The organism is Lactiplantibacillus pingfangensis (assembly GCF_005404945.1).
Lineage (GTDB): Bacteria > Bacillota > Bacilli > Lactobacillales > Lactobacillaceae > Lactiplantibacillus > Lactiplantibacillus pingfangensis.
This window is the reverse complement of record NZ_BJDG01000003.1, coordinates 1-57,671: the sequence shown is the minus strand read 5'-3', so window position 1 is coordinate 57,671 and position 57,671 is coordinate 1. Positions and strand designations below refer to the sequence as shown.

The following is a 57,671-nucleotide window of genomic DNA, read 5'->3' as shown; positions in this document are numbered from 1 at the left end:
CATGTAACGGTTCATAGCAACACGAGCAGCTTCGATCTGTCGGTTACTAATCCAGTGTGATTCTAGTGTTTGTAAACCATATTCACCAAAAGCAACTGATTTACCGCCTTTTGCTTCACCGCGCATCTTACCACGGTGAACACGACGGAATTTAACCCGTTTAGGTACTAGCATGTTTATTTTCCTCCTTTATCTGCAGATTTCTTTTCTGGCAAAATTTCGCCACGGTAGATCCAGGTCTTAACACCAAGTTTACCATAGGTTGTCATTGCTTCTACCCATGAGTAGTCAATGTCCGCACGAAGCGTATGCAATGGAACCGTACCGTCTGAGTAAGTTTCGACACGTGACATGTCGGCACCATTCAAACGACCAGCAACTTGAGTCTTGATCCCTTTGGCGCCAGAACGCATAGTACGTTGCATAGCACCACGCATGGCACGACGGAAAGCAACACGGCCTTCCAATTGACGTGCAATACTTTCACCAACTAATTTGGCATCCAAATCAGGTTTCTTGATTTCGATAATGTTGATGTGTACACGTTTACCAGTTAATTCATTTAATTCTTTACGAAGTGCTTCAACTTCAGAACCACCCTTACCAATAACCATCCCTGGTTTTGCGGTATGGATTGAAATGTTCACGCGATTTGCAGCGCGTTCGATTTCAACGGTGGAGACGGAAGCGTCGGCAAGTCGTTTTTCAATATACTTACGGATACGTAAATCTTCGTTTAAGTAAGTTGCAAAATCTTTTTCAGCATACCATTTTGCTTCCCAGTCGCGAATGATTCCGACACGTAATCCGGTTGGATTTACTTTTTGACCCACGCGTTATCCCTCCTATTTTTCAGTAACTGTGATCGTAATGTGGCTTGTCCGCTTGTTGATTGGTGAAGCAGAACCTTTGGCACGAGGACGGAACCGTTTTAAGGTTGGTCCTTCATTGACGAAGGCTTCACTTACGACCAAATCTTCACGATCTAAGTCAAAGTTATTTTCAGCGTTAGCGACGGCAGACAATAGTACTTTTTCAACTACTGGCGAGCCACCGCGTGGCGTAAACTTCAAGATTGCTAATGCTTCAGCAACGCTTTTACCTCTGATAAGATCGACAACTAGGCGGACCTTACGAGCGGCGATACGAACAGTTTTTGCAGTTGCATGTGCAGATGTTACTTGTTCAGCCATTCTTTATATCCTCCTAACTATTACTTCGTTGTCTTATCGTCTGTACCATGACCATGGAAAGTCCGTGTAGGTACAAATTCACCTAACTTATGACCAACCATATCGTCTTGGATATAAACAGGGACATGTTTGCGACCATCATAAACTGCGATTGTTAACCCAATAAAACTTGGGAAAATTGTTGAACGACGTGACCACGTCTTGATGACAGATTTCTTGTCAGAATCAGATTGTGCATCCACTTTTTTCAATAAATGCGAATCTGCGAAAGGTCCCTTCTTTAAACTTCGACCCATCGTGTGACCTCCTCTCGAGAACTACAGTAATTTCAAATTTTAGTGTTTGCCTGGACGACGACCACGAACGATAAGCTTGTTTGAACGAGCCTTCTTGTTCCGAGTCTTCTTACCAAGAGTCTTCTTACCCCATGGTGACATAGGAGATGGATGACCGATTGGTGCTTTACCTTCACCACCACCATGAGGGTGATCGTTAGGGTTCATAACAGAACCACGAACCGTTGGACGTTTACCTTGCCAACGCGTACGACCGGCCTTACCTGAGTTGATCAATTCGTGTTGTTCATTACCAACAGTACCAACAGTGGCACGGGCAGTTAATAGAACTAAACGAACTTCACCAGATGACAAACGTACAATTGCATATTTGCCTTCCTTACCAAGTAATTGCGCGGAAGCACCAGCTGAACGAGCTAATTGCCCACCCTTACCAGGCTTCAATTCAATGTTATGCACAATCGTACCAACTGGGATATTGTTTAATGGTAATGCGTTACCAACCTTGATATCAGCTTCGACACCAGATTGAACTTGCATCCCAACTTCCAAACCCTTTGGTGCTAAGATATATGATTTCACACCGTCAGCATATACCAATAAGGCAATGTTAGCAGTCCGGTTAGGATCATATTCGATTGCTTTAACCGTTGCAGGAACTTCATCTTTGATACGTTTGAAGTCAACTAAACGGTATTGTTGTTTATGACCGCCACCACGATGACGAACAGTGATGTGACCATAACTGTTACGACCAGCTGTATGGCTTTGTGAGTCTAATAATGACTTTTCTGGTTTTGTTTTAGTGATTTCAGCAAAATCAGAACCAGTCATATTACGACGGCCGTTAGTGGTTGGTTTATACTTTCTAATACCCACTAGAGTAACCTCCTAAATTAGATTTATTGTTGAGCGTCGTTGAACAACTTAATTTCGTTTGAATCAGGAGTTAAGGTAACAATAGCCTTACGACGCTTCTTAGTATAGCCGGCGTAACGACCTTGACGCTTAAACTTCCCTTTAACGTTCATGACGTTAACTTTTACAACTTTGACATCGAAGATTTCTTCGATTGCCTTTTTAACTTGCGTTTTAGTAGCCTGTACGTTGACATCAAAAGTATAGCGCTTGTCATCCAAGCCAGCCATTGATGATTCAGTAACGACAGGGCGTAAAATTACATCGCGTGCTTCCATTATGCGAGCGCCTCCCCTAATTGATCGAGGGCTTTTTGGGTAACGACTAATTTGTCACTATTAGCGACATCAAGTACGTTAACACCTTTGGCTTTTAGGATCTTAACATTTGGTAAGTTACGACCTGCCAAAGCAGCCTTTTCATTGTCCTCTTCAACCAAAACAAGTGTCTTGGTGTCGACTTTGAGGTTGTTTAATACGTTAGCAAATTCCTTAGTCTTTGGTGCGTCGAAAGCTAAACCTTCAACTGCAACTAAGCTGTTGTCTAAGACCTTTTGAGAAAGGACAGACTTCAAAGCTAAGCGCATTACCTTCTTAGGTAATTTGTAACTGTATGAACGTGGTGTAGGTCCGAAGACAATCCCACCTTTACGCCATTGTGGCGAACGGATAGAACCTTGACGAGCCCGACCAGTACCCTTTTGACGCCATGGTTTACGACCACCACCGCGACGAGCACTACGGTTCTTAACAGCATGAGTCCCTTGACGCAATGATGCACGTTGCATCAAGATGGCATCAAAAACCACGTTTTCGTTAGGTTCAACACCGAACACTGCGTCGTTTAAAGTAACGTCACCATTTTGCGTACCGTCTTGTTTGTATAATGCTACGCTAGTCATGTATTATGTCCTCCTTCCTTATTTACTCTTTACAGATGTTTTAATTGTAACGAATGATTTGTTTGCGCCAGGGACATTACCCTTAATTAATAAAACGTTGTTTTCAACGTCGGCACGAACCACCGTTAAGTTTTGCATCGTCCGTTGATGATTACCCATCCGGCCTGGTAATTTCTTACCTTTGAAGACACGGTTAATAATAGCACCTAATGAACCAGGACGACGATGGTAACGAGACCCATGGGCCATTGGTCCACGACTTTGTCCGTCTTTATGAATATTACCTTGGTAACCATGACCTTTAGTGATACCCGTAACGTCGACAGCGTCACCGGCTGCGAAAATATCAGCCTTGACTTCGTCACCTACTGTGTAATCTCCAAGCTCAACATTACGAATTTCACGAATGAAGCGCTTAGGAGCCGTTTTTGCTTTTGCTGCATGACCTTGAGCAGGTTTGTTGCTTAAGACTTCACGTTTGTCGTCGATACCTAATTGAATTGCTTCGTAACCGTCGTTTTCGATGGTTTTAACTTGTAACACAACGTTAGGTTCAGTTGCAATAACTGTAACTGGGATTAATTCGCCGGCTTCGGTGAAGACTTGCGTCATTCCTACCTTTTTCCCTAAGATTCCTTTAGTGGTCATGAGTACACCTCCAATTAATTGATTTTAGTTTGAAAAATTAAAGCTTGATTTCAATATCTACACCGCTAGGCAAGTCTAACTTCATTAATGAGTCGACTGTCTTAGGCGTTGGGTTAACGATATCGATTAAACGCTTGTGAGTCCGCATCTCGAATTGTTCACGAGACTTCTTGAACTTATGTGGTGAACGGAGAACCGTGTAGATTGTCCGATCAGTGGGCAATGGAATTGGACCAGAAATAGTAGCACCAGTTCTCTTTGCCGTTTCAACAATCTTGTCAGCGGACTGATCAAGAATACGGTGTTCGTATGCCTTTAAACGGATACGAATTTTTTGCTTTGCCATTGTTGTGACCTCCTTCGTCTATTTTGAAAATAAGACTAGCTCCGTGAAAATTACCGCCGCGCCCCATGACAATGTGGCCGGGCGTGTCGCAACCTTTCACATCAAAGCTAACTACGACTACTTGATGCTGGGGGGTACAGTACTCCCCTTCTAAATACCAAGCACAATCTATAATAACTGAAAAGCTTTGTAATAGCAAGCGCTGACGCACTTTTTTCGAACCATCGTTGTAAACCGTGTTACCTTTTTTGAACCAGCACCAATAAATGTAACATAAATTCGTTTAGAATAGTAGTCTTTTCAAACTTTTATTCGCGAACCAAGCTTTTCAACCGTTACAGTTAGTCGTGTTAGTCATTCTCTGTCTTAACCTACTGTGATCACCATTGACCAATTGGCTTAAGACTAATTAGTAAAATACGCAAGACAACATTAGGCATATTACTCGTATTTTTATAACATTGCAAGTCGATGCACATATTTTTATTCGAACGGTTTTCGCTATATTAATTACTTGTTGGGGCTTTTATTCAAATTCCAACCCATGAATTGATTATCGACTAGCGCTACTTTCCGCCTGCCGGGGGCTTCGTTTGGGGCTGGAACGCCATGAACCATTTTTGAGCCAAAGGGCGGTCTCAAAAGCTGGTTTTTGACTAACCGCGGACAAACCACCCTGCTAAGTCAAATGCCACGGCTAAGCCCCAAACGAAGCCCCCTCACGGCTAGTCATGTGCATTGCTCTTAATGATCACACCTTAACCGATCCAATCAACGTGTAAGACCAATGATCCCTAATAGACCTTTCATGTCCCTTCATAACGTCTTGAGCCCTTGTCAGTTCTAGTTGGCACAGAGACCGACTAACAACACCGTAATTACTAGTCTGAATAAGATGCTTAAGCCCCGGTTATCATAAAGTTATTTTTCCTTTTAACTTTTTTAATTTACTAAGTTTGTGCCATCGCTAGTCGATGTGTGTTAACGCAATTAGATCTGAAAGCTGCTTCTTTGTCATTCAATCTTGCTACCGAAAGAAATTTTTACCCTGACCATATTTTTATGCGCGGTCGTTTTTCGAAACAAACTTTTGCACGTTGCGAGGCTGGTTAGTTCGGTCGCACGACAGCAGCTAATTTTAAATTGCAGCGACGATCACGCTAACTGCCTTCTAGTATATCTGGACAATAGTTGTAAGACTTCATGATAGTCGTGTTGAAGTGATGTCACTTGTTTCTGCGTGCAAGGAATTAGCATGAGGCATACGCCGCTTCCTGAGACACAGCTCACTTCTCCATTCCCCTACTCGTCGTCACGCTTAATTTAGCGTAAACAAAAAGCCGCTAAGCAAATTGCTTAACGACTTTTCTGAATCAAGATTAATCTTCGGCAGGAGTGCCGCCATTTTTCTTGATGATTTCAGCTTGAACAGACTTAGGTACCTTTTCGTAATGATCAAATGTCATTGTGAAAGTCCCACGGCCTTGAGTTGCTGAACGTAAAGTGGTTGCATAACCAAACATTTCAGCTAAAGGCACAAACGCATGAACTTCTTGTGCGTTCCCACGTTCTTCCATCCCGTCAATAGTTCCACGACGAGCGGTAACATGGCCCATAACATCACCTAAGTAATCTTCTGGGGCAACAATGTCAACCTTCATGATTGGTTCCAAAATAACAGGACCAGCTGATTTAGCAGCATTCCGTAGTGATAAGGAAGCGGCAATCTTGAAGGCTGCTTCACTAGAATCGACATCATGGTAAGACCCATCATAGAGTTTAGCCTTAACGTCAACTAAAGGATAGCCAGCTAACACACCGTTAGCCATTGATTCCTTCAAACCTTGTTCAACTGAAGGAATGTATTCGCGAGGAACAACCCCACCGACGATGGCATCTTCGAATTCGAAGCCCTTACCTTCTTCGTTAGGTGTAAATTCAACCCAAACATCCCCATATTGACCTTTACCACCAGATTGGTGAACGAACTTACCTTGAACTTTGGTAGCCTTTGTAAAGGTTTCACGATAAGAAACTTGAGGGGCACCAACAGTTGCTTCAACGTTGAATTCACGACGCATCCGGTCAACGATAATGTCCAAATGCAATTCACCCATCCCAGCGATTAAAGTTTCACCAGTTTCTTGGTTAGTTTCAGCCTTGAAAGTAGGATCTTCTTCAGAAAGCTTTTGTAAGGCAACGTTCATCTTATCTTGGTCAGCCTTAGTCTTAGGTTCAACGGCAACTTGGATAACGGGATCAGGGAATTCCATTGATTCCAAATGATATGGATGTTCAATAGAAGTCAATGAGTCACCAGTCGTGGTGTTCTTCAAGCCAATCGCAGCGGCGATATCACCAGAGAAGACTTCTGGGATTTCTTTCCGTTGGTTAGAATGCATTTGAAGTAAACGACCGACACGTTCACGCTTGTCCTTGGTAGCATTTAAAACATATGAGCCAGATTCCAAAGTTCCTTGGTAAACCCGGATAAAGGTTAAACGACCAACGAATGGATCGGTGGCAACCTTAAATGCTAAAGCAGCGAAAGGCTTGTCATCACCGGCAATTAAGTCGACGTCTTCATCAGTTTCAGGATCAGTGGCTTTGTAAGGCTTAACATCAAGTGGTGATGGTAAGTAATCCACAGTCGCGTCCATTAACATTTGAACACCCTTGTTCTTGAATGCTGAACCAGCCAAAACTGGGAAGAATTCAAGTGCCAAGGTACCCTTACGGATCGCAGCTTTGATCTCTTCTTTAGAGATTTCTTCACCGCCAAGGTATTTTTCCATGATGCCATCATCGATATCAGCCAAGGCTTCAATCAAGTCATCACGAGCTGCTTGGGCATCTGCTTTGTATTCTTCTGGAATGTCAACAGTATCCCATTCAGTCCCAAGTTGATCTTCATCATAAAGATCAGCCTTCATTTCGATTAAGTCAATAACCCCTTCGAAATTATCTTCAGCACCAATTGGTAATTGGATAGCGTGAGCATTAGCTTGTAAACGATCATGGATCGTACTTACTGAATACTTGAAGTCCGCACCAATTTTGTCCATCTTGTTAACAAAAACGATCCGAGGAACGTTATAAGTTGATGCTTGACGCCAAACAGTTTCAGTTTGAGGTTCAACACCAGCTTGGGCATCTAAAACGGTAATCGCACCATCTAAGACCCGAAGTGACCGTTCAACTTCAACAGTGAAGTCAACGTGTCCTGGGGTATCAATGATGTTGATCCGGTGGTCCTTCCACTGAGCAGTTGTCGCAGCAGAGGTAATCGTAATCCCACGTTCTTGTTCTTGGGCCATCCAGTCCATTTGTGAAGCACCATCATGGGTTTCACCAATTTTATGGATTTTACCAGTGTAGTACAAGATACGTTCGGTAGTAGTGGTCTTACCAGCATCGATATGGGCCATAATACCAATGTTACGAGTCTTATCGAGTGAAAATTCTCTTGTATTAGCCATTAGAAAATGTGTTACTCCTCTCAATTAAATGGAATTAACCGTCAAACCTACTATATATAGTAGGAAAAGTATAAAACTTTTTTCAAAAAATGACTACTATATGCTCACATATAATAGCCACCTTGTTGTTACGTTTAGTTAAAGTTAAGCTTCAACCAAACCATAGAAATCTTACCAACGATAATGTGCAAAGGCACGGTTGGCTTCAGCCATTTTATGCGTATCTTCACGCTTCTTAACTGAGGCACCAGTATTGTTGGCAGCATCCATGATTTCACGTGCTAACCGGTCTGACATGGTGTGTTCACCACGTGAACGTGCATATTGAACGATCCAACGAAGTGCTAAGGTCGTCTTACGATCTGGACGAACTTCGATAGGAACTTGATAGTTAGAACCACCGACACGGCGAGCCTTAACTTCAAGTACTGGCATAACGTTCTTCATTGCTTCTTCGAAGACATCTAAAGGTTCGTTTCCAGTTTGTTCCTTAATTTGATCAAACGCATCATACAAGATAGTTGATGCAGTCCCACGTTTACCATCTAACATTAAGTGGTTAATTAAACGCGTTACTAACTTAGAATCGTACATTGGATCTGGCAAAACTTCGCGCTTTGCTGGTTGTCCTTTTCTTGGCATTTAACTTACCTCCTTTATTCCTTTGGCTTCTTGGTACCGTACTTAGAACGACTTTGACGACGATCTTCGACGCCGGCCGTATCTAAAGTACCACGGATAACGTGATAACGTACACCAGGTAAATCCTTTACACGTCCACCACGAATCAAAACAACACTATGTTCTTGGAGGTTGTGACCAATACCAGGAATATAAGCGGTAACTTCAATCAAGTTAGATAAGCGGACACGTGCATACTTCCGTAAAGCTGAGTTAGGCTTCTTAGGAGTCATTGTGCCGACACGTGTTGCAACGCCCCGTTTTTGTGGTGCAGGGTTGTTTGTAGCAACCTTCTTGTAACTGTTATACCCGAAGTTTAAAGCAGGGGCATTTGATTTTGATACTTTAGATTTACGACCTTTACGAATTAATTGATTAATTGTTGGCATGTTCTAAAGTGTCCTCCTTCCAAAAATGTCTGATTTTTAAGTCCACACATCCAGGTGGTTCTTTTTTAAGCAAAAAAATAACCCTTGAACGATGGCGTTTATGCGCTTAGCCGACCAGTCAGCATGTCTGTATTCCTATACAGGAATCTGTCTGCAAAAAGCACCTTTACTAGAGTATCATGATGAAACTATCGTGTCAACCGTGAACTCGCAAATAACTTGCGTAGTTAACTCCTAGAAAGGTGGTTGACGATGCTTCTACTCGATAGCTTCATCTTCATTAGTGGTGCCTGCTGCGGCTCATTCATTACTTGCATGGCCGAACGACTCAGCGACACACACTCATTATACACGACGCAACGCTCAATATGTCCAAAATGTCGGCATCAATTAAGATTTTGGCAATTAATCCCGGTGCTGGGCGTCTTACTACAACGTGGCCGCTGCTTTGACTGTCGCTCGCGGATCAACTTGCGTTCAACTTGGATCGAACTCATCTTCGGCTGCCTCGTCCTCCTTAACTGGCAAGCGCCTCTCACAACTAGTGCCCCCCTATTGTTAGGCTATGCGGTCTTGCTTTTTAATAGTCTCACTGACCATGACCATTTCAGTGTTTTCCCAATTACGCTAGTTGCGCCTGCCATCATCGGCGTTTGGATCCACCCGCTTATCTGGTCAGTGCCATTGTTCATCTTAATTGGCTTGTTGATTAGCTTATACTTGATTGCTTGGCAAACGAAAAAGTTCGGCGCTGGTGATGTTGACATCTTAGTCCTGCTAACCTGTCTAGCCACACCAAATTTAGTCTTCAACAGTCTGATCTTGGCGTCGGCAGCCGCTCTCACTATTTTTATCATCCAGCCGCAACGTCGACAACTGCCCTTCGTCCCATTTCTGACTTGGGCCTTCATCTTAACCACACAACTGGTTTGATCAGAATTTAAAAAGTTCGGGACAAAGCCCTAGACTCGGTTTGTAGCTGCGAATATTTATCCTCGAAACGTGCAACAAAAGGCTGCGACCTCCGCTTAGCTACGGAAACCGAACGATTGAAAGTCCCAATCATTCGGTTTCCTATGCTATGCTCGGTAGCAACCCGCCTTTGGTCCCACTCTCCGCTTTTAACTTACTGTAGTCCTTCGTTTTCTTCATCCAACCGATCACAATCAATAATCAATTGACAAACCTCTTTAGCTGGCGCTAGTTTCATTGAGTACTTGCGGCCAAATTCAATCATCGTATGATGCGCACGATGCAACTCATCTGGCGGCAACACGCCAACAATTTTTTGTTCCACTTGTAAAGGGGTAGCGGCGCTATCAATAAAATGCAATCGTTTCGAAATAGCCGACACATGCGTGTCAACTGCAAATGTTGCTTGATCAAAGACATCACTTAACACCACATTCGCAGTTTTTCTGCCAGCACCCGGTAGTGCCATGATCCCCTTACGATCGGTTGGGACCACATCGTTCAGTTCTTCATGGACAATGCGGGCAGTCTTGATAATATTTCTGGCCTTGTTATGAAACAGGCCCACGCTTTTAATGAGCCGTTCAACATCTTCGACATCAGCCATCATCAACGCCTTCGGATCTGGATAACGTTCAAACAAAACCGGTGTGACCTTATTGACCGAGACATCGGTCGCTTGCGCACTTAAAATGACTGAGACGAGATACTGAAACGGTGTTCGTGAATCCAAGGACGGTCCAACCGGTCCCATTTCAGTTTCCATTTGATGAATCGCCCAAACAATCTGCTCGTCTTTTAACATTGCATTCCCCAACCTCTCGTATGTTTCTGATTCAATACTACCTGAAATTCAGTTTAATTCAATGCTTGCCGGTTGAAAGACAAAAAATACTAATAAATATAGTGGTACCAGTAAATTGGTGATGAAAAGAAGTTCATATTGCCGCTTCCGGGCATCACTGATTACATGCGGACGAGGGACCAGGCCAAGCCTGAGGAGCGGTCTTGACCTTCGCCCGGTCCCACGACCGCATGTAATCAGTCTCAACCGGAAGCGGCAATTTTTGGCAGATATTCCAAATTCATCAACGGCAAACAAAAAGGACGACCATTTAACTGGCCGTCCTTTCTAAAGTGTCAGCAATTACTTGCTAGCATCTTGTTCTTGCATTTGTTTTTCAAGGTCGCTGATTGAGTAAACCCCATCAGCCACGTTACCAACTTCCTTTGGCTTGATATGCCGATAGTTAGGCATACCAGTTCCAGCAGGAATAATCTTACCGATGATGACATTTTCTTTCAGACCGATCAATGGATCGTTCTTACCACGAATAGCCGCATCAGTTAAGACCCGAGTGGTTTCCTGGAATGACGCCGCTGATAAGAAACTGTTTGTTTCCAAGGCAGCTTTGGTAATCCCAAGAATAACTGGCCGTGATGTTGCTGGAATCCCACCAGCAATCAACGTCTTGTAGTTTTCATCCTTGAAGTCAGCAATATCCATCAAAGTCCCAGGTAAGACATCAGTGTCACCTGGATCCATGATCCGGACCTTACGAAGCATCTGACGAATCATGATTTCAACGTGCTTATCACCAATTTCAACCCCTTGCATCCGATAAACCCGTTGGACTTCACGGAGCAAGTAGTTTTCAGTCGATAAAACATCGCGAACTTGAATTAATTGCTTAGGATCAATTGACCCAACGTTCAACGCTGCACCACGGTGAATAAAGTCGCCTTCACTAACCGCCATCCGCGCTGTTAACGGTAAAGTATAAGTCCGAGTATCAGTTTCACCCTTAATCGTAACTTTCTTCGTCCGTTCTGCTGGATTTTCTTCAATTGATTGAACCGTCCCAGTAACTTCGGTGATTTCGGCACGCCCTTTAGGATTACGTGATTCAACAATTTCTTGAACACGAGGTAACCCTTGGGTAATATCGTCTCCGGCAACCCCACCAGTATGGAAAGTCCGCATGGTTAATTGGGTCCCAGGTTCACCGATTGATTGCGCAGCGACAGTCCCAACAGCTTCACCGACTTCAACTTCGTCACCGGTAGCCATGTTACGACCATAACAGTGTTCACAAACCCCATGTTTCGTGTTGCAAGTAAATGCAGAACGAATCGTGACTTCGGTAACACCGGCATCAACAATCTTTTGCGCCAAATCTTCATCAATCATGACGTTGTTGCCAATGATTTCTTCATGCGTGTCTGGATTGAAGATTGACTTCATCGTGTAACGACCAAGAATCCGGTCGTACAATGGTTCGATGACTTCATTACCTTCCATGATGGCACTAATCCGTAACCCACGATCAGTCCCACAATCCTTTTCACGGACAATGACATCTTGCGCAACATCGACAAGTCGACGAGTCAAGTAACCTGAGTTGGCAGTCTTCAAGGCCGTATCGGTCATCCCTTTACGAGCCCCATGGGTAGAAATAAACATTTCCAAGACTGATAGTCCTTCACGGAAGTTTGAAAGAATAGGTAATTCCATGATCTTCCCATTAGGGGCAGCCATCAAACCACGCATCCCAGCTAACTGTGTAAAGTTAGAAATGTTACCACGGGCACCAGAGTCACTCATCATGAAGATAGGATTGTCTGGGCTGAAACTTTCAATCAGTTTTTGTTGAATTTGATCTTTGGCGTCGTTCCAAACACCAATGACCCGTTCATAACGTTCATCGTCAGTAATTAACCCACGACGGAACTGTTTTGAAATCGTATTAACTTGTTTATGAGCTTCGTCGATAATGGCTGGCTTTTCTTTCAAGTCAGTAATATCGGCAACCCCAACCGTCAAACCAGACTTAGTTGAAATGTTGTAACCTAAGTCTTTCATCCGGTCAAGCAAGAGTGACGTTGCAGTCACATGATATTGCTTGTAAACTTCGGCGATAATATCGGCTAAGAAGCCCTTCTTAAATGGCATGATCAATTCTTGACCATCTAAGAAGTCATGAATATTTTCACCAGGCTTCAAGAAGTAACGATCAGGTGTGCCATCAATCAAATTATCATTCGTTGGTTCGTTCAAGTATGGGAACTTACCAGGTAAGATATTGTTGAAGATTGCTTTACCAACCGTTGTAACCAAGACTTCTTGTTTTTCTTCATCGGTAAATGGCTTGTCAGGCATTGATGAAACTTGCAGACCAATCCGGCTGTGCATGTGCACATAACCAGCTTGATAAGCTTTTTGTGCTTCATCCAAATCTTTGAAGATCATGCCTTCGCCTTCACGACCAACTTCTTCAGTCGTCAAGTAGTAGTTACCGATAACCATATCTTGAGATGGCGTCACAACGGGTTTCCCGTCTTTAGGTGCCAAGATATGATGAGCAGCTAACATTAACAAACGTGCTTCGGCTTGGGCTTCATCTGACAAAGGCAAATGAATGGCCATTTGGTCACCATCAAAATCGGCATTGTAAGCTTCACAAGCCAACGGATGCAACCGCATTGCTTTACCACTAACTAAAACAGGTTCGAATGCTTGAATCCCTAAACGGTGAAGCGTAGGGGCCCGGTTTAATAACACGGGATGTTCTTTGATGACGTCTTCTAAGACGCCCCAAACATCATCATCAGCTCGTTCGATTTTCCGTTTAGCATTCTTAATGTTAGAAGCCAATTCGCGTTTAACCAATTCTTTCATGATGAACGGCTTGAAGAGTTCCAACGCCATTTGACGAGGTAACCCCATTTGGTTCATCTTCAAGAATGGGCCAACATCGATAACGGAACGACCAGAATAGTCAACCCGCTTACCAAGTAAGTTTTGACGGAATCGACCTTGCTTCCCTTTCAACATATGTGAAAGAGACTTCAATGGCCGGTTACCAGGACCAGCAACGGGACGACCACGCCGCCCGTTATCAATCAAGGCATCGACAGCTTCTTGGAGCATCCGTTTTTCGTTTTGAACAATAATACCAGGGGCATTTAAGTCCAACAAACGCTTCAAACGGTTGTTACGGTTAATCACACGACGGTACAAATCATTCAAGTCAGAAGTGGCAAAACGCCCACCTTCCAATTGAACCATTGGCCGTAAGTCCGGGGGAATGACCGGAATTGCATCCATGACCATCCAAGCCGGTTCGTTACCAGAAGTCACAAAGGCTTCAATGATATCCAAACGACGAACGGCACGTGTCCGCTTTTGACCGGAAGCATCCTTCAAAGCTTCTTTTAAGTCCCGTGCTTCTTTTTCAAGATCCACGTTATTTAATAGACGTTTGATGGCTTCAGCACCCATTTCGGCATCAAATTCTTTGCCGTATTGGGCTTTCTTTTCACGGTATTCACGTTCTGAAAGCAATTGCTTCTTTTCAAGTGGTGTGTTACCAGGTTCGATAACAACGTATGAAGCGAAGTAAATGATTTCTTCAAGTGCCCGTGGGCTCATGTCTAAGACAAGGCCCATCCGGCTAGGAATACCCTTGAAATACCAGATGTGAGTGACTGGTGCGGCGAGTTCGATATGCCCCATCCGTTCACGACGGACTTTACTACGGGTAACTTCGACACCACAACGGTCACAGACAATACCCTTATAACGGATCCGTTTGTATTTACCACACGCACATTCCCAATCCTTAGTAGGACCGAAGATACGTTCATCAAACAGACCGTCTTTTTCAGGTTTCAATGTCCGGTAGTTAATGGTTTCGGGCTTTTTAACTTCGCCGTATGACCAGCTACGAATCTTGTCTGGGGATGCCAGACCGATTTGCATGCTTTCAAACTTGTTGACATCGATCAAAGGACCGACCTCCCTTTTTATTGATTATCCTGGTGAGCGTTTGTTGGTTCAGTTGCGGCTGGTTTGTCAGTCTTCACTGGCTTATCAGCAGCTTTTTGTTCATTTTCTTGCTGGATTTTGCTCAAGGCATCCACGTTAACGACATCGTCGTCTTCGTCATCCATATCCCGCAATTCAATTTCTTTATCTTCAGCATCCAAGACCTTCATATCGAGTCCCAATGCTTGTAATTCCTTGACCAACACGCGGAATGATTCTGGCACGCCTGGCTTAGGAATTGGTTCGTCCTTAACAATGGCTTCATAGGTCTTAACCCGACCAACCACGTCATCAGACTTGTAAGTCAAGATTTCTTGTAAAGTGTAAGCAGCCCCATAAGCTTCCAAGGCCCAAACTTCCATTTCACCGAAACGTTGGCCCCCAAATTGCGCTTTCCCACCAAGTGGTTGTTGCGTAACTAAAGAGTAAGGTCCGATTGAACGGGCATGAATCTTATCATCAACCATGTGACTAAGCTTCATATAGTGCATGACACCAACGGCGATGCGCTTATCAAATGGTTCACCAGTCCGTCCATCATAGACGATTGACTTCCCATCGGCATCGAGTCCAGCTTCACGAACAGCCTTCCAAATATCAGAATCACGCGCCCCATCAAAGACCGGCGTTGCCATATGAATACCCAATTTACGAGCAGCCATACCTAAATGCAATTCCAAAACTTGTCCGATGTTCATACGTGAAGGCACACCCATTGGGCTCAGCATAATATCAATTGGAGTGCCATCTGGCATGTACGGCATGTCTTCTTGAGGAACCACGATTGAAACGGTCCCTTTATTACCATGTCGTCCGGCCATCTTGTCACCGACTTGAATCTTACGTTTTTGGGCAATGTAGACCCGAACCATCATGTTGACACCAGGTGATAATTCGTCCCCATTTTCACGGGTAAAGATCTTAACATCTTGAATAATCCCGCCACCACCATGTGGTACTCGGAGCGAGGTATCCCGAACTTCACGAGCCTTTTCACCAAAGATCGCATGTAACAAACGTTCTTCGGCTGATAATTCCGTAACCCCTTTAGGCGTTACCTTACCAACGAGGATGTCACCATCTTTAACTTCGGCCCCAACGCGGATAATCCCATCTTCATCAAGGTTACGCAAAGCGTCTTCCCCAACGTTAGGAATTTCACGGGTCATTTCTTCAGGTCCGAGTTTCGTATCACGCGCTTCTGATTCGTATTCTTCAATATGAATTGACGTGTAAACATCTTCACGAACCAAACGTTCATTAATAATGATGGCATCTTCGAAGTTATAACCGTTCCAAGTCATGAAAGCAACTAATGGGTTTTGGCCTAAAGCTAATTCCCCGCCTTCCATTGCTGGACCATCGGCTAAGACTTCGTCGTTATCAACATGGTCACCGGTTTTAACGATTGGCCGTTGGTTGTAGTTTTTACCACCATTTGAACGACGGAACTTCATTAATTTGTAGGTATCTAAGGAACCATCGTCACGTCGAACCCGAATTTCACGCGCATCAACGTATTCAACTGTTCCTTCATGCCGGTTGATTAAGGCAATCCCTGAATCATGCGCCGCTTTGTATTCGATCCCAGTCCCAATTAATGGGGCATGTGGATCAACCAAAGGAACGGCTTGTCGTTGCATGTTGGCACCCATTAAGGCCCGGTTAGAGTCATCGTTTTCCAAGAAAGGAATACATGCGGTGGCAACGGCAACAACTTGCTTAGGCGAAACGTCCATGTAATCGACGTCTTCGATTGAGATTTCCAAGTTTTCTTCCTTTTTACGGGCTAAAACTGTGTCATCAATGAAGGCACCATCATCAGTTAATGGCGAGTTCGCTTGGGCAATGACAAATTGGTCTTCTTCGTCAGCAGCTAAATAGTCAATCTTATCGGTAACTTTATGAGTCGTCCAATCGACACGACGATAAGGCGTTTCGATGAAGCCATAACGGTTAACCTTGGCATAAGAAGACAAACTGTTGATCAAACCAATGTTAGGACCTTCAGGTGTTTCGATTGGGCACATCCGACCGTAGTGGGTATAGTGCACGTCTCGAACTTCATAACCGGCCCGATCACGAGTCAAACCACCAGGTCCTAAGGCTGATAAACGACGCTTATGCGTTAATTCACCTAAGGGGTTCGTTTGATCCATGAATTGAGACAATTGTGATGACCCAAAGAATTCTTTGATTGATGCAACGACTGGGCGAATATTGATCAATTGTTGTGGTGTTACCGTGGCGGCGTCTTGAATCGACATCCGTTCACGAACAACCCGTTCCATCCGAGATAACCCGATCCGGAATTGGTTTTGTAACAATTCACCCACGGAACGAATCCGCCGGTTACCCAAGTGATCAATATCATCCGTCGTGCCTAAGCCTTCTTGTAAGTTAAAGAAGTAGTTAATGGAAGCAATGATATCTGCAGGCAAAATGTGTTTGAACTTAAGGTCAATGTTGCCATTGCCAATCACGTTAACAACCTTTTCTGGGTCATTTTGTGAGTAAACTTTCACAACCTGTAAAACCATTGGATTCGTGACAACTGCTTCATCAGACGGTGTATAGGTCACGGTCTTGAAGTCGTCATTTTCCAAATAGCTCGATAGCTTAGCCATCACGTTTTTATCGATGACATCGCCTTTTTGAGCAATCACTTCACCGGTATCAGGATCGGCCAAGGTTTCAGCCAAGGTCAAGCCCATCAAACGTGTCTTCATGCTTAACTTCTTGTTAACCTTGTAACGACCAACTGGTGCGAAGTCGTAACGTTTAGGATCAAAGAAGCGCGCAGTCAACAGACTCCGTGAACTGTCAGCAGTCTTAGGTTCGCCTGGACGTAGTCGTTCGTAGATATCCTTCAAGGATTCTTCGACACGTGAATCATCAGTGTTTTTATGAACATCTTTTTCCAAGGTGTTGATCAAACTGTCGGTTTCACCCAACATGTCGATGATGTCATCGTCAGAACCATAACCTAAGGCACGAACTAATTCTGTTAATGGAATCTTCCGCGTCCGGTCAATCCGAACGTAAGAAATATTCTTAGCATCGGTTTCAAGTTCTAGCCAAGCCCCACGGTTAGGAATCACGGTAGTGCCATAGCTAGGACGACCATTTTTATCTAATTCTTCATTAAAGTAAACACCGGGTGAACGAACCAATTGTGAAACAATGACCCGTTCGGCACCATTAATAATAAAGGTCCCTTGTTCAGTCATTAATGGGAAATCGCCAAAGAATACATCTTGCGACTTGATTTCGCCAGTTTCATGGTTAGTCAGTCGTAAAGTCACATGCAGTGGTGCAGAATAGTTCGCATCATGTTCACGGGCTTCATCGACGGTGTACTTTGGTTCTAATAGTTGATAGTCGACAAATTCAAGTGAAAGTTTCCCTGCAAAATCGTCGATTGGCAAAATATCTTCAAACATTTCCCGGAGACCTTCATCCAAGAACCACTGATATGAATCAGATTGGATTTCAATCAAGTTAGGCAAATCAAGAACTTCCTTGATACGTGCATAACTTCTACGGGTACGGTGTTTACCGTATTTAACTAAATGTCCGGCCAAGTTGTTCACCCCTTCTTATTATTCCGTGACTTGGTCCAATCAGCTAATATTACATTTGTGTTACAAATGCACTAAAAACCGAATTTTGGGCATAAAAAAACCAAAAATAGCCATTTAAGTTGGACTATTTTTGGGCTTATATTAACAAAACACGCAGACAATAGATTGCGTCTTTGTTCAAGTTCACGGTTACAGACAAGTTATAATATACATCGAAAACCGGTTGCTGTCAACCTAGTCGTTCGTTAAAATTAACTGTTTCCTATTTTGTTTCCGACTCACGAGCCACCCCGAACAAGATCATCTTGAGCAACGTTTGGACTTGGGTCCGTTCATCCGCTGCAGGATCCCCAATTCGATGAAAACTATTGAACAACGGGCTCAGGCTCGTGAGGTAAAAGTTAGCCGCCATCGCTGGTGTGACCCCCGCTTGCAACTGCAAGTTCGGTTGACCAAAGAAGGTCTGCAATGGCTGCACATAATCATTACGGAAAACGCCTGCTAACTGACCAATATGCTCACGCGACAAATCTTTAAAGCTCGTGTGAATTAACGTGAAGATATCGGCCGGATGCTTATGTGTTAAGAGCAAGGAAACATCCGTTAATTGTTCCAAGGGTTCTTGGTTCGGTTGTGATAAAATCTGATCCAAGCCCGTCTTAATCTCGCCACCGACCGTTGTAATCACGGCTAGGAAAATAACTTCTTTATCTTTAAAATGATGATACAAAGCTGGCTGAGTAATCCCAATCGCATTAGCAATGTCGCGCGTACTAGTTGCCGCATAGCCATGCTTTAAGAATAACTCTCGTGCGGCATCTAAAATTGCCTGATGCGTTTTAGCCAGTTGTTCCGCACGCGTTACCATTTAAATTCTCACCTTTCTTTTTATGCGTCAAAGTTCGAAATCAATCATTAGCTAACACTCTGCTGTGCATGTCTAAGTTCTAATCCCATCGTCTGCCGGTGAAGCGTCTTCACACGACAGTTTTTCTTTCTCTTATAATCTACACCATTTTTTTAACGATTACTACCGGCGTAGTTGCGTCTGACACCACAAAAAACGTTCAGACACAATTGCCTGAACGCTTATGAATTGAGTTTTAGTTATTTAGAAGAAACCGTTGAACGACCATCTGATTTTGGTTGGCTCTTGACGCTAATCGTAATCGCGCCTTTGCTAGCCCCAATCGTCACTTGATCGTTAACTTTGATCTCACCTGTTAAGAGTGATTCACTTAACCGATCTTCAACCTCAGTCTGTAATGCCCGCCGAATTGGTCGTGCTCCATATTCAGGATCAAAACCAGCCTTCGCCACAACATCAATTGCCGCTGGGGTGATTTTGATTTTAATGCCTTGCTGTGCGACGCGATCAACAATTTCAGTCGCCATTAACTTCACGATTTCATGTAATTCGTCCCGATTCAAGGAATGGAAGACAATCGTTTCGTCAATCCGATTTAAGAATTCTGGTCGGAAGGCCTTGCGCAATTCTTCATGAATCGTGGCCGAAACCGCTTTGTAATCATTCGCATGATCAGCAGCACCGAAACCAACCGACTTTTCATCACGAAGCGTGGTTGCACCCAAGTTAGAAGTCATGATCAAAATGGTGTTTCGGAAATCAACTTTACGACCCTTTGAATCAGTTAAGTAACCATCATCCAAGACTTGTAACAAAATATTAAAGACATCTGGATGGGCCTTTTCAACTTCATCAAATAGTACAACGGAGTATGGCTTTTGACGAACTTTCTCTGTCAATTGCCCACCTTCGTCATAACCGACATAACCGGGGGCTGACCCAATCAAGCGGCTCGTTGAATAGCGTTCCATATATTCTGACATGTCAATCCGAATCATGTTGTCTTCCGAACCAAACATCGCTTCGGCTAATGCCTTGGCTAGTTCAGTCTTCCCGACCCCAGTTGGACCAAGAAACATGAAGGAGCCAATTGGTCGACTCGGATCTTTCAACCCGCTACGGGCCCGCCGAATCGCACGTGCCACCGCGGAGACCGCCTCAGGTTGGCCGACAACCCGTTCATGCAAAATGCTTTCCAAGTTAACGAGCCGTTCACTTTCAGTCTTTTGCAACTGGGTGAGGGGCACCCCGGTCCATTCAGCCACGACCTGCGCAATATCTTCAGCAGTCACATTTAACGCATACTTAGGACCATCGCCATCTTCAGCCGCCGCTTCTTGCGCCGCCGTCAGACTATCTAAACGATCCTTGAGTTTCATTTCTTTTTTACGAATATCCGCTGCTTGTTCGAAATCCTGATCTTCGATGGCAGTTTCTTTTTGCTGGCGCAGTTCTGCTAATTTGTCTTGATTCTTTGACAGCTTAGTTGGCTGATCCATCTGATCAATCCGAACCTTCGCGGCTGCTTCATCCATCAAATCAATCGCCTTATCTGGTAAGAAACGATCGCTAATATAGCGACTGGACAGCTTAACTGCTTGTTCCACAGCTTCATCGGTAATATTGACGTGATGATGTTCTTCATAGCGTGGCCGCAAGCCGGTTAAAATTTCAACCGCTTCATCTGGCGTTGGTTCATCAACCATGACCGTCGCAAACCGCCGTTCTAAGGCCGCATCAGACTCAATATACTTTTGGTATTCATTTAAAGTTGTAGCACCAATCGTTTGGAGTTCACCACGTGCCAAAGCTGGCTTCAAAATGTTGGAGGCGTCGATTGCACCTTCAGCCCCACCGGCACCAATTAACGTGTGTAATTCATCAATAAAGAGGATGACGTGACCATCATTGTAAATTTCGTCGATCACTTTCTTTAACCGATCTTCGAATTCACCACGATACTTCGTTCCAGCCACGAGTGAGCCCATATCAAGCATCATCAAGCGCTTGTCAGCCATGTCGCTCGGGACATCACCAGCAACAATTTTTTGTGCCAAACCTTCTGCAATCGCAGTTTTACCAACACCTGGTTCACCAATCAAGACTGGGTTGTTCTTCGTCCGGCGTGACAAGATTTGAATAACCCGTTTGACCTCTTTGGAACGGCCAACGACGGGATCCATTTGTTGTTCACTGGCTAACTGAGTCAAATCGCGAGCTAATGAATCCAAAGTCGGCGTCCCTTCCGCCTTCTTGCCACCACGAATTTGACTGTTGCCCTTGCGCTTGCCCATAGCATCACTGACACCAAGCTTACGCAAGACAACTTTGCGAGTCTGACCTAAATCCAAATTTAAATTCATTAAAATACGCGAGGACAGGATACTTTCGTCTGACAACATTGCCAACAACAAATGTTCAGTACCAATCTTATTGGCGCCTAAACGTTTGGCTTCATCACCAGCCACCGACAAAATTTCTTTGGCTTTTGGTGAATAAGGCAAATAAGTATCCTTGCCAACGTTACTTAAGGTGCCATAACCCGTGAAGCGTTCAATTTCTTCACGAATATCGTCCTCAGTAACCGCATATTGTTGTAAGACTTTATTAGCAATCCCATTTTTCTCGATTGCCAATGCCAATAATAAATGTTCCGTTCCTACTGCTTGATGTTTAAAATACTTAGCTTGTTCTTGCGCTAAAACTAAGACACTCTTGGCACTCGGGGTAAATAGGTTATCCATTGCGATTCCTCGCTTTCCTTAACTTTCATAACGCAGGTGGTTCAAGATTCCAATTATAATGCGCGCCCGCAGACTATTTTCCAAGTCATGATCGTCCACAGCAAGCGTGTTACGATCCGTCGCGACTAAAATTAATTGGGCTTCCCTGCGATTTAACACATCATCTTCATAGAGACTTTGGACGACCGCGTAGGCATCCCGTTGCGTGATTGAATCCCCAATAACTTGAATCAAGGTATCCAAAACGTCAGCGTCATCTAGGAGGTTTACCTTCTCAATGCGAATATAGCCACCACCACCACGTTTACTTTCAACTAAGTAACCATTTTGAATGGTGAAACGCGTCTTAATCACATAATTGATTTGAGAAGGGACCACGTTGAATAGGTCAGCAATTTCTGATCGCCGAATTTCAACGTGCTCAGCGTCCGCCAAAATACTTTTTAAATATTTTTCGATGATATCGGAGATATTTTGACTTTGCATCTGCTTCACCCTTTACATTATCTTTGACTAATATTGACTTTCATTATACGAGGATAAAAACAAATTGCAAAGAATTTCACCTAAAGGGCGGCGCAACTAGCCTCCCACGGTTGTTAAAGCATAGCACGCAGCGCAGTTGCATTCAATTGATTGAACCGAAAATCAAGCCGGCCGTTTAAAAAGATTTCAATAATTCTATCACTGAACTATCATGACGGTTTGCTTGCCCGCAGACAAGTGTTGGAGCGCTATTTTTCACCGACCTGTTTAACAGCCAATTGGTCGTTCAAAAAGGCGACAAAAAAATCCAGCCAAATTGACTGGATCTCTCTGTGGTTTAGTCGTAATCGGGAAAACAGGATTTGAACCTGCGACCCCTACGTCCCGAACGTAGTGCTCTACCAAGCTGAGCTACTTCCCGTTAAAAAGTTTAAATAAAAAGCCCTAGTTACAATAACTAAGACTGTTGAGATCGATCGGGAAGACAGGATTCGAACCTGCGACCCCCTGGTCCCAAACCAGGTGCTCTACCAAGCTGAGCTACTTCCCGATACTAATGCACCCAGTAGGAGTCGAACCTACAACCTTCTGATTCGTAGTCAGACACTCTATCCAATTGCGCTATGGGTGCATATTTAAAATGCCGAGGACCGGGGTCGAACCGGTACGGTTATTACTAACCGCAGGATTTTAAGTCCTGTGCGTCTGCCAATTCCGCCACCCCGGCAAATTAAAAGCGGAAGACGAGATTCGAACTCGCGACCCCCACCATGGCAAGGTGATGTTCTACCACTGAACTACTTCCGCATAAAAAACTATTTAATTGATGGAGAATGCCGACTAGAGGATTCGAACCTCCGACCTCCTCATTACTAGTGAGATGCTCTGCCAACTGAGCTAAGTCGGCATGTGCGGGTGAAGGGACTCGAACCCCCACGTCGTAAGACACTAGAACCTAAATCTAGCGCGTCTGCCAGTTCCGCCACACCCGCATGATTAATAATTAACCATGCCTTGTTGTCGTTCCAGACAGTGCTTACTGTTAAGCCGTGACAACTATTTAACTTTACCATCATGTTGAATAACTGTCAACATCTTTTTAAATCTTTTTGGATAAATATGCTTTTGAAACGCATATTTTTCCGACAAGAAATATTATAGCACTGGTCACAAAATTAGCAAAGCCCTAATTGCAACTTTTTTGATCTTCTCAAGTGATCAATGGCTCTGATTCCTAATATCAAGCGATCCATAGCTATTTTTTAATTTTGAAATTGTTCAGTTAAAACCCATATTACCCTCCGCTAATTCCATACTTAACTCATTATATCTTTCAAAACACCAGATTAGCCGCTGTTAATCGGCTGAATATATTCAATATTTTGTCTTGTCTACTTTGCCAATTTCCAACTCGCTAATTGATTAGTGACTAACTGCTAATTTCCGCCTACCGGGGGCTTCGTTTGGGGCTGGAACGCTGTGAACCATTTTTGAGCCAAAGAGCGGTCTCAAAAGCTGGTTTTTGACTAACCGCGGAAAAACCACCACGCTAAGTCAAATGCCACGGCTGAGCCCCAAACGAAGCCCCCTCACGGCTAGAGATGTGCATTATTTTAAATCACCAGTCACCTAAATCTCTTTGCCAGACTCGTGGCGCATCAACGTAGATCCGTTCCAAAGTGATGCCTAAGTGTTCACTTTTAATTTCTCTTGGACACCGCGAGTCACCAATTGTACAGCTTTAATTAAACTCTGGCGATAATTGCCATTTTGATGGGCATCAATAATTCTAAGTATCGCATCCAAACTAGCTTTACCCTAAGATTGTCCTTGGTGTTTGTGCCGATATATATACCGCCGATGGCTACTTACAGCTACTGATGCCAGCTAGTTGACCCTTTTAAATCTGGGTCAGAAAACAGTTTGATATCCGCCCAGTTGCGGTTTAGATGTCCCGTAGTTGGTGGATTGCCACCAGTTGCACCTAATACTCCTTGGGGTGTCAGATACGACTAAGCTTTCCGCTGCACCTAGGCAAGCTTCCGTCAAGTGCCAGTCTCCGTGATAACGTACAGTTTAAGGTGATTGAACGCCAAAAACCATTTAAAGTTCAACTGTCCCGGCGTAATGCCTTGGTACTAACCTAGCTGGAGGGCGTTGCAGATTGCATCGGGCGTGAAAGTCCCGTTTGAGCGGCGCTTTTTTGCCGGTCTTACGGGACGGACGGTCCGGGATAGTTGCGGTTTTTGCAACCATTCCGGGCGAAGGCCAAGACCGGTCTTCAGGCTTGGCCTGGTCCCTCGCCCGCATGTAATCAGCAACGCCCGGAGGCGACAACATTAACCTTTTTTCACCAATGTACTGACACTGCAGTATTTATTAGCGATCTTCATCTTGCAACCTTCAAGTTTAAAGTGCAAAAAAAGAACCGCTATTCAGCGATTCTTTTGAACTCAGGCTTAATTTTTCGTAATCTTAGTCTTGCCGTGCATGTAAGGCACCAAAACGTCTGGAATGGTAATTGAACCATCCGCATTTTGATAGTTTTCCATGATGGCGGCAACGGTCCGACCAACGGCTAACCCACTACCATTTAACGTGTGGACAAATTGAAGCTTGCCATCATCGTCACGGTATTGGATATGGGCCCGACGTGCTTGGAAATCGGTACAGTTTGAACAACTTGAAATTTCACGATACTTGTTTTGTTCTGGGAACCAAACTTCCAAGTCATGCGTCATCGCGGCAGTGAAACTCATATCGCCTGATGTCAACGTAATTACATGATAAGGTAAGCCCAACTTTTTCAATAATGATTCGGCGTTGTTCGTCAACTTTTCAAGTTCATCCCATGAGTCTTCGGGTTTCGTAAACTTGACCATTTCAACCTTGTTAAATTGATGTAACCGAATCAGGCCCTTAGTATCGCGACCGGCACTCCCAGCCTCTTCACGGAAAGCAGGAGTCAACGCGGTGAAATAAACGGGTAACTTTTCGGCTGGAATCACTTCATCACGATAGTAGTTCACCAATGGCACTTCTGCGGTTGGAATTAAACTCAAATCTTGGGTTGTGATGCGGAACGCGTCATCTTTAAACTTAGGAAATTGGCCAGTTCCGTACATGGATTCATCCGTGACCATGTATGGTGGTAAGACTTCCGTATACCCTTCTGCTTCATGTTGATCTAAGAAAAAGTTGTAGACGGCACGCTCGAGCTTGGCACCATCGCCCATATAGTATAAGAAACGACTGCCGGAAACTTTAGCCCCACGTTCAAAGTCCAAAATACCCAGGCTTTCGCCGAGTTCCCAATGGGCTTTCGGTTCAAAATCAAATTTCCGCGGTGTCCCAATACGACGCAGTTCAACGGAATCATCTTCATTTAAACTAACGGGCACATCTGGATGGGGCACATTTGGTAAATGCGCGGCCATATCTTGAACTTCGACCTCGGCCTTACGCCGATCCTCATCTAAAGTCTTAATTTCAGCACTAACTTTTTGCATTTCGGCAATTTGAGCACTGGCATCTTGCTTGTTGCGCTTCAACTGTGAAATTTCCCCGGAAACTTGATTCCGCGTTGACTTCAATTGTTCACTCTTGGCGATAAAGTCACGACGATCAGCATCTGCCTTGATCAACGCATCAATTTGTTCAGCCGGCACACCACGATGGCCAAGTTGTTCTTTAAAGAAATCTGGTTTTTGACGAATTTGTTTGACATCTAACATCTAAAAATCCTCCTTAAAATTTGCAATAAAAAAACAGTCTCTCCTCCCAAATTGGGACGAAAAGACTGCGATTCGCGGTACCACCCAAGTTCAGGATTACTAAGAATCCCACCCTCAAACGGATAACGGCTCTGCCGTGCAGTATTACCTGCCCACTTTGTCGCGTCGGAGTTTCGACATCCGGTTCACACCAACCACCGGTTCTCTGACTGTCTACTTAAAACGCGCCGTGTTTAATATTCTGCTATTACTATAAGGCAACTAGGCTAAACTAGCAACCTTATCATCAATTAATTTAATAACTTGGTCACGGGCATCTGAATCTGCCACAAAATCAAGTTGATCACCGTCAATTTGCATCTTTGGACTGTGATCATAGTTGGCATACCATTGGGCATACCGATCATTCAAGGTCTCATAATACTTATACAAGTCGGGATCTTGATCAATTTGTTCATAAGAACGGCCCCGCTTTTGAATCCGTTTCAACATCGTCTCAAACGAAATATTAATATGGATTAATAAATCAGGACTCTTTTGGTGTTCAGCTTCTGGCAATTCTTGCATCATGTTATCTAATAAAGAATCATAAATATCGACTTCCGTACTGGTCGCACGACCCAAGTCACCATTTAAATGGAATAACAAAGAATCTTCAAAAATCGAGCGATCCAAGACATCGAGGTCATTCGCAAACGCTGATTTAATACTACCAAGTCGTTTATTTAAAAAGTAAATTTGTAGCAAAAAAGCATATTTTTTAGGGTCCTTATAGAATAACGGCAAAATGGGATTGTCATCGACCGATTCATAAAACGCCTTTGAGCCAAAGTGGTCGGCTACTAACTGCGTCAAACTGGTCTTACCGGCACCGATTGTTCCTGACATTACAAGCATGGGGTTCTCTCCTTTATTCATGACCAATAGTTCATCTGTTTATTAAAGCAACACTACATATTGTACGCACCCGCCTGCTAAAATGCAATATCTAGTTACAAGATTACTTCGCCGCTTTTTCACGGGATTTGAGTAAGGAGACATATTGTTCCAGCGTTAGGTTATGCTTGGTCATGAACGCGGCGTTCTGCTTGCCCACATAACGGAAATGCCAAGATTCATAGTCAATGCCAGTCGTGGACTTCCCCGTCTTCGTAAACCTTAAAACAAAGCCATAATCGGGCGCATGCTTGATCAACCACTTTTGCCCGGCAGCTTGATCAGATTTTGACAGTAACTGATTACCGTTGTCGTTGTACCACTTTGTATTCATAATATCAGCGGCCAAGCCAGTTTGATATTCACTCGCACGTGGGATAGCGACAAATTCTTTCGTCAGCTTTAACGCTTGTTGTTTACTTTTGCCCTCATTTTCATAAGTCTCAATCGACTGATTCCACACGGTTTCTTGAGCCGCAACCGAACGATAGCCTGAAACAAAAGTCGCCGGATACCCAGCAGCTTTAGCCCCATTTAAAAACGCCGTTAACGGTTTTAAGGCTGAGGTCCGAATCGTCTGATCGTCAAGCGTCGATTTACTGAAAGTTAGTTCGTCATGCTTATGCCATTTATTGACCACAATTAAATCAGCATCCGTCGACTTGACGCCGGTTGGTAAGGCACTGATTAGTTTTTGTCGTTTCGTCTGTGAGCTGCTCATTTGCGTACGCTGCGCGGTTGCTTGACTAGATAAGCCAAACGTCGTACAACCACCTAAGACGCCCGCCAGTGACAGCAACACCAGACTGGTTACAATTCTCTTCTTCAAATACACTCGCTGCCTTTCTTTTTTCAGCGTAGCATGATTTGATAAATTTGCAATTACTCGCCCCTTTTCTTTGGGACTTCTTAATGGTAACCATCTTCTAAAAGTTTGCCTTTATGACCGTAAAAAGCACCTGAACTCAAGGAGTCCAAGTGTTTTTCAGACTAGTCATCAAAGTGATGCTTAGTTAGATCCACTTCATCTAGTGGGATTAATTTAGTATGATAACGAATCTTATAGTAGAAAAATAAAACGATAAATAACGGAATACTCATATAAGTCACACCGATTGCCTGCCAATCTAAAGTGGCAAAGGAATGCAAATCTTGCCCCACAATCACGATCACACAGAGGAAAAAGGCAAATAGTGGACCAAATGGGAACAATTTAGCGTGATAGCGTAATTCACTTAGCTCATGCCCCTGCTTCACGAATGCTTGTCGGAAACGCAAATGTGAAATGGCAATGCCAAGCCAGGCGATGAATCCGGTTAGCCCACTCGCAGAAACGAGGAAAATATAAATACGATCACCAAACATGCTCGACAGGAACGTCAATAATCCAATGACAGTTGTCCCTAATAGCGCCATGATCGGAATGCCCCGACCATTCACCCGACCGAACGTCTTGGGTGCATAGCCTTGTTTTGATAAGGAATACAGCATCCGGGTTGAAGCGTACATGCCAGAGTTGGCCGCTGATAAGACCGAGGTCAAAATGACGGCGTTCATCACACTAGCGGCGGCCGCTAAGCCGGCCTTTTTAAAGACTAAGGTAAATGGACTGATGGCAATATCCGTGGCGGAAGACCCTAGCAAATCTTTCGAAGTGTAAGGAATAATTGCCGCAATAATGAAAATTGCCAAAATATAGAACAATAAAATCCGCCAAAAGACTTGTTTAATTGCCGCTGGAATACTCTTTTCAGGTGTGGCAGATTCGCCAGCCGTAATCCCAATTAATTCAGTCCCTTGAAATGAGAACCCGGCAACGACAAACACGCTCAAGATGGTTGGAATCCCACCAACGAAGGGCGCCTTTTTGTAGGTGAAATTGCTGAGATCCGTGGCACTACTACCCATAATCCCAAAAATCGTCAAAACACCGACCGCGATGAAAATCAGGACAGTGATCACTTTGATTAATGACAGCCAATACTCGGTTTCGCCAAAAGATCGAACCGATAAAGCGTTGATCGTAAAGATTAAGACCAGCGCAATCAAACTGAAAATCCAGCCGGGAATGTGTGGCAACCAAAATTGCATGACGATGGCGGCCGTACTAATATCAACCGCCAATGTAATCGCCCAATTAAACCAATAATTCCAACCCATTGCAAACCCCAGTGCCGGATCAACAAACCGCGTTGAATACGTTGAAAATGACCCCGAAACTGGCAAATATGTCGCCATTTCACCTAGACTGGTCATCAAGAAATACACCATAATCCCAATGCCGACATAAGCGAGCAACGCCCCACCCGGTCCAGCCGTTGAAATTGCGGAACCAGATGCCACAAACAAGCCAGTCCCGATACTACCACCTAACGCAATCATGGAGAGATGGCGCGTTTGTAACGAGCGCTTCACTTCATGCTGTTGTTCTTCTGCCATGCAGAAACCTCCAAAATTAGTTCACTTGCGCCAGACATCAGCCCAGCGACAAGTTTTAAATTTATATCTAAAAGTGTTTCCACCGATTCTGGCATTCCTTGACCAAAATAAAAAGTCTTTCTGCAAACTGCGCAAAAAGACTTCATCAGATGGTCATGTTGAATGCTGATTTCATCGTCGATAGCGCCCCGCAACTGATTCCCAGTTGCGACAGTCCTTGATTTATTCAACCAAGGCCCAACAAACTTGACGGTAACAGTCAGGTTCATTTCGGCGATTGCCCCTTTCACTAATCCTCAACACCGGTTACCCGATTCCGATTGGCTACTCATGTTAACCGCGTCCTCTTCTTTCGATATACTCAACCATTATACAAAAGCCATTTCAATTTGACAACCGTAAAAACGCTTTGATTCTAATAGAATTGATCAGGCAACATCGTTTTACCGAGCGCTTGATTGTCCGAATAGTCAATTGGAATATCGACAACCACCGGACCATCCGTCTTGAAGGCTTCGTCCAAGACGGCGTTCAACTCACTCGGTTCATTGACACGTAAACCAGTCGCACCAAAGCTTTCCGCATACTTCACGAAATCAACCGGGCCGAATTTAACCGCAGCATCTTCGCCGTACTTCATTTCTTCTTGGAACTTGACCATATCATAATTGCCATCATTCCAAACTAAATGCACGATGTTTAAATGCAACCGTACGGCCGTTTCTAGTTCTTGACTAGAGAACAGGAAGCCACCATCACCAGAAACTGAGACAATTTGTGTCTTTGGCCGAACTAATGCTGCTGCAATCGCCCATGGCAACGCGACACCTAAGGTCTGCATTCCATTACTAAAGAGTAAGTGGCGGGGTTCGTAGCTGCGGAAATGGCGGGCCATCCAAATATAGAAGCTCCCCACATCAACCGTCACAGTCATCTCATCCGTCACCCGTTGTTGCAAGGCCGCAATCACGGACAATGGATGACTCAACTTAGAGTCGGTGTCGATATTTGGCACGAAGTCTCTGGTCTTCAACTTTTCTTGTAATTCACTCAAGTAATCTTTGGCATCCGCACTAATGTCATAACCGTTCATATAAGGTAATAAGAAATCTAAGGTCTGCGCAATGTCCCCAACAAGTTCTGTTTCTGGTTGGAAATTATGATCAATTTCAGCCCGCATGGCGTCAATGACCACAATCCGAGATTTACCTTCTGCATTCCAGTTACGTGGTTCATACTCGATTGGATCGTAACCAATGGCAATCACTAAGTCGGACTTTTTCAACAACATATCGCCTGGTTGATTACGGAACAAGCCAACTCGGCCAAAGAAATGTTCAGCTTCCAAATCACGTGAAATCACGCCGGCTGCTTGGAACGTTTCAACAACGGGCAAATTGGCCGCTGTCACTAAATTCCGAATCGCTTTGGTAACTTCTGGTGAAGAAGCCCGCATCCCAACGAGTAGGACCGGTAACTTCGCTGCTTTAATTTTTTGTGCCAATAAAGTCGCTTCAACTGGACTAGCGGGTCCCAATTTAGGGGCCTGTAAGGGGTTAATCACTGGGCGACGCACGATTGAGTCCGTCACATCTTGTGGCACACTTACGAAGCTGGCCCCTTGCTTGGCAGCCGTCGCTGATTGATACGCATTGGCGATGACTTCTGAAACATTTTCAGGTTCTTGAACTTCAACGCTATATTTTGTAATTGGTTCAAATAAGGCGGCATTATCCATGCTTTGGTGCGTCAAGCGTAACAGGTCAGCCCGTTGAACTTGACCAGAAATCGCCAGCACTGGGTCTCCCTCAGCAGTGGCGGTGACTAAGCCGGTCGCTAAGTTACTGGCACCAGGACCAGACGTCGTCATTACCACGCCGGGCTTACCCGTAATCCGACCAATTCCGGCCGCAATAAAGGCGGCATTTTGTTCGTGACGAGTCACGATTAACTTGGGACTCTTCGGGTTCACCGGATGGTCTAAGCGTTCGAAAACCCGGTCGATCTTTGCGCCAGGAATTCCGAAAACATACTTAACGTCATGATTGGCCAAACTATCAACGATAGCGTCAGCGCCATAATACTTTTTATCTGCCATTTTTGCTCGCTCCTATTTGTGAAAATTAATGTTAGAATACCACAGATATCCCCGTAATGACAGCGATTGTTCACTTGTGAAAAAAAGTTTCTGTGAACCTTGCCGATGATTAGCCCGCTAGTTCCCTGTTTTCAGCAAATCGCCGTTCGAAACCGCATACATTTTCAAGTAGTTTGTACGGTCACTCACTTGGCCGTCCGCATTCGCGCTAAAATTTGGTTTAATTGTCCCATTTTATCTTCAGATTGGTTGTTCCAATTCAGGACTGGAATTTGACTGACTGCCAACAGATCCTTGATTAACGCCGCAATTTTTTGTTCACTCAAAAACTGCAGCCATAATTGATCAGCCTGCGAAAAAATACCATTGACCACTTTGGTCCCCTCATCGGCCACCGGTTGAACATCTTTAAAGACTTGATCAAAATAACCACGGTCTGGAAAGGTATGCAGTGGTCCTTCAATCGCCAGCACAACATCCTTAATCGAAATTGATTCCGGTGATCGGGCTAACTGCACGCCACCATTGTTGCCACTTGTAGATGCCACGAGATCAGCCACGACCAATTTTCGAATAATTTTACGAATATACGACGCCGAACCCCCAATCCGTTCATGAATCACATCTGACGTCAGCGGAATATCAGGGCGTTGTGTCGCTAGCAAAACGAGCACACAAGCAGCCTGTTCGAATGATTTAGCGAGTTGCATTAGTTTCATCTCCATTTACGGGCAATAACTCAAAAAACAATTCAGTTTGGCCCGCACCAAACTGAGCGTAGGCGGGATGGGTAACTTGATCGTACTGCTGAAATCCCGCATGTTCCAAGATCAATTTTGACGCCGTATTGGGTGCCAGACAGCTGGCCGTCAACCGTCGTAAGTGTAAGTCTTCAAACGCATAATTGATAATCAGATGCACGGCCGCCGTCATATAGCCTTGTCCCCATGCCGTTGCCGTCAACATATAACCTAGATCCATCTGTTGTGGTGCCGGTTCGCCTTGGGCATTCATCCGCTCGTATAAACCCACGCTACCAATGACTTTGGCCGATTGGCTCAACTCAATCGCATACACTTCTGGCAGTTTAAGTTGACGACTTAGTAAATATTCTGCCTCAACCAAACTGTTGGCCGGGGTAAAGCCAGCGTTCACGGCCACCTGGGGATCATGCACCATTTCAAAATAATCGGCCGCATCCCCAACGACGAATGGCCGTAATCGCAGTTGTTCATTATGTAAATTCGGTGTTGCTTTGAGCATTCCTTGACCCCCTCGCTTGCGTTATAATAGCTATGTTAACCATATCAATAGAGGTGATTGCATGCAAGCGATTCAACAAAAATTAGCGACTGGGCCAGCACAATTAACTGGTTTGCTGCACACACCAGACGAGAATGCGCATCAAAAGCGGTTACCAGCCATCATTATCGTTCCTGGTGGCGGTTACACGCATATCCCAGTTGCTCAGGCAGAAACGCTGGCTTTGGCCTTTGCAGGTCATGGCTACCAAGCTTTCTACCTAGAATATACCTTAATCGGCGATCAACAGCCACTTGGCTTAGCACCCGTGTATGATTTGGGGCGTGCCATCCAACTGATTCATCAAAATACCGCGGCTTGGCACATTGATCCGAACCACATCACACCAGTTGGCTTTAGTGTTGGCGGTCACATCGTTGCGCTTTATAACGACTATTGGCAAACCGAGCTGCCGAGTCGACTACAAGTTCCGGCAACGGAACTGGCAGTTGCCAACGTCATTTTGAGCTATCCGGTGATTAATCCGGTCTATGGCTATCCAACCGAGGCCAGCACACTGGCCAAATGGACGACACAACCAACGGAACTGGCCGCCGATGCGTACGTCAACGCGCATAACCGTCCGACCTTCATTTGGGCAACCGCCGATGATCCCTTGGTTCCAGCGACCAACGCTTTAGCTTATGCTCAGGCATTTGCACAGCAGCGGCTTCCCTATGAATTACATCTCTTTAATCACGGTCCCCACGGCTTAGCCCTCGCAAATTCGCAAACTGCTTGGAAACCAGATGCTGATTTACCACACGCAGCCCATTGGCTTGAACTCGCACTTGAGTGGCTGAAAGCGCTCGACTAGCCCGCTTCAGAAAAAGCGACCTCCAGTAACGGAGATCGCTTTTATTTTGTTCGGTTTGTTTACAAATAAGACCGATAGCACAGTCGCCAATTGATTAAAGTTGGTGCACACCAGATATAGACCCATTCCATAATTTCGACCCACAACCAGCCCAGCAAAACCGCGCCAATCGTATCAGTCGGATAATGCGCCTGCAAATAAACGCGCGCAACCATGACTAAAATTAACCAGATAATGCTGACCCATTTGACGGTTTGTGCCAGACGATAATTATCTATTTCTGGAACAATTATAATAATTATCGTCGCCACTAGGATAAAGGTTCCCATCGTATGACCACTCGGATAGCTGTAACCCGTGTCAGTTGCCAAATGACCAATTGGCCGGGCACGCGCAACCAAGTGTTTAAAAATGAAATCAAGCACAACGCCACCAGCCATCAAGGCTAGCGACCAAAGCGCTTGAATCTTGTACTTAAACCCATAAAGCAGAAACGCTAAGAGCACAATCCAAAGGATATCGCGACCGGGTGATGCTAACCAGCTAATCACCTTAAAAATCAACGTAAAAAAGCCGTTTACCTTAATCGTTGCTAGCGAGATCAGCCCCGCGTCGAATAGATCAACACCCACCGCACCGGACTGAATAAAATAACTTAAATATGCAAATAAGATCACTGCAATCACGAACTTGACCGGCCGATAACGCGACTTATCGATCATCAAAATTAGAACCCCCATTAATATTAACAATTAATAAAATTATACCATAATTGATTCACAGGCTAAAAGGTGCCCGGCTTTGTTTAGGGAACCTTAAAAAATCACAAAGAAAGCGTAAATCCGACACGTTATGGTCATAAAACAGGTATGATTAGTGATGAGTTACGGGTACGCGCGCTTTCTCACGTTATTTGAAAAGTGTTTCCGATGACGCGAAAGCATGCTAAACTATGTATAGTTTTTACATAACTATTGGAGGAAAAATTCATGGAAGAAATGCCAAGTCGTTCACAGATGCATCAGGAAAAATCTGGGGGTAAAGGACCTAAGAAGAAGCATCCAGTTCGGAACACACTGTTGGTCATCCTAGCAGTGTTGTTAGTTGGGATTGGTGCATTTGCCGCACGAACTTATTTCAACGCACGTAATGCCGCGAAGATCGTGTATCAAAGTAGTGGGATTAAAAAGACGCGGAATACGGATGCCATTTTAAATGGTAAAAAGCCGGTTTCAATTCTATTGTTAGGTACCGATACCGGGGCCCTTGGTCGAGACTATAAGGGACGTACCGATAGTATTATCTTGGCAACGATTAATCCAACGACTAAAACGACGACATTAATGAGTTTGCCACGAGATTCAGAAGTTTCTGTATCTGGATTTGAGCAAGATTTTCCATCAAAATTAAATGCCGCCTACGCTTATGGTAGTGCCGGCACCACCATTAAAACTGTTGAAAAATGGTTAAATGTTCCGATTGATTATTACGCTTTAATCAACATGGGTGGGATGAAAAAAGTTGTTGACGAAGTCGGTGGCGTGGATATCACCCCCGTACGAACTTTCAATTATGAAGGTAACAGCTACACTAAGGGCGTTAAAACCCACATGAATGGGGCCAAAGCTTTAGGTTATTCACGGATGCGTTACGATGATCCATTGGGTGACTACGGTCGGCAACAACGTCAACGGCAATTGATTACCGCCATCATTAGCGAAAGTACCAATGCGACTAACTTAATGAAACAAGATTTCTTAAAATCATTAGCTAAGGAAACACGGACCGACTTAACATTCGGAAACTTAACCAGCATCGTTTCTAATTACCGTGTTGCAACTAAGAACATCGTTTCGGATCATGCCCAAGGTAACGGTAAAATGATCAACGGCCAATCGTTCGAAGTTGTGCCTCAAACTGAAAAGCAACGGGTCACGAATGTTTTACGGAAGTCTTTGGATCTAAAAGAAGCAACTACTGGTTCGATGTACGCTAAATAAGTACTCATTCGGACGACTAAAACTATCGACAACAGTCGATAGTTTTTTTGTTATCTAAAGGAAATATGAGCAATAGTTGCTCATAAGCTAAATTCGCGACGAGCGCTCCGTCAGGCAGAATCGTCGTACGGTGGTGGGACGGCCCCACGACCGCATGCTTAGTAGTGCTAACAGGAAGCGATAGGCGTTAACTAATCTGTATATGCTGGTTATTGACACGATGGACTTCCCTCACGAATTTCACCTTTCAGGCTTAAAGCGATAATCACTAACATGCTATAATAACTTATGACTTAATTTGGAGCTGAGAAAATGTCAAAAACAAAATTTGAACTCGCCAGTCAGTATCCTGATGGTCCAACCATGGGGGCTGCAATTGAAAAAATAAAAAATAATCCAACGAATGGTTTAACTGTCCGTTATGCAACTCGTAATAATGATGAAATCAAATTCATTTTTACGGATTTGAAAACCGGTAAAGTGACTGAAATGGCTTATCAACAAACGCCACAAGGCAGTTGGCTATTTAACGCCACTGAATCGACCAAACTCGACTGACTGCCTCCAAAAGTGATTGAAATAACAGACTCTACTAGACGCAAAAAAGAAGGGCGCTTTGACATCCAGTCATGGTGCCCTTCTTATCTACAAACGTTTATTGTTTGAAGCTTACAAGTATACAAAAGATCATCAACATTGTCCTGTCAGCAACGACTGCTTCTAAATTAGACTGGTGTCGAGCATTTTATCAGTAGCAACCGGAAGCACTCAATTTCGAGTTATTTTCCCCACAGAAAGCTGATCAACGCCCGGTCAACTTGTGGATTTTCATGTAATTTAGAATGACGGGCTAATTTGCCCGTAAAGACCTTTTCTTGATAAGATTTTGCCCTTGGTGCCACGAGATATTTTAAAGCTAGCGAAGACACATTTGGAACGGTGCCATCCGTGTGCCCGCCGATATTGCCGTAAATGTTCAATATTCTGACTTGATTTTTGGGCAAAGTCTGACGCAACGCCGTCATTTGACGATAAGTGGCGTTCATATGATTAGGTTTGCCAGCAGCATTCAAAGTTAAACCAGCCGGCTGCTTGACCGATGCTGGTATTTTGGCAAAGTTCAAGCCAGCAAAGTGACCGGCAATATCTACTTGTTTTCGTAATTTTGGCAAGCGCGTATTCCCCGCATTTTGCAACGAATAATAAATCAGCGAGATATTGCCCAACGAATGGCCAACCATGTTGATTGCCTTAAAATGATATTGCTGTTGCAGTTTTCGAACAACCGCTGTCGCCCATTCACCATGTTTACGATAATTTAACTCGCGGTTATTCGCATAGTTAACCTCAACGATTGGATTTTTTGCCCCTGGTTTAATGGTTCCAACCAGTTTAACCTGCCCCTGTTTGTCGACCATCGCCCGAATAATCGTATTCGTCGCCCCAGCTTTTTTAGCCGCGTTCGCCATCTGCTCCTCAGCATGATAACTACTCCCGCCACCATGGAAAAATAACGTCGGGGTCAAATTCTGACTCTCTTTTTTAGAAATCGTTTTTCGACCACAGCCAGCAACAACCACGGTTAGAATCAGTCCCAAACTAAGCAGCACAGCTAATATTTTTCGTTTCATCATCTGTAAAAATCCCCCAATATCTCAAAGTAAGCTCAGTTTACCAGTTTAGAGTTAGTGGAAGGCAAGTGATACTCACAAAAAAAGCCTAGGACAATACCCCAGACTCGGTTTGTAGCTCCGAATATTTATAGTCGAAACGTGGAACAAAAGGCTGCGACTTCCGCTTAGCATAGGAAAACGACCGATTGAAAGCCCCAATCACTCGTTTTCCTATGCTATGCTCGGTAGCAACCCGCCTCTTGTTCCACTCTTTTACGATGAACGCAACTTCTGCCACTGCTGCAAACAAAAAGCAATCAGTTGATTTAACAGTTCTGCAACTAAAAATCCCAAGGCAATTGCCCCAGTAATCACGACCACCTGCAACATGAACCCCACCGCTTGATCATATTTACCAAGCGCAAAGTTACGAACCATTTGATACGCCTGACTTCCCGGCACAAATGACACTAAGCTGGGAATATTGAAAATAATCGACGGCATTTTTTTATAATGTGCGGCTAAATTACTTAATACCCCAATGCCAACAGAACCGATAAAGCTACCGAGGACCACCCCACCATCAGCGGCCTGCATGATTAGATAGCTAGCCCAAGTGATGGTGCCGATCCAACCAGCCACATTTAAGGCATGCCGCGGAATATTAATAATCAGGCCAAAACCTAAAACTGCTAAATAAGCCAGTATTAATTGTCCAATGACTCCCATCAGCACACCTCCTAGAAAATCGTAATGACGACGGCAATGCCAAAACCTAACGCTGCGGCGCTGATTAAAGCTTCAACCGCGCGCGCCGGACCACTGACAAAATTACCGGCCAAAATATCACGAACAGCGTTAGTCAGCGGTACCCCGGGAACTAACGGCATCAACGAACCAATGATAATATCATTGATATTTGTGCCCCAGCCAACTTGATAGGCCCATTCGGCAGAAAAGCCAATTAGGAGCGCAGCCACTAACTCACTCAAAAATTTAATTTTTAAATAACGATTTAAGAGATAAAAGACTAGATATCCTAAGGTCCCAATGACCACGGTAGGCCAAGTATTAACGGTCTCTTGCCGAAACATGATCATCAATGGCCCGCTGACCAAAGCCGCGCCAACTAATTGAAGCCATAATGGAAATGAGCGCGACGCCTGATCTAATTGTCCCAAACGGGCATGTAACGTTGGTAAATCAATGCGTTGGTCGGCAAACTCTCGCGACAATTGGTTGACCTGAGAAACTTTCTCCAAATCAATCGTTCGTTTGGTCACGGAGGCGATTTGAGTGGCATTGCGTCCTTGAATCGACATCATCACCCCAGTAATTGTCACATAAGTATTGGCCTGAACGACCCCGGCATTTTGAGCGATTCGAATCATCGTATCATCTACTCGCGAAATTTCTGAGCCGTTTTCGACCATAATCTTACCGGCTTTCAAACAAGTGGCAATAATCAGTTCATCGGTGGTCATCGTATTTTCCCCCTAAGTGACGCACATTTCTTAATAGCCTAACTTTAAGCTAATTCTGGCCTGACAGCTACCCCAAAAGTTAAAAAAGGCCGAAAAAAACCGGCTATGGAAGTTTCCCTCCATAACCGGTCTTTGAAGTTTCTCTAACGAATTAGAGAAAAGCCTTTTAAGCCGTTAATTAGTCTTTAGTAACGTTAACTGCTTGTGGGCCACGATCGCTTTCTTCAACGTCGAATGCTACAGCTTGGCCTTCTTCAAGAGTCTTGAAGCCGTCTTCTTGGATAGCTGAGAAATGTACGAATACATCGCTACCGTTTTCGCGAGTGATAAAACCAAAACCTTTATCGGCGTTAAACCATTTAACTGTTCCATGTTCCATAATAAAAAATCCTCCTAGTGCTTTTTTGCACATATAAATTAATGTAAATCATGATTCGGTGCAAATGGGGATAGTTTATTGAAACGATCTGACCAAAATTACCTAACCAAGCTACAAGAGTAATTGTAGCATATTGTTTTCGAAAAGGATAGCGAATCACGCTAATTTCCTAAATTCTTTTATCAAACGATTAAAAATTTCGCAATTGGCAACAAAGATCACCGGCAGCATTTTCGCCAATAACTAGCTGACAAAAATATTGTGCGCCGCTTTGTAACTCACCGGAATCTGTTGGCCGGTCGCTTGTACTTCGATCGTGACCGGACCTTCGAAGGGATCATGCTTCACAACTTTGACCGCCTGACCAATCTTCAACGCAATATCGTGTAAATAAACCAACAAGTCATGATTATCAATAAACCGTTCAATAGAAACCACACTGCCATCTTCAGTATCTGCCAAAGCAGTATGACTGTCTTCGGTATATTGCCCATCCTTATCAGGAATCGCCCCACCATGTGGACAGTGCGTTGGATGGCCTAAATACGACTCCAAGGAATCAACTAGCCGTTCACTCGTCACATGTTCCAAAACTTCCGCTTCAGAATGAACATCCGGCAAATCATAATTGAGCTTATCAACGAGAAAATCTTCCCAAATACGATGCTTACGAACCAAGGTTTCCGCATAGCGAATCCCCTCAGTCGTTAATGAAATCCCGGCATACGGGGTATGCCTTGCCAATCCGTCTTGCACTAATTTACCAACCATTTCCGTCACAGAACCGGCTGCGATGTCTAAGCTTAGCGCAATTTGCTTGTTCGACACCTTTTTCTTCGTACCACCAAGTTCGAAAATGATTTTTAAGTAATCTTCCTTCATGGGGGTCATGAATTTACTTCACCTCAACTAAATTTATCTGTCTGCTTAATTAAGCTATCGTACACCATTTATAATTTTTTTACCACTGGTTAATTAAGTCACATAATTTTGACAATCCTTTGAAATGCCATAGTAATCGTGCCATAATTAAATTGTAGCGCAAAACTGTTGCTTACGGGCAACAACCGTTTTAAAATTTATTTTCTCGGATCGTGCTTCAATACTAAGGAGGAACCGCATCGTGACTGAAGATGCTCAATTATCTATTACCGAACTCAATGATAGCTTGCAACATACAGCTGTTGAAAGCTTTGCCAAGTTTTATCAAAAGCTTTTTGATGCTAACAATCTTGAGTTAATGTCCAACTATGATGTCGTTAATTTTATGACTGATATTAACGACCATTTGAACTTAGGACGTTACATGACGACCAGCGAACGGTTAACTGACAGTGTTAACTTTTCATATCAGGATTATCTCAGCCTGATTGATCGTTTGGATCAAAAATATTTTGAGAGCGGCAATCCAGCACTTAGCTGGGACGAGTGGTACGCAAGTCATTTCGCGCAACTCTCCAAATCATAATCAACCACCCTTACAAATCATCTATGAGGTCAGCACACCCTGCTGGCCTCATTTTTCGATCAATGTCATTTTTCGACCATCAATTTTTAGCAAACCGTCCTGAACCAACTGTCCGAGTTGACGGCTCAACGTTTCTGGCGTGATGCCTAAAAAGCTCGCCAATTCTTTCTTCTTTTCTGGCAAAATAAGTGGATTTTGCTGCTGTTGGGCACTGACTTGTTGCAAGTAGACCAAGATTCGGTTCTTGGCTTTTAAATTTCCCGTCAACGCACTGACCGATTCCAACGCGGTTAGTCGATCACCCAACACATTCAGTAAATTAAACGCCACCTGTGGCACTCGGTGAATTAACGCCTGAAAATCAGCGCGACCAATTGAACAAATCAAACTGTCTTCGGCCGCCTCCGCGTAATTATAATGTTGATGTTGTGTAAATAAGGCCGCCTCGCTATCAATCGACCCCGCTCGGAGCATATACAACACCTTTTCCTTACCATTTTCATCCAACTGATAAACCTTCACGCGCCCCTGATCCACAATCATCATCCGCTGCAACGGCGTGAACGGCTGGTACAAGACTTGCCCCCGCTTAACTAATTCCTGATGAACCGAAATTTGCGCCAATTGTGCAATATCTTCTGCTGCCAAGCCCTTAAAGATTGGCGCGTTCTGCACACAGTTAATTGCTGAATGAGTCATTTTTTGCTCTTTTCTTGATAATTATCAATTTTTTAGTGCTGGTTTTATTATACACTAAGGCCATCAAATTAACGGAGGCTATCACTTATGAAAATCTATCGTGCAGAAATTGTGCCATTAAATGCTGAAAAAATCGGTCATTCCGCTCATGGTACTGCCTTACTCGTGATTAATGGTGACACATTGACGATTAATCTTGAAATGTTTGACACACCGGCTAACGCCCAACATTGGGAACATTTCCATGGTTTCCCAGACGGTCGACCGGCAGCAATCGCCACGATGGCACAGGACGCTAACCATGACGGTTTCGTTGACTTACCTGAAACTGGCGTTGTTTCTGGCACAACGATGGTGCCTTTAGACGCCGCACCACATAAAATGAACATTCCCAACGATGATTATCCGGTCGCAGATGTCAACGGTTATTTTGCCTATACCAAAGTAGTGCCATTAGCTGAACTCACAACTAATTTCAAGGCAACCTTTAATGACAGCGAGCTAGAATTAGATAAGCGCGTCATTTACGTCCACGGCGTCACGGATGACGTTACGTTGCCAGCCACTGTTGCCGGCGCAGTCGGCCATTATTCTACCCATGTGACGTTACCGATTGCTGTCGGTAAAATTGAACTTGTTCAGTCACTTTAATATCAAATTTTACTCAGATTGCTAATTAACCCGCCTGCTTATGTTAGAGGGTGGGTTTTTAGTTGCTGTTGAAATATAGGCTTGAATTCGTGTTGTTGCGGCACGCGTCATTATTTTATGCTCAACCTTTTGAGGTTGTTTCTATATTTATAGTCGAAACGTGCTCAGCGACACTGCGGGCTCCGCTTAACCACGATAATGCTCACCAGCAAACCGTGTTGCTGAACACTCTTTTTTTATAGTCGAAACGTGTTCACCACAGCTGCGTCCTCCGCTTAGCTACGTCACCAGCACCATGCCAAGTGCGCATGATACTGGTGACTAGGCTATGCTCGGAAGCAACCCGCTGTGGTGAACACTCTTTTTTATAAAAAAAGACCCAAGCTTTCTCACAGCACTTGGGCCCTACTAGTAAGTATCATCACCGGACAAATTGAAACAAACTTCTAGATTCAATTACACGTTGTTTTTATGCACGATCACTACCTGAACTGATTCAGGCATCTCTCAGCGCTAGTTTCGCGCTCTGTTGTAAATCTCTTTGCAAAGTTAAACTTCAAAACACGACCAACATGACAACGGTCAACCCAGCCATAAGATCGGTTGACGAGTGAGAAACTTGTTGTCCGCATGACTTACCGATACTTACCGACTTAAATCTACCATTAATCAACTGGTTTCACAAGCTAGAAGATAGGGGTTACAACCTTATTTTTTAGGATAGACCCGATAATGCGGTTGGCTATCGACAATATAGACATATAAATTCTTTGTGTGGGCCTCATCAAAATAACCTAAATTGATCATATGATGGCCATCACGCTCTTCCACACCTTCAAAAGCGTTCGTCACAAATATTCGCATCATTTCCATCTGGGTCCCGTGCTCGCTGGCCCGCTGAGCTGCTGCAGCCAGCGTAAAACCCTCATCGAGCATGGCTTTAATAAAATGAACCCGCATCAAAGTCCCATAAGAAAACCGATGAGCTGTATTCTTCTCGGTCGCCTTCTGACTATGAATGTAGCCCTTTTGCTCCCAGTAACGAAGCTGTGTTTGCGAGACCCCCGTGGTTTTAGCTAAATCACTAATGCCAACCGTAAATTTATGTTTATTAATTTGTGTTTTAAAGGTTTTGAAAAAATCTGCATCCTGATTGTTCACAAAGCGACCTCTTTTCTTTAATTTACAATACTTAGTATATATTTTTTAATATTAATGTCAAGTTTGTTGACAAAAGTATCAAAGCCGCTTATATTAGACAACGTAGTTTTTTAGAGAGAAGGGATTTCATGTCAACTGCTGTTGATACGAATGGGAAACCATATAAACGTGGTTTACTCATTGCCATACTATTAATCGGGACATTTTGTACCGTCCTGAATCAAACGATTTTAACGACCGCCTTTCCAACCTTAATGAAGGCCTTCGATATTACCACGTCTACGGTTCAATGGTTAACTACCGGGTTCTTGCTCGTTAACGGGATTATGATTCCAGTTAGCGCTTGGTTAAGCACCCGTTTCAGTACTAAATGGTTATACCTATCTGCCATGACTATTTTTGAAATTGGGACCATTATTTGTTTTACGGCGCCCAACTTCCAACTATTATTAACGGGACGTTTAATCCAAGCCGTCGGTGTCGGTGTCACGATGCCATTGCTACAAACGATTATGTTAACGATCTTCCCAGCCGATAAACGTGGCGCTGCCATGGGGATGGCCGGGATCGTCATTGGCTTAGCACCTGCGATTGGTCCGACCCTTTCTGGTTGGGTCATTGATAACATGAGCTGGCGTGATTTATTTGGGATGATTATTCCAATCGTTGCCATCGTGATTATTGCCGGCTTCTTCTTCATGGCCAATGTGCTTGAAACCTCAAAGCCAAAATTAGACTTCTTATCCCTAGCGTTATCCACCTTAGGCTTTGGTAGTTTACTTTACGGTTTCTCCTCCGTTGGTGACGACGGCTGGACTTCCGCAAAAGTCCTAATTATGTTAGCCATCGGGGTCATTGGCATTATCTTATTTGTTTGGCGTCAATTAACTATGGCAAAGCCATTTCTGGACTTCCGAGTTTTCAAACATGTTCGTTTTACGGTCGCGGCGATTTTAAGTTCTGTGACTAACATGGCCATGGTCGGTGCCGAAATGGTCATTCCACTGTATTTACAAATTATTCATGGCTTCTCGGCCTTTGATTCCGGCTTAACTTTGTTAGCCGGTGCCTTAATGATGGGGATCATGAGCCCCATTACCGGTCAAGCCTTTGACCGCTTTGGTGCCAAACGCTTAGCCATCTTAGGGATGTTCCTCTTAACCGCTGGAACGATTCCATTTATGTTCATTACGCGGACAACCGCAACCATCTATATCGTCGTGTTATATGCCATTCGAATGTTTGGGATTTCAATGGTCATGATGCCCGCCACCACTGCCGGGATGAACGCCTTACCATTAGACATGATGGGTCATGGGACTGCCGTGAACAACACGGTTCGCCAAATTGCCAGTTCAATTGGGACCGCCATTTTAACTTCAGTGTTATCTAATGTGACCACGTCTCAAGCACCAGCTAAAAGTTTGCTAAAGTCTCAACCATTGGCTTACCAAAATGACTACTTCAACGCAACTTTAAGTGGCTATCACGCGGCCTTCTACGTTGCGGTCGCCTTCTGTGTGGTTGGGTTAGTCGTTGCCTTCTTTATGCAAGACAAACAACATTCAATCAAACCAGTTACAAAGGAGGTTGATGACTAATGATTATTGTTACTTTGGTCCTCAGTGCCATCGTGTTGTTCTTAACCTTCATTTATCTCCAACCTTCTTGGCTCAAGAATGGCTTAACTGCCCTCTTCGGTCTAACGTTAGTTGCTTCATTAGTGCTTATTGTGATGAACGACAGCCAACATTTGGGGATGGAAAAAGTGACCACCACCAAGACACAACCATTAAAATCAGCTGGTAGCAGTCAATTAGACCTGCTACTCTATCAGTCAGTCGGGACGGCGGATAAGAACCGCGTCTATATTTACAAAACGATGACTGATCAAAAGAAAGTCAGCACCACCAAGGCTAGCATTAAAACGGTTAACCATGTGAAAACGACAACTGGGGCCACCAAGCTGGTCACCAAAACTACTCGTTGGCAGTATGAAAATAATACAGCGAAGTTCTGGTTTGGTATTGCCAATAATGATAAACAATTGATCAAACGCCAGAATACTTTCTACGTTAAAAAGACTTGGGCTGTCCTTAGTGCCACCCAAGCCAAAAAGCTCAGTGCTCTTGCAAAACAACAGTCAGCGACGATGAAAGTACAAGCTAAAGCTTATGTGCAAAGCACCGTCAAGGCCGCCATGGTTAAAAACCCGGCCATGACCCAGACACAATTAGCACAATTAGAAAAACAGGCAGCCGCACAATACCAAGCAACCGCCATGCAAAAAATGATAAAAACAGTCAAACAAGCTAACTAGTCCATGCCTTTATCGCTGGACGGAAAAAGCACTCACACACGTCAACAAATTGACGCATGTGAGTGCTTTTTTTTGTGGTAGTCACGATTATCCGGGCAAACAAAAAACGTTAACCATCAGTTTTAAACCGATGATTAACGCCGTTCTACTTGCAGTATCCTAATTTAGGCCTAGTTGGTGGCACACTGTTCGCACAGTGGCATCAAATCTTTTAAGTCCTCAACGGATGAGCCATTTTCTAAGAAGCAATTGACCATATCTAGCCAATATTGATCGTCAGCATTGAACGTCGCATGAGCGTCTTTGCATGGGAGTAAACCAGCCTTTGTATAAGCAACGATTTTATCAGCAGCGACCCCGCTACGGGCTGCTAATTGTTCCAGAGTCATTATCTCTCACCATTTGTCCTTTCAAAAAATCAATGAGCTTATGTTACGCCCAGCCACTCACAAATGCAAGTAATAATTTCGTGACCGCAACATTAAAATGATATGATAAAGTTCTTCATTATTTTCACCAAAAAGTGTAAACTAGACTCACTGAATTTTTTGACTCATTTTAAGGAGGTTCCCGAAAAATATGGACGCAAGTTTAACCTTTAAAAGCGGCCTTAAAGACGTCGTGCCAACCTTGTTTGGGTACATTGGTGTTGGCTTAGCGATGGGCATTGTGGCCAATACAAGTCACTTATCAGTATTAGCGGTCCTGCTGATGTCCTTGATTGTTTATGCTGGTTCCGCACAATTTATTATCATCAGCATGTTGCTCGCCGGTAGCCCAGTTTCTGCCATCGTTCTCTCAACTTTTCTCATTAATTCACGGATGATCCTGATGAGTCTGTCAATTGCGCAATATTTCAAAAAAGAATCGCTGGCACAAAATATCGCCTTAGGGTCACTTTTGACCGATGAAACCTTTGCGTTAAGTATGAATAAATTGAATCAAACCCATCATCAACTCCGACCGCGCTGGTTACATGCCGCCAACATTATCGCTTATCTCGTTTGGGCGGTCGCAACGGTTGTCGGTTGCTTGCTCGGTAACTTGATTACTGATCCAAATCAATTTGGCCTCGATTTTGCGGTCGTGGGCATGTTCATTGGCCTGTTATATTTACAAATCATCACCGATCGGAGTAAATCATTAAAAACACAATTGCTAGTCGTCATATTTGTCGCAATTGCGATGTTCTTTCTCATGCGCTTTTTTCCCGGGAACATTGCCCTACTTATCGCGGCTTTGCTCGGCTGTGGCTTTGGAATGGTGGTGAGCCCGCATGACTAACTACGTGCTCGTTACGATTCTCTTATCTGGACTTGTCACTTGGCTGTCACGCGTCGTCCCCTTCGCCGTGATTAAAAATCTGACCGTTCCCAAATGGTTGATTAGCTTCCTGTCGTTTGTACCAGTTGCGATTATGACCGCGATCTTTGTTGAAAGCCTGCTGACCTACCACGCGGGTCACTGGCCTGGCTTTAATTTAGCCAATATCTATGCCTCAATCCCTGCCATTCTAGCGGGTATTTTAACGAAAAGCCTGCTAGCGGTCGTGATTACCGGCGTGATTGCCATGGCACTGCTGCGCTTAGTCGGTCTAGGCTAATCAATCCCTAAGTCTGTCATTAACAGCACTAAAACCACGATCAGAGTCGGTTTTAGTGCCGTTAATTTTGCTTATCAATTATTACCCAGGCTATCGGTTGCCGCCAAGCCTCATCTGCGCTGTAGTGCGGCTGCCAGCCCAAGATGGTCCGGGCCTTCCGATTGCTAACGTCATGATTGACACGCATCATCAAACTCACCTCACCAGCAGCTGGCACTATCGGTGCTAAACTACGAATTAGCCAAGTTGGCAATAAGACGCGCGGTAAATGAGTCGCTTGTGCTGGCCGTTGAGCTTTAATTAACGTCCTGATCTCTTTAGCCGTAATGGCCCGATCCGCCACCGCCAAAAAGCGCTGTGCGGCCGCAGTGGGCGTTTGCATTGCTAAAACATGCATCGCTGCGACGTCCCGCACATCGACCACATTCACTTGAAAGTTTGGTGTCGCTTGGCCTTTGATAAGGCGTTCAATCAGTCCAAAGCTCCCAGAAACATGCCGGTTCATGGACTTTCCAAGCATTGCGCCGGCATTGACCGTGACTAATTCTAATGGCGATTCCGTGGTTTTGACATAATGCCAGGCCGCATGTTCCGCTAATAATTTTGACTTTTCATACAAGGACAACCCCGCTTGGTCGGGATTAGTCCAATCTTGCTCAGTCACTTGGCCCTGATGATCTAGTCGGCTAAAGCCGACCGCACCAAGATTAGCCGTCATCACAACCCGTTTGACGCCAGCTGTTTCAGCCGCCTTCAAAATTCGTAGTGTCCCGTTTTTCGCCGTCTCAACAACTTCGCTTTCCACGCTTTCACCATTAACAAAGACTGGTGCGGCCACGCTCATCACAACGTCGATCGTTTGCATCGCTTCTGCCCAGCCCTCATCCTGTGTTAAATCAGCCGCGACAAAACTTAAATTGGCAACATCGACGCCCTGATCACGCAAAGTCTGTCGAACCTCATCCGCTTTTGCCAACGACCGCAACGTTGCCCGAACGGCGTAAGCTTGTTCCAGTAAATCTTTAATCACCCACAAGGCTAAAAAGCCATTGCCACCAGTTACTAATACTTTTGTTTTCATTTTCATTGCTCCATTACTTGTATTTTTTTAGCTTAACTTTTAAACTGAAATTAGCATAAACCCTCGACAACACTCTAGGGCAAGTAAAGAGGTGAAAAATTTTGACTTACAGTATTAAAGCCGTCGCTGAAAAGACCCACCTGTCCATCTATACCCTTCGCTTTTATGATAAACAGGGGTTATTACCGTTTGTCAGTCGCAACCAATCTGGCTACCGCGAATTTACAGACGCAGACTTGCAACTATTGCATACGATCACTTGTTTAAAAAACACCGGCATGAAAATTGCCGATATTCGCACCTATATTGAAGCTGTTATGGTTGGCCCCAGTACCATTCCAACCCGGCAACAACTTTTAGCGGCTCACCGAGAAGCCATTCTCGCTGAACAACGGAAAATACTGGCGAATTTAAAAGAAATCGACTTCAAACTCAACATTTACAATGCGCCGAAGGCCGCACAAATTATCACCGCCGAGCGCCAATACGCGAAGGCCGAAAAATTAGCTAATCAGCTCCCTGATCCTTACCCAGAGCTACCAGTTGCTTCGGAAAAAGTTCATCGTGACTAAAAACACTTAGCTAATCCTCCGCTGTCAACTGCACATCCCCCATAATTATTGACAGCGTATTACTACCCCAACACTTTTTGTGCTTTCATTCTTTAGATGGACGGCTAAACATTGCCAGCCTAAAAAGAAATGTGAACGGAACTATCCCAGCAACTGTCGCTCTTAAACTAAACTGGTGGTACCCAGTCAGGCAGAACCGTTGTGCACTGTGGGACACGGCTAAACATTTCTGTCTCTTAACTTTAATTTGCTGCAGGTTGGGACTGATAGCATCGGTCGTGATGGTGGCGTTGCATCGGCTGGTTTTGGCCGACGTTACGCCACGGACGGTCTGGGACACTTGCGATTTTTGCAAGGGTTCCAGGCGAGGTCCAAGACGTTCCTGGCTTGGACCGGTCCCACGACCGCATGTTATCAGTCCCAACCGGAAGCGACAGCTGGTAATTGGCACGATGAGGCTTGTTCATGGCTTTCATCTTTCAACCTTTCGCTGACAAACAAAAACCGGCCCCAACCTACAAGATAAGTAGGCTGAGACCGATTATTTAATGTTCGTAGAATTTAAGGCTGAGTTTAGTACCAGCCGTGTGATTGCCAGAATGATTGTGCTGCGGCCCATGAACCGTAACGTGATGAAACGTAATTGTTCGCAACACGTTCTTGGTTAGCAGCTGAGTAGTCACCATTTAAGTATGATGAATCTAATTGATACTTACCAATGTAACGACCATTGGTAGCTGAGTATGAACCACCAGATTCTTTGTTGGCAATCCAGTCTTTAGCGGCACTGTCTGAACCAGACGTTGCCGGAGCAGCTTGCGATTGCGCTGGTGCTTGTGATACTGCTGGCGCTTGCGAGGCAGCTTGTGATTGAACTGGTGCTTGTGACTGTACAGGAGCTTGTGACTGTACGGGAGCTTGTGACTGAGCCGGCGCTTGTGAAGCAGGTGCCTGTGATTGGGCAGGTGCTTGTGACGCTGGGGTAACAACCGCTTGTGTTGTCGTGCCAGTTACTTCCAACTGTTGGCCAACGATAATTAAGTTAACGTCAGCTAATGAGTTAGCTGTTTCAATTGCGGAAATCGTGGTGTTATAAGTGTCTGCCAATGCACTAACGGTGTCGCCAGCCTTAACCGTAATGGTGTCGGCGTTGGCAGCAGTTGTGCCGAGGACAAACAAACTAGCCGCGGCTGCAGTTGATAATAGTAAACTCTTGATCTTCATATAAATAGTTTCACTCCTGTGTTTTTTGGGTAGTTTCTTAAAGTCCGGCACCACTTAGATACCGGACTTAACAACAGGAGCTAAGTATACGGACTGAATGTGACAGCCCAATAGCAATCAGATTACTAATTCGCCGTCTCACTGTAATAAATCGGCCTTTTTGTAATATTTCGTAATATTTAAGCTGGAATTAGTGGGGTGTTCATCGTGAAAAAATACAGTTATATTAAATTTATTTTACTTTGTAAACGCTACGAAACATCTAATCACCTTTATCTTAGTTCTCAAAGCAAGTATAATAGTTCAATGTACTTATGAAAACTGGATATAAGCCGGATATTAGTTTTAGCATGTCAAAACAGCCGTTTTTTTCTCAAAATTAAGATGGCAATTCGGTAAGAATCCGTTACAATGCCCATGATTACTTTACTTAAACCGTAAAATCGGGTAAATTAACAACAAAACATGAGTACAAGTTAGACACTTAAAAATTAAACTTAAAGATTGAGAGATGAACACACATGTGCGGTTTTGCTGGTTGTTTAACTGATCGGACCAAGACTGATAATGAGGCCTACGATCAAACGATCCACGAAATGACAAAGATGATTGTCCATCGGGGTCCCGATGATGATGGTTACTTTGCTGATGACAACATTACAATGGGATTCCGTCGCTTGAGTATTATTGACTTAGCCGGTGGACACCAACCACTTTCATATGACAACGAACGCTATTGGATGACTTACAATGGTGAAATCTATAACTACATTGAATTACGTGACCAACTTGAAGCTGAAGGCTACGAATTCAAGACGAGTTCTGATTCCGAAGTCATCTTAGGCATGTATGCCAAGTACAAAGAAAACTGTACCAAATACTTCCGTGGGATGTTTGCCTTCGTGATTTGGGACAAACAAGAAAAGACCCTTTTCGCTGCCCGGGATCAATTTGGAATCAAACCGTTCTACTATGCGGTTCAAGGTTCAGACTTCTACTATGCTTCTGAAAGCAAAGCCATTTACAAGATTCTAAAGGATAAAACCTTTGATAAGAATGCCATGCAAGATTACATGACCTTCCAATTCGTTCCTGAACCTGAAACGTTAACGAAAGAAATCAAGATGTTAGCCCCTGGTTGTTCCTTAACGAAGAAACTTGGCGCCGCACCGCAGATTACCCGCTATTACCATCGTGAATTCCATCCAGTCAAACGTTCTGAAGATGAATATGCCCAAAAAATCAAAGATGCCTTGATTGATTCCGTTAAAATTCACATGCGGTCAGATGTCCCCGTTGGCTCATTCTTATCTGGTGGGATTGATTCTTCTATTATAGTAGCAATTGCTAAAAACTATAATCCTAACCTCGAAACGATTTCCGTCGGTTTCGAACGTGAAGGTTATAGCGAACTAGACGTTGCCCAAGAAACCGCTCAGATTTTAGAAGTCAAAAATCACAGTAGCATTATTACGCCAGAAGCCTTCATGAAGGCCTTCCCACACTTCGTTTGGAGTATGGATGATCCGTTGGCTGATCCGGCCGCTGTGCCGCAGTACTTCCTAGCCAAAGAAGCCGTTAAACATGTCAAGGTTGCCTTAACTGGTGAAGGTGCCGATGAGCTATTCGGTGGTTACACGATTTATCACGAACCAGAATCATTGAAACCATTCCGTTATACGAAACCCATCAACGGCGCTTTGAAAAAAATCGCGCTAATGATGCCAGAGGGCATGCGTGGCCGTTCATTCTTAATGCGTGGCACGACCCCACTGGAAAATCGTTACGTTGGGAATGCCTTTATTTTTGGCGAAGATGAAAAGAAAACCTTTATCAAGAACTACAATCAAAATCATCCGTTCCAATCAATCACGCAACCATTCTATGATGAATCTGTCGATTACGACCCAATCAGTCGGATGCAATTTATCGACATGCATACTTGGTTAAACGGTGACTTATTGCACAACGCCGATCGGACCACGATGGCTTCCAGTTTGGAATTACGGACCCCATTTGTGGACCGCGAAGTTTACAACTTGGCTGCTGAAATTCCAGCTGATTTACGGATCAGCCATGGCACCACTAAGTATATTTTGCGCAAAGCCGTTGAAGACATTGTGCCGGAACACGTCTTACATCGAAAGAAGCTCGGCTTCCCAGTGCCAATCCGGTTCTGGTTAAAAGATGAAATGTACGATTGGGCCAAACAAATTATCAATGAGTCACAAACTGACGAGTACTTCGACAAGTCTTACTTCTTGAAGCTTTTAGACGATCATAAAGCCGGTGTTCGTGATAACTCACGGAAATTGTGGACCGTTTTGACCTTCATGATGTGGCACAAGATTTACGTTGAAAGTGACCAACTAATGGATAGCCCAACTGCCAATGCCCACGCGAGTGAAATCGAGGAGCCTTAATTCTGATGGAAATCATTGTTCAAAAATTTGGCGGAACATCCGTTAAAGACGATGCCGCCCGTAAACAAGCCCTACGTCACGTGCAATATGCCGTGGACCAAGGCGATAAAGTCATTGTTGTCGTTTCTGCGATTGGTCGTAAAGGTGCCCCCTATGCGACAGATTCCTTGCTGGGCCTCGTTCACGGTGAAGCGTCTCGTTTGACGAACCGTGAATTGGACATGCTCGTTTCTGTCGGTGAAACGATTTCTACGGCTGTCTTTACTGAACTGGCGCGTGAACAAGGCTTGAATGTTATCGCCATGACCGGTCATGATGCCGGCATTGTCACTAATGACGATTTTCAAAATGCAAAAATCTTGCGCGTCGACCCGAAGCCAATTCAAGACGCCTTTATTGACGCTGATGTGGTAGTCGTCACTGGTTTTCAAGGGGCCACCGAAGACGGACACATCACGACGATTGGTCGTGGTGGCTCTGATACTTCCGCCGCAATTTTAGGCGCCGCACTGAAAGCCAAGCGTGTGGATATCTTTACTGACGTCAACGGGATGATGACCGCCGATCCACGGTTAGTCACCCATGCGCGCTTCATTAAGGCCATCAGCTACGAAGAATTAGCCAACATGGCCCATGAAGGTGCCAAAGTGATTCATCCACGGGCAGTCGAAATTGCTGAGCAAGCGCACGTTCCCATGCGTATTCGCTCAACTTATCAAGCACCGGATGAGCTTGGCACGTTAGTCACGGATCGGACCACGACACAAATTGAACATTATCGAACCGTTACTGGTGTTGCCCACCAAACGAATTTGACACAATTTACCGTGCCGACGGATACCTTGAGTTCAAGCGAAATTTTCCAATTAATGGCCCATCACAACTTGAGTGTCGACTTCATTAATATTAGCCAACATCAAGTGGTCTTTAACTTGGTCAACGGTGATGCTAAGGTCGCCAAAGACTTACTCACTAAAGCTCACGTGCATTGCCAAGCCATTAGCGACTGCGCCAAGGTTTCCGTCGTCGGTGCCGGCATTACCGGGACACCCGGCGTCACCGCACGTATCGTGACCGCTTTGAGTGCCCAACATATCGACATTTTACAATCAACAGATAGCTACACCACGATTTGGGTGCTAGTTAAAGAAGCGGATTTGAAAGTCGCGATGAATGCCCTCCATGATGAGTTTTTAGGTATTGAAGCTTAAACTAACTAAGGTGCTAGCCCGTTATTTCGGGTCTAGCACCTTTTTTGGCAAACTTCAGTTGTTAATGATCACAAGGCTAATAACCCCGCTAGTCCTGCTCGACTTTTTAGCTTGCCGCATGGTATCCTAGAAAGCGTCAAGTAGTCTATTTTAATTAAAAAAGGACGTCTAACTAAATGAAAGCAAGCAAATTAATTGAGTGTTTAAAATTCAAACAGGTTCAACCAGCATTGACCACCGATTTTGACGTGACGATGCTGACACAAGACACGCGCGAGATCAAGGACGGTGCGATGTTTGTTGCGGTTGATGGCTATCATATCGACGGTCATACGTTGGTTGATCAAGCCGTCGCGGCTGGCGCAAAAATTATTGTTGCCCAGAAGCCAATCGACGTTTCCGTCCCAGTCATTTACGTGCAAAATACTGAACGTGCGATGGCCATTTTAGCGGATGTTTTCTATGGTGCGCCTAGCCAAAAAATGCGCATGATTGGCGTGACCGGCACGAACGGTAAAACGACCGTCACCCACTTAATTGAACAAATCTACCGTGACCAACAACAAGCAACCGGCTTGATTGGCACGATGTACCGTAAAATTAAAGATGAAAAACTACCGACTGCCAATACGACACCCGATGCGATTACGACCCAACGGACGCTTGCAGCGATGCGCGATGCCGGTGTCGAAACGGTCGCCATGGAAGTTTCCTCAATTGCCCTCGTCTTAGGACGCGTCTGGGGAATTGATTATGATATTGCCGTCTTCACTAATTTAACGCAAGATCATTTAGACTTTCATAAGACGATGGCAAAATACGCGGAAGCCAAAGCCATGTTATTTGCCCAACTTGGAAACAAATATGGCAGTAATGGGACCGAAAAAGTCGCTGTCTTAAATACTGACGATCCCGTTGGCAAAGAATTCGAACAATACACGTCTGCGCACGTGTTAACTTTTGGCTTAAAACCAGATGCGATGATCAACGCGCAAAATGTTCAAATTCAAAGCCACGGTACCGAATTTGACTTGTCGGTCTTTGGACATGTCACGCATGTCACGATGAAACTAATCGGTCAGTTCAACGTTTATAACATGTTGGCCGCATTTGCCGCCGCTTATGCGAGTGGTATTCCAGAAGATCAAATTATTGCCTCACTCGAAAAGGTTCCCGGCGTTAAGGGCCGTTTCCAAGCGGTGCCATCACACACCGGTGTCAGTGTCATTGTGGACTATTCACACACGCCTGACGGGTTACTGAACGCCTTAGAAACGATTCAAGACTTTGCTAAAAAAGACATTTATTGTGTCGTTGGCTGTGGTGGCGACCGTGATAAAGGCAAACGGCCAAAGATGGCCAAAATTGCGGTTCAACGAAGTACCAAACCAATCTTCACCTCCGACAATCCACGGACGGAAGACCCCGAGACCATCTTACAAGACATGGTCGCCGGTGTTCCTGACGCCAACGTGCCAGTTTATGTTGATCGTCATGAAGCGATTGCCACGGCAATTGCACAGGCGCAACCTGGTGATGTCGTTTTAATTGCTGGCAAAGGTCATGAAGACTATCAAATTTTAGGTCGGACTAAGCACCATTTCGATGACAGCGAAGAAGCTGCCAAAGCTTTAGCGCTCAAACCAACCATTTAAATCGTAACGACAAAGAAGCGTGTCATCAAGGCTGTCCCAACTGGCCTTTGATGACACGCTTCAGTTGTTCCTAACGAGACTTTTTCCGCCGGAAGTGACTCATTTTATGCGCCAATCTCTTTTTCGGTTCTTTACTAAAAATTTACAAGAGAAGCGTATACTCAACTTATCTAAACTTGGGAGGCACACATAATTTGACATTTTTTTACGGGTTACTATTTGTAACCATGCTTGGATTGCTCATCATCATCATCCTCACCTTCCGACTAAATCGCCAGTTGACGGATGGCACACTGCTCAGCACCCGTGAGTTGGCAAACTTTATGGTGAAATTAGCAGATTTCAATCAGGCCCATCCACACGCCGGTCGTCTCGCCAAACGTTATGAACATGGCTGGCGCATTCAAGGCTTGGGACTAGCGTCGGCGAACATTCTTGGACTAGCTTGGCTCGCCTTTTTGCCAGCTACCCTTGGGATTAGTTTTCTGTTATTTCTAGCCATCATTACTCTGGCCGCAACCGCTCTATTTGTCGTCACCTTGACGAGTTATTACCGCGTGACTAAAATTTACGATGCACATCAGTTGCGCCTTAACTTATCTAAGAAGCTTCACGGTCGGGTCTACTTTTACACTTCCAACGTGTTAATGTTGTTACTCGGCTATGAGCTAATTGGTTTGCTATATTACTTATTTGACCTCATTGCCTAATAAAATTAGCCTTGATTTGATTATTCACTAAAGTTACTATTCAGTATTTTATTAATCTAGATAATACCTACTTATAATTAAACTTAAGCAATCACCTGAATGTGTCTTAAGAAAGTAGGTCCTAATCATGATGCCAATGACTAATCTAAATGCCGTAAAAATTAATGGCGTTAATAAAATTACTAAACCCTTCAACGAACATGTCACCGGTGGCCAATTTGATCCCGCCGTTTTAAAGAATTTGGCAGATTTAACCGCACCGGTTCATTTGGAAAATAATCTCACTGAGTTGCGCACCGGCAGCCTGACACCAGCAATCGCTGATGCTGTTGGCGATCGGGTCAGCGTTGAACAGACCTTACTGAAATGCCAAACAAGAACGGTGCCAGTCGAGTGGTTAACACCAGCCATTTTGCTCCAACCACAATTACTCGTTTATTTTCACGGTGGGGCGTTTTATGGTGGTCAACCTAGCAATAACACGGCTCTCTTGAAATTAATCGCCGATCGCAGTCACTGTGAGATTATAAATGTCGATTATAGCCTCGCACCCGAACACAAGGCGCCCGCTGGAATTTTAGACGGCTTAGCGGTCATTCATTATCTTGAACAAGCGCGACCGGACGCCAAAATTGCGATTGCCGGTGATTCGGCTGGTGCCAACATCGCCTTGGCAGTTGCCAATTTAAATCGCCAACTCGGCAGTCAGCAAATTAATCAACAATTACTGCTATACCCAGTCACCGCGCCCGGTGCCGATCATCATGGCCCATTTTGGGATGTAGATCAATTTTCAATCATTCCAAGTCAACGGGCCCGCTTCGAACATTACCATGACTTATTCCGACAAATTGACACAATTATGACCGATTATTATTTGCCGGAAAACGTCAACGCGGCGGCGCCATTAATTTCACCAATTAATCAGTTAGACTTAGGCAATTCGCCAGCAACGACCATTATGATGGGTGAATTCGATCCATTTCGGCTACAAGCATGGGACTACGCTGAACGACTAGCCGACACTGGCGTCGAAACAACCTTTGTCGGCTCTTTGTCAACTGTTGTTGGTAATCAGCTATCATTAGCGCCCAGCCGCCCCGTGGCTGGGCGCTTTCTGTACACTAAATATCAAATGAATCCGTAATCTGAAGTTTACAAAGCAACCAAAACCATAAGCGACTCGTTTGAGCACTTTGAGTTTGTTATTCGTTCCTTCTAGTGGTCCGTTTGAATATTCATATTTTAAGGCATTTTCAATGAACTTTTGGTTCTCGCGAAGAGAAGCTAAGTGTTTTTCCATCTCTTCTGGATTGTGATGTTGTGGATCTAATGCGAGCCGCAGTCGGCTTTCATCCCGTAGCCTGATGGCACTCATAACGGCTTGTAAGGTTTCGTAAGCTTCGTTAAGTTCTTGATCCAATCCCAGTAAAGTGTCGACTAAACTGTTCTCCGTGTTGAAACCACGAACGTGCGTGTAATGCCGATAACTGCCAATATCTAATTCGCCATTGGGTTTTAAAAATAGTTTCCAATAGCGTTTAAAAGCCTTATATTCTAAAGATGACGTCGGAAATTTTTTCATCACGCGAATTCGGGTTCGATTAAAGCCAACCACGACGGCATTAACAATATGAAAACGATCAATTACTACGACTGCGTTAGGAAATACTAGCTTTATCAGCTTAGGATAGGTGTAGTTCATATCGGTGACAATTATTTGGACACTTTCCCGTGCTTGTTTCGTATAACGATTGA

The 57,671-nt window shown here is 44.3% G+C and carries 53 protein-coding genes, 7 tRNA genes and 1 riboswitch (1 of these 61 running past the window's edge); of the genes, 16 read left to right on the top strand and 44 right to left on the bottom strand.

The features are described from left to right. From rplP to rpsL, 12 genes are all read right to left on the bottom strand, one after another. A protein-coding gene (gene rplP, locus FFM74_RS01525) for a 50S ribosomal protein L16 (protein ID WP_137606045.1) crosses the window boundary here: on the bottom strand, positions 1–174 show its 5' portion. The gene continues 261 nt to the left of window position 1, outside the view; the window shows 174 of its 435 coding nt (coding positions 1–174); it begins with the start codon at positions 172–174; its stop codon lies beyond the left edge, outside the window. Positions 175–176: 2 nt separating this feature from the next. Further along, entirely contained in the window at positions 177–833 is a 657-nt protein-coding gene (rpsC, locus tag FFM74_RS01520) for a 30S ribosomal protein S3 (RefSeq protein WP_137606046.1), read from the bottom strand. Positions 834–845: 12 nt separating this feature from the next. Next, positions 846–1,193, bottom strand: coding sequence for a 50S ribosomal protein L22 (gene rplV / locus FFM74_RS01515; RefSeq protein ID WP_137606047.1), 348 nt, complete (start codon positions 1,191–1,193; stop codon positions 846–848). Positions 1,194–1,213: 20 nt separating this feature from the next. Continuing rightward, positions 1,214–1,489, bottom strand: a complete 276-nt coding sequence (gene rpsS, locus FFM74_RS01510; RefSeq protein ID WP_137606048.1) for a 30S ribosomal protein S19 — start codon at positions 1,487–1,489, stop codon at positions 1,214–1,216. 39 nt (positions 1,490–1,528) lie between these two features. Next, positions 1,529–2,368 (bottom strand): 50S ribosomal protein L2, encoded by an 840-nt coding sequence (rplB, locus tag FFM74_RS01505; protein WP_137617105.1) that lies wholly within the window; start codon positions 2,366–2,368, stop codon positions 1,529–1,531. Between the two features lie 23 nt (positions 2,369–2,391). Next, positions 2,392–2,685: a 50S ribosomal protein L23 gene (gene rplW, locus FFM74_RS01500; RefSeq protein WP_137624876.1), complete on the bottom strand. Its 294-nt coding sequence runs from the start codon at positions 2,683–2,685 to the stop codon at positions 2,392–2,394. Beyond that, positions 2,685–3,308 (bottom strand): 50S ribosomal protein L4, encoded by a 624-nt coding sequence (gene rplD / locus FFM74_RS01495; RefSeq protein WP_137624875.1) that lies wholly within the window; start codon positions 3,306–3,308, stop codon positions 2,685–2,687. Before rplD ends, rplW begins: the two co-directional genes overlap by 1 nt. 18 nt (positions 3,309–3,326) lie before the next feature. After that, positions 3,327–3,956, bottom strand: a complete 630-nt coding sequence (gene rplC / locus FFM74_RS01490) for a 50S ribosomal protein L3 (protein ID WP_137624874.1) — start codon at positions 3,954–3,956, stop codon at positions 3,327–3,329. 37 nt (positions 3,957–3,993) lie between these two features. Beyond that, positions 3,994–4,302, bottom strand: a complete 309-nt coding sequence (gene rpsJ / locus FFM74_RS01485) for a 30S ribosomal protein S10 (protein WP_034528161.1) — start codon at positions 4,300–4,302, stop codon at positions 3,994–3,996. A gap of 1,379 nt (positions 4,303–5,681) precedes the next feature. Beyond that, a complete protein-coding gene (fusA, locus tag FFM74_RS01480; RefSeq protein ID WP_137624873.1) occupies positions 5,682–7,781 on the bottom strand; it encodes an elongation factor G in 2,100 nt (699 codons plus the stop codon). Positions 7,782–7,952: 171 nt separating this feature from the next. Continuing rightward, positions 7,953–8,423: a 30S ribosomal protein S7 gene (gene rpsG, locus FFM74_RS01475; protein ID WP_137606055.1), complete on the bottom strand. Its 471-nt coding sequence runs from the start codon at positions 8,421–8,423 to the stop codon at positions 7,953–7,955. 14 nt (positions 8,424–8,437) lie between these two features. Beyond that, complete coding sequence (gene rpsL / locus FFM74_RS01470) at positions 8,438–8,851, bottom strand: 30S ribosomal protein S12 (RefSeq protein ID WP_137606056.1); 414 nt, start codon at positions 8,849–8,851, stop codon at positions 8,438–8,440. Positions 8,852–9,103: 252 nt separating this feature from the next. On the opposite strand from rpsL, the gene FFM74_RS01465 reads away from it, so the two are divergent. Then, positions 9,104–9,784 carry a prepilin peptidase gene (locus FFM74_RS01465; RefSeq protein ID WP_137624872.1) on the top strand — a complete coding sequence of 227 codons (681 nt, stop codon included), beginning with the start codon at positions 9,104–9,106 and terminating at the stop codon, positions 9,782–9,784. Between the two features lie 193 nt (positions 9,785–9,977). Here FFM74_RS01465 and FFM74_RS01460 read toward each other — a convergent pair whose 3' ends face one another. From FFM74_RS01460 to FFM74_RS01365, 20 genes are all read right to left on the bottom strand, one after another. Then, positions 9,978–10,628 (bottom strand): endonuclease III domain-containing protein, encoded by a 651-nt coding sequence (locus FFM74_RS01460; RefSeq protein ID WP_137624871.1) that lies wholly within the window; start codon positions 10,626–10,628, stop codon positions 9,978–9,980. A gap of 342 nt (positions 10,629–10,970) precedes the next feature. Further along, positions 10,971–14,612 carry a DNA-directed RNA polymerase subunit beta' gene (gene rpoC / locus FFM74_RS01455; RefSeq protein WP_137624870.1) on the bottom strand — a complete coding sequence of 1,214 codons (3,642 nt, stop codon included), beginning with the start codon at positions 14,610–14,612 and terminating at the stop codon, positions 10,971–10,973. Positions 14,613–14,629: 17 nt separating this feature from the next. Further along, on the bottom strand, positions 14,630–18,235 hold the full coding sequence (rpoB, locus tag FFM74_RS01450) for a DNA-directed RNA polymerase subunit beta (RefSeq protein ID WP_137624869.1): 3,606 nt from the start codon (positions 18,233–18,235) through the stop codon (positions 14,630–14,632). 262 nt (positions 18,236–18,497) lie between these two features. Continuing rightward, positions 18,498–19,103, bottom strand: coding sequence for a TetR/AcrR family transcriptional regulator (locus tag FFM74_RS01445; RefSeq protein ID WP_137624868.1), 606 nt, complete (start codon positions 19,101–19,103; stop codon positions 18,498–18,500). A 239-nt stretch (positions 19,104–19,342) separates the two neighbouring features. Further along, complete coding sequence (locus FFM74_RS01440) at positions 19,343–21,847, bottom strand: ATP-dependent Clp protease ATP-binding subunit (RefSeq protein WP_137624867.1); 2,505 nt, start codon at positions 21,845–21,847, stop codon at positions 19,343–19,345. A gap of 18 nt (positions 21,848–21,865) precedes the next feature. Continuing rightward, positions 21,866–22,333: a CtsR family transcriptional regulator gene (locus FFM74_RS01435; RefSeq protein ID WP_137617093.1), complete on the bottom strand. Its 468-nt coding sequence runs from the start codon at positions 22,331–22,333 to the stop codon at positions 21,866–21,868. 347 nt (positions 22,334–22,680) lie between these two features. Continuing rightward, positions 22,681–22,754: transfer RNA gene (locus FFM74_RS01430), tRNA-Pro, on the bottom strand. A gap of 55 nt (positions 22,755–22,809) precedes the next feature. Then, a tRNA-Pro gene (locus FFM74_RS01425) sits at positions 22,810–22,883 on the bottom strand. Between the two features lie 7 nt (positions 22,884–22,890). After that, positions 22,891–22,964: transfer RNA gene (locus FFM74_RS01420), tRNA-Arg, on the bottom strand. Positions 22,965–22,974: 10 nt separating this feature from the next. After that, positions 22,975–23,060, bottom strand: a tRNA-Leu gene (locus FFM74_RS01415). An 8-nt stretch (positions 23,061–23,068) separates the two neighbouring features. Beyond that, positions 23,069–23,140, bottom strand: a tRNA-Gly gene (locus FFM74_RS01410). Positions 23,141–23,167: 27 nt separating this feature from the next. Beyond that, positions 23,168–23,240: transfer RNA gene (locus tag FFM74_RS01405), tRNA-Thr, on the bottom strand. A 3-nt stretch (positions 23,241–23,243) separates the two neighbouring features. Next, a tRNA-Leu gene (locus FFM74_RS01400) sits at positions 23,244–23,325 on the bottom strand. Positions 23,326–24,792: 1,467 nt separating this feature from the next. After that, positions 24,793–26,067, bottom strand: a complete 1,275-nt coding sequence (gene serS / locus FFM74_RS01395; RefSeq protein ID WP_137624866.1) for a serine--tRNA ligase — start codon at positions 26,065–26,067, stop codon at positions 24,793–24,795. A 261-nt stretch (positions 26,068–26,328) separates the two neighbouring features. After that, positions 26,329–26,964 carry a deoxynucleoside kinase gene (locus FFM74_RS01390; protein WP_137624865.1) on the bottom strand — a complete coding sequence of 212 codons (636 nt, stop codon included), beginning with the start codon at positions 26,962–26,964 and terminating at the stop codon, positions 26,329–26,331. Between the two features lie 103 nt (positions 26,965–27,067). Beyond that, entirely contained in the window at positions 27,068–27,838 is a 771-nt protein-coding gene (locus tag FFM74_RS01385; RefSeq protein WP_223877130.1) for a M15 family metallopeptidase, read from the bottom strand. 155 nt (positions 27,839–27,993) lie between these two features. Further along, positions 27,994–29,442, bottom strand: a complete 1,449-nt coding sequence (locus FFM74_RS01380) for an amino acid permease (protein ID WP_137624864.1) — start codon at positions 29,440–29,442, stop codon at positions 27,994–27,996. 173 nt (positions 29,443–29,615) lie between these two features. Then, positions 29,616–29,799, bottom strand: a riboswitch (Lysine riboswitch). A gap of 58 nt (positions 29,800–29,857) precedes the next feature. After that, on the bottom strand, positions 29,858–31,540 hold the full coding sequence (gene alsS / locus FFM74_RS01375; protein WP_137624863.1) for an acetolactate synthase AlsS: 1,683 nt from the start codon (positions 31,538–31,540) through the stop codon (positions 29,858–29,860). A gap of 185 nt (positions 31,541–31,725) precedes the next feature. Next, entirely contained in the window at positions 31,726–32,250 is a 525-nt protein-coding gene (locus FFM74_RS01370; RefSeq protein WP_137625028.1) for an Rrf2 family transcriptional regulator, read from the bottom strand. Next, a complete protein-coding gene (locus tag FFM74_RS01365) occupies positions 32,237–32,803 on the bottom strand; it encodes a GNAT family N-acetyltransferase (RefSeq protein ID WP_137624862.1) in 567 nt (188 codons plus the stop codon). Before FFM74_RS01365 ends, FFM74_RS01370 begins: the two co-directional genes overlap by 14 nt. 61 nt (positions 32,804–32,864) lie before the next feature. Here FFM74_RS01365 and FFM74_RS01360 point away from each other — a divergent pair, with 61 nt between their 5' ends. Next, positions 32,865–33,659, top strand: coding sequence for a lp_1002 family arylesterase (locus tag FFM74_RS01360; RefSeq protein ID WP_137624861.1), 795 nt, complete (start codon positions 32,865–32,867; stop codon positions 33,657–33,659). Between the two features lie 59 nt (positions 33,660–33,718). Here the strand turns inward: FFM74_RS01360 and FFM74_RS01355 are convergent, their stop codons facing one another. Beyond that, positions 33,719–34,381 (bottom strand): phosphatase PAP2 family protein, encoded by a 663-nt coding sequence (locus tag FFM74_RS01355; protein ID WP_137625027.1) that lies wholly within the window; start codon positions 34,379–34,381, stop codon positions 33,719–33,721. Positions 34,382–34,648: 267 nt separating this feature from the next. On the opposite strand from FFM74_RS01355, the gene FFM74_RS01350 reads away from it, so the two are divergent. Both FFM74_RS01350 and FFM74_RS01345 read left to right on the top strand, forming a co-directional pair. Next, entirely contained in the window at positions 34,649–35,659 is a 1,011-nt protein-coding gene (locus FFM74_RS01350) for an LCP family protein (protein WP_137624860.1), read from the top strand. A 312-nt stretch (positions 35,660–35,971) separates the two neighbouring features. After that, the gene (locus FFM74_RS01345) at positions 35,972–36,217 is read left to right on the top strand and encodes a hypothetical protein (protein ID WP_137624859.1); all 246 of its coding nucleotides are present in this window, start codon (positions 35,972–35,974) and stop codon (positions 36,215–36,217) included. A gap of 221 nt (positions 36,218–36,438) precedes the next feature. Here FFM74_RS01345 and FFM74_RS01340 read toward each other — a convergent pair whose 3' ends face one another. The 5 genes from FFM74_RS01340 to FFM74_RS01320 form a co-directional block, all read right to left on the bottom strand. Continuing rightward, positions 36,439–37,290: an alpha/beta hydrolase gene (locus tag FFM74_RS01340; RefSeq protein WP_137625026.1), complete on the bottom strand. Its 852-nt coding sequence runs from the start codon at positions 37,288–37,290 to the stop codon at positions 36,439–36,441. A 255-nt stretch (positions 37,291–37,545) separates the two neighbouring features. Beyond that, positions 37,546–38,001, bottom strand: coding sequence for a threonine/serine exporter family protein (locus FFM74_RS01335; protein ID WP_171000618.1), 456 nt, complete (start codon positions 37,999–38,001; stop codon positions 37,546–37,548). Between the two features lie 11 nt (positions 38,002–38,012). Next, complete coding sequence (locus FFM74_RS01330; RefSeq protein WP_137624858.1) at positions 38,013–38,756, bottom strand: threonine/serine exporter family protein; 744 nt, start codon at positions 38,754–38,756, stop codon at positions 38,013–38,015. A 178-nt stretch (positions 38,757–38,934) separates the two neighbouring features. Continuing rightward, a complete protein-coding gene (locus FFM74_RS01325) occupies positions 38,935–39,135 on the bottom strand; it encodes a cold-shock protein (RefSeq protein ID WP_024624485.1) in 201 nt (66 codons plus the stop codon). Positions 39,136–39,378: 243 nt separating this feature from the next. Continuing rightward, positions 39,379–40,026: a metal-dependent transcriptional regulator gene (locus tag FFM74_RS01320; protein ID WP_137624857.1), complete on the bottom strand. Its 648-nt coding sequence runs from the start codon at positions 40,024–40,026 to the stop codon at positions 39,379–39,381. Between the two features lie 232 nt (positions 40,027–40,258). Here FFM74_RS01320 and FFM74_RS01315 point away from each other — a divergent pair, with 232 nt between their 5' ends. Further along, positions 40,259–40,603, top strand: coding sequence for a hypothetical protein (locus FFM74_RS01315; RefSeq protein WP_137624856.1), 345 nt, complete (start codon positions 40,259–40,261; stop codon positions 40,601–40,603). Positions 40,604–40,651: 48 nt separating this feature from the next. Here the strand turns inward: FFM74_RS01315 and FFM74_RS01310 are convergent, their stop codons facing one another. After that, complete coding sequence (locus FFM74_RS01310; RefSeq protein ID WP_137624855.1) at positions 40,652–41,302, bottom strand: Crp/Fnr family transcriptional regulator; 651 nt, start codon at positions 41,300–41,302, stop codon at positions 40,652–40,654. Positions 41,303–41,389: 87 nt separating this feature from the next. Between FFM74_RS01310 and FFM74_RS01305 the strand changes: the two genes are divergently transcribed. Beyond that, positions 41,390–41,953, top strand: coding sequence for a hypothetical protein (locus FFM74_RS01305; protein ID WP_137624854.1), 564 nt, complete (start codon positions 41,390–41,392; stop codon positions 41,951–41,953). 708 nt (positions 41,954–42,661) lie between these two features. On the opposite strand, the gene FFM74_RS01300 is transcribed toward FFM74_RS01305, so the two are convergent. Then, positions 42,662–43,114 (bottom strand): MerR family transcriptional regulator, encoded by a 453-nt coding sequence (locus FFM74_RS01300; RefSeq protein ID WP_137624853.1) that lies wholly within the window; start codon positions 43,112–43,114, stop codon positions 42,662–42,664. Between the two features lie 128 nt (positions 43,115–43,242). On the opposite strand from FFM74_RS01300, the gene FFM74_RS01295 reads away from it, so the two are divergent. Both FFM74_RS01295 and FFM74_RS01290 read left to right on the top strand, forming a co-directional pair. Then, complete coding sequence (locus tag FFM74_RS01295; protein ID WP_137624852.1) at positions 43,243–44,715, top strand: MDR family MFS transporter; 1,473 nt, start codon at positions 43,243–43,245, stop codon at positions 44,713–44,715. Next, positions 44,715–45,434, top strand: coding sequence for a DUF4811 domain-containing protein (locus tag FFM74_RS01290; protein ID WP_137624851.1), 720 nt, complete (start codon positions 44,715–44,717; stop codon positions 45,432–45,434). The genes FFM74_RS01295 and FFM74_RS01290 overlap by 1 nt, the downstream gene beginning before the upstream one ends. A 170-nt stretch (positions 45,435–45,604) precedes the next feature. On the opposite strand, the gene FFM74_RS01285 is transcribed toward FFM74_RS01290, so the two are convergent. Next, positions 45,605–45,823 (bottom strand): MerR family transcriptional regulator, encoded by a 219-nt coding sequence (locus tag FFM74_RS01285; protein ID WP_137624850.1) that lies wholly within the window; start codon positions 45,821–45,823, stop codon positions 45,605–45,607. Positions 45,824–46,013: 190 nt separating this feature from the next. Here FFM74_RS01285 and FFM74_RS01280 point away from each other — a divergent pair, with 190 nt between their 5' ends. Beyond that, positions 46,014–46,718, top strand: a complete 705-nt coding sequence (locus tag FFM74_RS01280; protein WP_137624849.1) for an AzlC family ABC transporter permease — start codon at positions 46,014–46,016, stop codon at positions 46,716–46,718. Further along, the gene (locus FFM74_RS01275) at positions 46,711–47,037 is read left to right on the top strand and encodes an AzlD domain-containing protein (RefSeq protein ID WP_137624848.1); all 327 of its coding nucleotides are present in this window, start codon (positions 46,711–46,713) and stop codon (positions 47,035–47,037) included. The genes FFM74_RS01280 and FFM74_RS01275 overlap by 8 nt, the downstream gene beginning before the upstream one ends. A gap of 61 nt (positions 47,038–47,098) precedes the next feature. Here FFM74_RS01275 and FFM74_RS01270 read toward each other — a convergent pair whose 3' ends face one another. Then, positions 47,099–48,118: an NAD-dependent epimerase/dehydratase family protein gene (locus tag FFM74_RS01270; protein ID WP_137624847.1), complete on the bottom strand. Its 1,020-nt coding sequence runs from the start codon at positions 48,116–48,118 to the stop codon at positions 47,099–47,101. 101 nt (positions 48,119–48,219) lie between these two features. Between FFM74_RS01270 and FFM74_RS01265 the strand changes: the two genes are divergently transcribed. Continuing rightward, positions 48,220–48,690 carry a MerR family transcriptional regulator gene (locus FFM74_RS01265; protein ID WP_137624846.1) on the top strand — a complete coding sequence of 157 codons (471 nt, stop codon included), beginning with the start codon at positions 48,220–48,222 and terminating at the stop codon, positions 48,688–48,690. A 573-nt stretch (positions 48,691–49,263) separates the two neighbouring features. Here the strand turns inward: FFM74_RS01265 and apf are convergent. After that, positions 49,264–49,914 carry an aggregation-promoting factor gene (gene apf / locus FFM74_RS01260; protein WP_137624845.1) on the bottom strand — a complete coding sequence of 217 codons (651 nt, stop codon included), beginning with the start codon at positions 49,912–49,914 and terminating at the stop codon, positions 49,264–49,266. 521 nt (positions 49,915–50,435) lie between these two features. On the opposite strand from apf, the gene asnB reads away from it, so the two are divergent. The 5 genes from asnB to FFM74_RS01235 all read left to right on the top strand — a co-directional run bounded on the left by asnB (position 50,436) and on the right by FFM74_RS01235 (position 57,060). Then, a complete protein-coding gene (asnB, locus tag FFM74_RS01255) occupies positions 50,436–52,337 on the top strand; it encodes an asparagine synthase (glutamine-hydrolyzing) (RefSeq protein WP_137624844.1) in 1,902 nt (633 codons plus the stop codon). A gap of 5 nt (positions 52,338–52,342) precedes the next feature. Then, on the top strand, positions 52,343–53,548 hold the full coding sequence (dapG, locus tag FFM74_RS01250) for an aspartate kinase (RefSeq protein ID WP_137624843.1): 1,206 nt from the start codon (positions 52,343–52,345) through the stop codon (positions 53,546–53,548). Between the two features lie 176 nt (positions 53,549–53,724). Next, positions 53,725–55,203: a UDP-N-acetylmuramoyl-L-alanyl-D-glutamate--2,6-diaminopimelate ligase gene (locus tag FFM74_RS01245; RefSeq protein ID WP_137624842.1), complete on the top strand. Its 1,479-nt coding sequence runs from the start codon at positions 53,725–53,727 to the stop codon at positions 55,201–55,203. A 194-nt stretch (positions 55,204–55,397) separates the two neighbouring features. Further along, a complete protein-coding gene (locus tag FFM74_RS01240; protein ID WP_137624841.1) occupies positions 55,398–55,913 on the top strand; it encodes a hypothetical protein in 516 nt (171 codons plus the stop codon). Between the two features lie 127 nt (positions 55,914–56,040). After that, the gene (locus FFM74_RS01235) at positions 56,041–57,060 is read left to right on the top strand and encodes an alpha/beta hydrolase (protein ID WP_223877128.1); all 1,020 of its coding nucleotides are present in this window, start codon (positions 56,041–56,043) and stop codon (positions 57,058–57,060) included. Here the strand turns inward: FFM74_RS01235 and FFM74_RS01230 are convergent. Continuing rightward, positions 56,998–57,671: transposase (locus FFM74_RS01230; RefSeq protein ID WP_137624840.1), on the bottom strand; the 674-nt coding region annotated here is incomplete at its 5' end. The genes FFM74_RS01235 and FFM74_RS01230 overlap by 63 nt on opposite strands.

Bases quoted from the DNA above. Each gene is read 5' to 3' on its own strand.
- apf (WP_137624845.1), bottom strand. From the start codon at position 49,914: ATGAAGATCAAGAGTTTACTATTATCAACTGCAGCCGCGGCTAGTTTG.
- FFM74_RS01310 (WP_137624855.1), bottom strand. From the start codon at position 41,302: ATGACTCATTCAGCAATTAACTGTGTGCAGAACGCGCCAATCTTTAAG.
- FFM74_RS01345 (WP_137624859.1), top strand. From the start codon at position 35,972: ATGTCAAAAACAAAATTTGAACTCGCCAGTCAGTATCCTGATGGTCCA.
- rplV (WP_137606047.1), bottom strand. From the start codon at position 1,193: ATGGCTGAACAAGTAACATCTGCACATGCAACTGCAAAAACTGTTCGT.
- alsS (WP_137624863.1), bottom strand. From the start codon at position 31,540: ATGGCAGATAAAAAGTATTATGGCGCTGACGCTATCGTTGATAGTTTG.
- FFM74_RS01325 (WP_024624485.1), bottom strand. From the start codon at position 39,135: ATGGAACATGGAACAGTTAAATGGTTTAACGCCGATAAAGGTTTTGGT.
- FFM74_RS01355 (WP_137625027.1), bottom strand. From the start codon at position 34,381: ATGATCGATAAGTCGCGTTATCGGCCGGTCAAGTTCGTGATTGCAGTG.
- FFM74_RS01380 (WP_137624864.1), bottom strand. From the start codon at position 29,442: ATGGCAGAAGAACAACAGCATGAAGTGAAGCGCTCGTTACAAACGCGC.
- rplW (WP_137624876.1), bottom strand. From the start codon at position 2,685: ATGGAAGCACGCGATGTAATTTTACGCCCTGTCGTTACTGAATCATCA.
- rpsJ (WP_034528161.1), bottom strand. From the start codon at position 4,302: ATGGCAAAGCAAAAAATTCGTATCCGTTTAAAGGCATACGAACACCGT.
- rpsL (WP_137606056.1), bottom strand. From the start codon at position 8,851: ATGCCAACAATTAATCAATTAATTCGTAAAGGTCGTAAATCTAAAGTA.
- FFM74_RS01350 (WP_137624860.1), top strand. From the start codon at position 34,649: ATGGAAGAAATGCCAAGTCGTTCACAGATGCATCAGGAAAAATCTGGG.
- FFM74_RS01370 (WP_137625028.1), bottom strand. From the start codon at position 32,250: ATGCAACTCGCTAAATCATTCGAACAGGCTGCTTGTGTGCTCGTTTTG.
- FFM74_RS01390 (WP_137624865.1), bottom strand. From the start codon at position 26,964: ATGCTTGTAATGTCAGGAACAATCGGTGCCGGTAAGACCAGTTTGACG.
- fusA (WP_137624873.1), bottom strand. From the start codon at position 7,781: ATGGCTAATACAAGAGAATTTTCACTCGATAAGACTCGTAACATTGGT.
- FFM74_RS01280 (WP_137624849.1), top strand. From the start codon at position 46,014: ATGGACGCAAGTTTAACCTTTAAAAGCGGCCTTAAAGACGTCGTGCCA.
- rpsG (WP_137606055.1), bottom strand. From the start codon at position 8,423: ATGCCAAGAAAAGGACAACCAGCAAAGCGCGAAGTTTTGCCAGATCCA.
- FFM74_RS01305 (WP_137624854.1), top strand. From the start codon at position 41,390: ATGAAAATCTATCGTGCAGAAATTGTGCCATTAAATGCTGAAAAAATC.
- FFM74_RS01270 (WP_137624847.1), bottom strand. From the start codon at position 48,118: ATGAAAACAAAAGTATTAGTAACTGGTGGCAATGGCTTTTTAGCCTTG.
- FFM74_RS01295 (WP_137624852.1), top strand. From the start codon at position 43,243: ATGTCAACTGCTGTTGATACGAATGGGAAACCATATAAACGTGGTTTA.
- FFM74_RS01460 (WP_137624871.1), bottom strand. From the start codon at position 10,628: ATGTTAAAAGACGAGCAGATTGTTTGGGCGATTCATCAAATGGAAACT.
- rpsS (WP_137606048.1), bottom strand. From the start codon at position 1,489: ATGGGTCGAAGTTTAAAGAAGGGACCTTTCGCAGATTCGCATTTATTG.
- FFM74_RS01365 (WP_137624862.1), bottom strand. From the start codon at position 32,803: ATGCTCAAAGCAACACCGAATTTACATAATGAACAACTGCGATTACGG.
- FFM74_RS01340 (WP_137625026.1), bottom strand. From the start codon at position 37,290: ATGAAACGAAAAATATTAGCTGTGCTGCTTAGTTTGGGACTGATTCTA.
- asnB (WP_137624844.1), top strand. From the start codon at position 50,436: ATGTGCGGTTTTGCTGGTTGTTTAACTGATCGGACCAAGACTGATAAT.
- FFM74_RS01335 (WP_171000618.1), bottom strand. From the start codon at position 38,001: ATGGGAGTCATTGGACAATTAATACTGGCTTATTTAGCAGTTTTAGGT.
- FFM74_RS01275 (WP_137624848.1), top strand. From the start codon at position 46,711: ATGACTAACTACGTGCTCGTTACGATTCTCTTATCTGGACTTGTCACT.
- serS (WP_137624866.1), bottom strand. From the start codon at position 26,067: ATGTTAGATGTCAAACAAATTCGTCAAAAACCAGATTTCTTTAAAGAA.
- FFM74_RS01440 (WP_137624867.1), bottom strand. From the start codon at position 21,847: ATGGATAACCTATTTACCCCGAGTGCCAAGAGTGTCTTAGTTTTAGCG.
- FFM74_RS01235 (WP_223877128.1), top strand. From the start codon at position 56,041: ATGATGCCAATGACTAATCTAAATGCCGTAAAAATTAATGGCGTTAAT.
- FFM74_RS01245 (WP_137624842.1), top strand. From the start codon at position 53,725: ATGAAAGCAAGCAAATTAATTGAGTGTTTAAAATTCAAACAGGTTCAA.
- FFM74_RS01360 (WP_137624861.1), top strand. From the start codon at position 32,865: ATGCAAGCGATTCAACAAAAATTAGCGACTGGGCCAGCACAATTAACT.
- FFM74_RS01285 (WP_137624850.1), bottom strand. From the start codon at position 45,823: ATGACTCTGGAACAATTAGCAGCCCGTAGCGGGGTCGCTGCTGATAAA.
- FFM74_RS01435 (WP_137617093.1), bottom strand. From the start codon at position 22,333: ATGCAAAGTCAAAATATCTCCGATATCATCGAAAAATATTTAAAAAGT.
- FFM74_RS01330 (WP_137624858.1), bottom strand. From the start codon at position 38,756: ATGACCACCGATGAACTGATTATTGCCACTTGTTTGAAAGCCGGTAAG.
- dapG (WP_137624843.1), top strand. From the start codon at position 52,343: ATGGAAATCATTGTTCAAAAATTTGGCGGAACATCCGTTAAAGACGAT.
- FFM74_RS01320 (WP_137624857.1), bottom strand. From the start codon at position 40,026: ATGACCCCCATGAAGGAAGATTACTTAAAAATCATTTTCGAACTTGGT.
- rplD (WP_137624875.1), bottom strand. From the start codon at position 3,308: ATGACTAGCGTAGCATTATACAAACAAGACGGTACGCAAAATGGTGAC.
- FFM74_RS01465 (WP_137624872.1), top strand. From the start codon at position 9,104: ATGCTTCTACTCGATAGCTTCATCTTCATTAGTGGTGCCTGCTGCGGC.
- rplC (WP_137624874.1), bottom strand. From the start codon at position 3,956: ATGACCACTAAAGGAATCTTAGGGAAAAAGGTAGGAATGACGCAAGTC.
- FFM74_RS01445 (WP_137624868.1), bottom strand. From the start codon at position 19,103: ATGGTAACGCGTGCGGAACAACTGGCTAAAACGCATCAGGCAATTTTA.
- FFM74_RS01290 (WP_137624851.1), top strand. From the start codon at position 44,715: ATGATTATTGTTACTTTGGTCCTCAGTGCCATCGTGTTGTTCTTAACC.